The 56,845-nt window shown below is 59.4% G+C and carries 50 protein-coding genes and 1 pseudogene (1 of these 51 running past the window's edge); 26 read left to right on the forward strand and 25 right to left on the reverse strand.

The features are described from left to right. Positions 1 to 49 precede the first annotated feature (49 nt). The 4 genes from lhpI to ACZ9DP_RS35540 all read left to right on the forward strand — a co-directional run bounded on the left by lhpI (position 50) and on the right by ACZ9DP_RS35540 (position 5,439). On the forward strand, positions 50 to 997 hold the full coding sequence (lhpI, locus tag ACZ9DP_RS35525) for a bifunctional Delta(1)-pyrroline-2-carboxylate/Delta(1)-piperideine-2-carboxylate reductase (protein WP_476205184.1): 948 nt from the start codon (positions 50 to 52) through the stop codon (positions 995 to 997). A gap of 5 nt (positions 998 to 1,002) precedes the next feature. Beyond that, the gene (hrpB, locus tag ACZ9DP_RS35530; protein ID WP_476205185.1) at positions 1,003 to 3,459 is read left to right on the forward strand and encodes an ATP-dependent helicase HrpB; all 2,457 of its coding nucleotides are present in this window, start codon (positions 1,003 to 1,005) and stop codon (positions 3,457 to 3,459) included. A 20-nt stretch (positions 3,460 to 3,479) separates the two neighbouring features. Next, positions 3,480 to 4,790, forward strand: coding sequence for an ActS/PrrB/RegB family redox-sensitive histidine kinase (locus ACZ9DP_RS35535; protein WP_476205186.1), 1,311 nt, complete (start codon positions 3,480 to 3,482; stop codon positions 4,788 to 4,790). Positions 4,791 to 4,863: 73 nt separating this feature from the next. Then, positions 4,864 to 5,439 carry an ActR/PrrA/RegA family redox response regulator transcription factor gene (locus ACZ9DP_RS35540; protein ID WP_028740154.1) on the forward strand — a complete coding sequence of 192 codons (576 nt, stop codon included), beginning with the start codon at positions 4,864 to 4,866 and terminating at the stop codon, positions 5,437 to 5,439. Positions 5,440 to 5,445: 6 nt separating this feature from the next. On the opposite strand, the gene ACZ9DP_RS35545 is transcribed toward ACZ9DP_RS35540, so the two are convergent. Further along, positions 5,446 to 5,940: an MmcB family DNA repair protein gene (locus ACZ9DP_RS35545; protein ID WP_074066151.1), complete on the reverse strand. Its 495-nt coding sequence runs from the start codon at positions 5,938 to 5,940 to the stop codon at positions 5,446 to 5,448. Between the two features lie 178 nt (positions 5,941 to 6,118). On the opposite strand from ACZ9DP_RS35545, the gene ACZ9DP_RS35550 reads away from it, so the two are divergent. After that, positions 6,119 to 6,799: a L,D-transpeptidase gene (locus ACZ9DP_RS35550; RefSeq protein WP_022718454.1), complete on the forward strand. Its 681-nt coding sequence runs from the start codon at positions 6,119 to 6,121 to the stop codon at positions 6,797 to 6,799. Positions 6,800 to 6,873: 74 nt separating this feature from the next. Here the strand turns inward: ACZ9DP_RS35550 and ACZ9DP_RS35555 are convergent, their stop codons facing one another. The 6 genes from ACZ9DP_RS35555 to hslV form a co-directional block, all read right to left on the reverse strand. After that, positions 6,874 to 9,045, reverse strand: a complete 2,172-nt coding sequence (locus ACZ9DP_RS35555; protein WP_476205187.1) for a malate synthase G — start codon at positions 9,043 to 9,045, stop codon at positions 6,874 to 6,876. Positions 9,046 to 9,136: 91 nt separating this feature from the next. Further along, complete coding sequence (locus tag ACZ9DP_RS35560; protein WP_476205188.1) at positions 9,137 to 10,549, reverse strand: cytochrome P450; 1,413 nt, start codon at positions 10,547 to 10,549, stop codon at positions 9,137 to 9,139. 47 nt (positions 10,550 to 10,596) lie between these two features. Next, a complete protein-coding gene (locus ACZ9DP_RS35565) occupies positions 10,597 to 11,544 on the reverse strand; it encodes a DUF1402 family protein (protein ID WP_194728540.1) in 948 nt (315 codons plus the stop codon). 187 nt (positions 11,545 to 11,731) lie between these two features. Continuing rightward, positions 11,732 to 13,039: an ATP-dependent protease ATPase subunit HslU gene (gene hslU, locus ACZ9DP_RS35570; protein WP_039843439.1), complete on the reverse strand. Its 1,308-nt coding sequence runs from the start codon at positions 13,037 to 13,039 to the stop codon at positions 11,732 to 11,734. After that, complete coding sequence (locus ACZ9DP_RS35575) at positions 13,036 to 13,560, reverse strand: GNAT family N-acetyltransferase (RefSeq protein WP_194728539.1); 525 nt, start codon at positions 13,558 to 13,560, stop codon at positions 13,036 to 13,038. Before ACZ9DP_RS35575 ends, hslU begins: the two co-directional genes overlap by 4 nt. Next, a complete protein-coding gene (hslV, locus tag ACZ9DP_RS35580) occupies positions 13,547 to 14,074 on the reverse strand; it encodes an ATP-dependent protease subunit HslV (RefSeq protein WP_039843437.1) in 528 nt (175 codons plus the stop codon). Before hslV ends, ACZ9DP_RS35575 begins: the two co-directional genes overlap by 14 nt. 177 nt (positions 14,075 to 14,251) lie before the next feature. Here hslV and hisB point away from each other — a divergent pair, with 177 nt between their 5' ends. The 7 genes from hisB to coaA are packed head-to-tail and all read left to right on the forward strand — an operon-like array spanning position 14,252 to position 18,915. Next, entirely contained in the window at positions 14,252 to 14,860 is a 609-nt protein-coding gene (hisB, locus tag ACZ9DP_RS35585; RefSeq protein WP_074066146.1) for an imidazoleglycerol-phosphate dehydratase HisB, read from the forward strand. Positions 14,861 to 14,884: 24 nt separating this feature from the next. Further along, complete coding sequence (locus tag ACZ9DP_RS35590) at positions 14,885 to 15,370, forward strand: DUF2628 domain-containing protein (RefSeq protein WP_476205189.1); 486 nt, start codon at positions 14,885 to 14,887, stop codon at positions 15,368 to 15,370. After that, positions 15,370 to 16,020 carry an imidazole glycerol phosphate synthase subunit HisH gene (gene hisH, locus ACZ9DP_RS35595; protein ID WP_239596300.1) on the forward strand — a complete coding sequence of 217 codons (651 nt, stop codon included), beginning with the start codon at positions 15,370 to 15,372 and terminating at the stop codon, positions 16,018 to 16,020. The genes ACZ9DP_RS35590 and hisH overlap by 1 nt, the downstream gene beginning before the upstream one ends. A gap of 30 nt (positions 16,021 to 16,050) precedes the next feature. Continuing rightward, positions 16,051 to 16,800 carry a 1-(5-phosphoribosyl)-5-[(5-phosphoribosylamino)methylideneamino]imidazole-4-carboxamide isomerase gene (gene hisA / locus ACZ9DP_RS35600; RefSeq protein ID WP_476205190.1) on the forward strand — a complete coding sequence of 250 codons (750 nt, stop codon included), beginning with the start codon at positions 16,051 to 16,053 and terminating at the stop codon, positions 16,798 to 16,800. After that, complete coding sequence (gene hisF / locus ACZ9DP_RS35605) at positions 16,797 to 17,585, forward strand: imidazole glycerol phosphate synthase subunit HisF (protein WP_074066142.1); 789 nt, start codon at positions 16,797 to 16,799, stop codon at positions 17,583 to 17,585. Before hisA ends, hisF begins: the two co-directional genes overlap by 4 nt. Positions 17,586 to 17,599: 14 nt before the next feature. Beyond that, on the forward strand, positions 17,600 to 17,923 hold the full coding sequence (locus ACZ9DP_RS35610; protein WP_074066141.1) for a phosphoribosyl-ATP diphosphatase: 324 nt from the start codon (positions 17,600 to 17,602) through the stop codon (positions 17,921 to 17,923). Further along, the gene (coaA, locus tag ACZ9DP_RS35615; RefSeq protein WP_039843430.1) at positions 17,920 to 18,915 is read left to right on the forward strand and encodes a type I pantothenate kinase; all 996 of its coding nucleotides are present in this window, start codon (positions 17,920 to 17,922) and stop codon (positions 18,913 to 18,915) included. Before ACZ9DP_RS35610 ends, coaA begins: the two co-directional genes overlap by 4 nt. Positions 18,916 to 18,921: 6 nt before the next feature. Here the strand turns inward: coaA and ACZ9DP_RS35620 are convergent, their stop codons facing one another. From ACZ9DP_RS35620 to ACZ9DP_RS35630, 3 genes are all read right to left on the reverse strand, one after another. Further along, a complete protein-coding gene (locus tag ACZ9DP_RS35620) occupies positions 18,922 to 19,533 on the reverse strand; it encodes an alpha-ketoglutarate-dependent dioxygenase AlkB family protein (RefSeq protein ID WP_476205192.1) in 612 nt (203 codons plus the stop codon). 1 nt (position 19,534) lies between these two features. Then, a complete protein-coding gene (arfB, locus tag ACZ9DP_RS35625) occupies positions 19,535 to 19,969 on the reverse strand; it encodes an alternative ribosome rescue aminoacyl-tRNA hydrolase ArfB (protein ID WP_194728534.1) in 435 nt (144 codons plus the stop codon). A 97-nt stretch (positions 19,970 to 20,066) separates the two neighbouring features. Further along, a complete protein-coding gene (locus ACZ9DP_RS35630; protein ID WP_476205194.1) occupies positions 20,067 to 21,677 on the reverse strand; it encodes a phosphoenolpyruvate carboxykinase in 1,611 nt (536 codons plus the stop codon). 342 nt (positions 21,678 to 22,019) lie between these two features. On the opposite strand from ACZ9DP_RS35630, the gene ACZ9DP_RS35635 reads away from it, so the two are divergent. From ACZ9DP_RS35635 to trxA, 12 genes are all read left to right on the forward strand, one after another. Then, a complete protein-coding gene (locus tag ACZ9DP_RS35635) occupies positions 22,020 to 22,751 on the forward strand; it encodes a response regulator transcription factor (protein ID WP_194730257.1) in 732 nt (243 codons plus the stop codon). A gap of 77 nt (positions 22,752 to 22,828) precedes the next feature. Next, the gene (locus ACZ9DP_RS35640; RefSeq protein WP_074066137.1) at positions 22,829 to 24,622 is read left to right on the forward strand and encodes a sensor histidine kinase; all 1,794 of its coding nucleotides are present in this window, start codon (positions 22,829 to 22,831) and stop codon (positions 24,620 to 24,622) included. Next, the gene (locus ACZ9DP_RS35645; RefSeq protein WP_476205195.1) at positions 24,619 to 25,071 is read left to right on the forward strand and encodes an HPr kinase/phosphorylase; all 453 of its coding nucleotides are present in this window, start codon (positions 24,619 to 24,621) and stop codon (positions 25,069 to 25,071) included. Before ACZ9DP_RS35640 ends, ACZ9DP_RS35645 begins: the two co-directional genes overlap by 4 nt. A gap of 152 nt (positions 25,072 to 25,223) precedes the next feature. Continuing rightward, complete coding sequence (locus ACZ9DP_RS35650; protein WP_074066135.1) at positions 25,224 to 25,625, forward strand: PTS sugar transporter subunit IIA; 402 nt, start codon at positions 25,224 to 25,226, stop codon at positions 25,623 to 25,625. A 17-nt stretch (positions 25,626 to 25,642) separates the two neighbouring features. Next, complete coding sequence (locus tag ACZ9DP_RS35655; protein ID WP_194730256.1) at positions 25,643 to 25,918, forward strand: HPr family phosphocarrier protein; 276 nt, start codon at positions 25,643 to 25,645, stop codon at positions 25,916 to 25,918. A gap of 164 nt (positions 25,919 to 26,082) precedes the next feature. Further along, a complete protein-coding gene (ahcY, locus tag ACZ9DP_RS35660; RefSeq protein ID WP_476205196.1) occupies positions 26,083 to 27,483 on the forward strand; it encodes an adenosylhomocysteinase in 1,401 nt (466 codons plus the stop codon). Between the two features lie 202 nt (positions 27,484 to 27,685). Next, positions 27,686 to 30,265, forward strand: coding sequence for a PAS domain-containing sensor histidine kinase (locus tag ACZ9DP_RS35665; RefSeq protein WP_476205197.1), 2,580 nt, complete (start codon positions 27,686 to 27,688; stop codon positions 30,263 to 30,265). After that, complete coding sequence (gene tsaE, locus ACZ9DP_RS35670; RefSeq protein ID WP_476205198.1) at positions 30,262 to 31,764, forward strand: tRNA (adenosine(37)-N6)-threonylcarbamoyltransferase complex ATPase subunit type 1 TsaE; 1,503 nt, start codon at positions 30,262 to 30,264, stop codon at positions 31,762 to 31,764. The genes ACZ9DP_RS35665 and tsaE overlap by 4 nt, the downstream gene beginning before the upstream one ends. A gap of 24 nt (positions 31,765 to 31,788) precedes the next feature. Beyond that, positions 31,789 to 32,523: a nucleotidyltransferase family protein gene (locus ACZ9DP_RS35675; RefSeq protein ID WP_476205199.1), complete on the forward strand. Its 735-nt coding sequence runs from the start codon at positions 31,789 to 31,791 to the stop codon at positions 32,521 to 32,523. 3 nt (positions 32,524 to 32,526) lie between these two features. Then, complete coding sequence (gene addB, locus ACZ9DP_RS35680; protein ID WP_476205200.1) at positions 32,527 to 35,721, forward strand: double-strand break repair protein AddB; 3,195 nt, start codon at positions 32,527 to 32,529, stop codon at positions 35,719 to 35,721. Next, positions 35,714 to 39,265 carry a double-strand break repair helicase AddA gene (gene addA, locus ACZ9DP_RS35685; protein WP_476205201.1) on the forward strand — a complete coding sequence of 1,184 codons (3,552 nt, stop codon included), beginning with the start codon at positions 35,714 to 35,716 and terminating at the stop codon, positions 39,263 to 39,265. The genes addB and addA overlap by 8 nt, the downstream gene beginning before the upstream one ends. Before the next feature lie 75 nt (positions 39,266 to 39,340). Continuing rightward, complete coding sequence (gene trxA / locus ACZ9DP_RS35690) at positions 39,341 to 39,661, forward strand: thioredoxin (RefSeq protein ID WP_022718427.1); 321 nt, start codon at positions 39,341 to 39,343, stop codon at positions 39,659 to 39,661. 47 nt (positions 39,662 to 39,708) lie between these two features. On the opposite strand, the pseudogene ACZ9DP_RS35695 reads toward trxA, so the two are convergent. Together ACZ9DP_RS35695 and ACZ9DP_RS35700 are read right to left on the reverse strand one after the other, a co-directional pair. Next, positions 39,709 to 40,113, reverse strand: a pseudogene (locus ACZ9DP_RS35695) (hypothetical protein); the annotation flags it as partial. A gap of 59 nt (positions 40,114 to 40,172) precedes the next feature. Next, the gene (locus ACZ9DP_RS35700; protein WP_074066128.1) at positions 40,173 to 40,790 is read right to left on the reverse strand and encodes a TetR/AcrR family transcriptional regulator; all 618 of its coding nucleotides are present in this window, start codon (positions 40,788 to 40,790) and stop codon (positions 40,173 to 40,175) included. Between the two features lie 130 nt (positions 40,791 to 40,920). Here ACZ9DP_RS35700 and ACZ9DP_RS35705 point away from each other — a divergent pair, with 130 nt between their 5' ends. Beyond that, on the forward strand, positions 40,921 to 42,387 hold the full coding sequence (locus ACZ9DP_RS35705) for an MFS transporter (RefSeq protein ID WP_476205202.1): 1,467 nt from the start codon (positions 40,921 to 40,923) through the stop codon (positions 42,385 to 42,387). Between the two features lie 143 nt (positions 42,388 to 42,530). Here ACZ9DP_RS35705 and ACZ9DP_RS35710 read toward each other — a convergent pair whose 3' ends face one another. The 9 genes from ACZ9DP_RS35710 to ACZ9DP_RS35750 all read right to left on the reverse strand — a co-directional run bounded on the left by ACZ9DP_RS35710 (position 42,531) and on the right by ACZ9DP_RS35750 (position 51,420). After that, positions 42,531 to 43,883, reverse strand: coding sequence for a bifunctional folylpolyglutamate synthase/dihydrofolate synthase (locus tag ACZ9DP_RS35710; RefSeq protein WP_476205203.1), 1,353 nt, complete (start codon positions 43,881 to 43,883; stop codon positions 42,531 to 42,533). A 31-nt stretch (positions 43,884 to 43,914) separates the two neighbouring features. Continuing rightward, the gene (gene accD / locus ACZ9DP_RS35715) at positions 43,915 to 44,817 is read right to left on the reverse strand and encodes an acetyl-CoA carboxylase, carboxyltransferase subunit beta (RefSeq protein ID WP_476205204.1); all 903 of its coding nucleotides are present in this window, start codon (positions 44,815 to 44,817) and stop codon (positions 43,915 to 43,917) included. 39 nt (positions 44,818 to 44,856) lie between these two features. Further along, a complete protein-coding gene (gene trpA / locus ACZ9DP_RS35720; protein WP_476205205.1) occupies positions 44,857 to 45,696 on the reverse strand; it encodes a tryptophan synthase subunit alpha in 840 nt (279 codons plus the stop codon). Between the two features lie 3 nt (positions 45,697 to 45,699). Next, positions 45,700 to 46,920, reverse strand: coding sequence for a tryptophan synthase subunit beta (gene trpB / locus ACZ9DP_RS35725; RefSeq protein WP_194728522.1), 1,221 nt, complete (start codon positions 46,918 to 46,920; stop codon positions 45,700 to 45,702). A gap of 2 nt (positions 46,921 to 46,922) precedes the next feature. Then, positions 46,923 to 47,591, reverse strand: coding sequence for a phosphoribosylanthranilate isomerase (locus tag ACZ9DP_RS35730; RefSeq protein ID WP_476205207.1), 669 nt, complete (start codon positions 47,589 to 47,591; stop codon positions 46,923 to 46,925). Positions 47,592 to 47,667: 76 nt separating this feature from the next. Then, positions 47,668 to 48,432, reverse strand: coding sequence for a M48 family metallopeptidase (locus ACZ9DP_RS35735; protein ID WP_476205209.1), 765 nt, complete (start codon positions 48,430 to 48,432; stop codon positions 47,668 to 47,670). A gap of 88 nt (positions 48,433 to 48,520) precedes the next feature. Beyond that, positions 48,521 to 48,955 (reverse strand): DUF2852 domain-containing protein, encoded by a 435-nt coding sequence (locus ACZ9DP_RS35740; RefSeq protein WP_074066121.1) that lies wholly within the window; start codon positions 48,953 to 48,955, stop codon positions 48,521 to 48,523. Between the two features lie 144 nt (positions 48,956 to 49,099). After that, a complete protein-coding gene (locus ACZ9DP_RS35745) occupies positions 49,100 to 50,371 on the reverse strand; it encodes a polyhydroxyalkanoate depolymerase (protein WP_476205210.1) in 1,272 nt (423 codons plus the stop codon). A 206-nt stretch (positions 50,372 to 50,577) separates the two neighbouring features. Further along, positions 50,578 to 51,420: a fumarylacetoacetate hydrolase family protein gene (locus tag ACZ9DP_RS35750; protein ID WP_476205211.1), complete on the reverse strand. Its 843-nt coding sequence runs from the start codon at positions 51,418 to 51,420 to the stop codon at positions 50,578 to 50,580. A 234-nt stretch (positions 51,421 to 51,654) separates the two neighbouring features. Here ACZ9DP_RS35750 and ACZ9DP_RS35755 point away from each other — a divergent pair, with 234 nt between their 5' ends. Further along, the gene (locus tag ACZ9DP_RS35755; RefSeq protein WP_074066118.1) at positions 51,655 to 52,248 is read left to right on the forward strand and encodes a nitroreductase family protein; all 594 of its coding nucleotides are present in this window, start codon (positions 51,655 to 51,657) and stop codon (positions 52,246 to 52,248) included. Positions 52,249 to 52,301: 53 nt separating this feature from the next. Here ACZ9DP_RS35755 and gyrB read toward each other — a convergent pair whose 3' ends face one another. The 4 genes from gyrB to mltA all read right to left on the reverse strand — a co-directional run. After that, the gene (gyrB, locus tag ACZ9DP_RS35760; RefSeq protein WP_476205212.1) at positions 52,302 to 54,737 is read right to left on the reverse strand and encodes a DNA topoisomerase (ATP-hydrolyzing) subunit B; all 2,436 of its coding nucleotides are present in this window, start codon (positions 54,735 to 54,737) and stop codon (positions 52,302 to 52,304) included. Positions 54,738 to 54,870: 133 nt separating this feature from the next. Continuing rightward, the gene (locus tag ACZ9DP_RS35765; protein WP_022718415.1) at positions 54,871 to 55,248 is read right to left on the reverse strand and encodes a helix-turn-helix domain-containing protein; all 378 of its coding nucleotides are present in this window, start codon (positions 55,246 to 55,248) and stop codon (positions 54,871 to 54,873) included. Beyond that, a complete protein-coding gene (locus ACZ9DP_RS35770) occupies positions 55,245 to 55,808 on the reverse strand; it encodes a Smr/MutS family protein (RefSeq protein WP_476205213.1) in 564 nt (187 codons plus the stop codon). Before ACZ9DP_RS35770 ends, ACZ9DP_RS35765 begins: the two co-directional genes overlap by 4 nt. After that, positions 55,805 to 56,845, reverse strand: the 3' portion of a protein-coding gene (gene mltA, locus ACZ9DP_RS35775) for a murein transglycosylase A (RefSeq protein ID WP_476205214.1). It continues 78 nt past the right edge of the window; the window shows 1,041 of its 1,119 coding nt (coding positions 79-1,119); its start codon lies beyond the right edge, outside the window; its stop codon occupies positions 55,805 to 55,807. The genes ACZ9DP_RS35770 and mltA overlap by 4 nt, the downstream gene beginning before the upstream one ends.

Genomic DNA, 56,845 nt, shown 5'->3' on the forward strand with positions numbered 1-56,845 from the left:
CGGTCAATCGCTAGTTTGGCGTCTCGGATATTCGGTTATGGAGACTGGAATGCTTGTCCTCGATGAAGCACAAACGCGCGCGGCACTTCCCTGGGCGGACCTTATCGAAGCGATCGCGGCGATGTTTGCCGGCGAATGCGTCATGCCGGTGCGCCATCATCACGACATGCATGTCCCTGGCGAAGAAAATGCGACGCTGCTTCTGATGCCTGCCTGGGTGCCCGGCCGCTATGCCGGCGTGAAGATGGTCTCGGTATTTCCGGGGAACGCCAAGCGCGCGCTGCCGGCAATCTTCGGGACCTACCTGCTCTCGTCAGGTGCAACGGGCGAAATGCTTGCGGCGATCGACGGCGGCGAGCTGACAGCACGGCGCACGGCTGCGACCTCGGCATTGGCGGCACGCTATCTGGCGCGGCCGGATGCGGCCGAGCTGCTTGTCTGCGGAACCGGCCGCCTCTCGCTCAATCTGCTGCAGGCGCATACGGCCATCCGGCCGATCAAGCGCATCCATATCTGGGGGCGCAATCGTGCAGGCGCAGAAAAGGTAGCGGCCGAAGCCCGAGAGCTTGGGCTGGCCGCTGAGGCAGTCTTCGATATCGAAGCGGCGGCGCGAACCGCCGACATCGTCTCCTGCGGCACGCTCTCAAGCGAGCCGCTCATTTGCGGCGCATGGCTGAAACCCGGCGCCCATCTCGATCTCGTCGGCGGCTTCAAGCCTAGCATGCGCGAGACCGACGACGAGGCGATCCGCCGTGCGTCCGTTTTCGTCGATACGCGAGCCGGTGCGATGAAGGAAGCGGGTGATATCGTTCAGCCGCTCGAAAGCGGCGTGCTCAACGAGGGTGCGATCAAGGCAGAACTTGCCGAACTCGTTCGCGGAACACGAGGCGGCCGCAGCGCGGCAGGCGAGATCACGCTTTTCAAATCGGTGGGCGCTGCGCTCGAGGATCTCGCCGGAGCGATTCTCGCCTATGAAACCGTCACCGGCGGGAAATAAGCGCAATGCCCGTTCTGCCGGAACTTCCGGTTTCTCACGTTCTGCCCGAGATCGGAACCGCACTTGCCGAAAGCGGACGAGCCGTTCTTTCCGCGCCACCCGGCGCCGGGAAGACCACGCTTGTGCCGCTTTATCTGCTGGATCAACCATGGCGCAACGACGGCAGGATCATTCTGCTGGAGCCACGGCGGCTGGCAGCGCGGGCCGCGGCGAGCCGCATGGCCTTTCTGCTCGGCGAACAGGTGGGCGAAACAGTCGGCTACCGCATGCGCCTCGACAACCGCATTTCCGGCAAGACGCGGATCGAAGTGGTCACCGAAGGCGTCTTTGCGCGCATGATCCTCGACGATCCGGAACTTTCGGGGGTTTCTTCAGTCATTTTCGACGAATTTCACGAGCGTTCGCTCGATGCGGATTTCGGACTGGCATTGGCGCTCGACGTGCGCACGGCGCTCCGTAATGATCTGCGGCTTCTGGTGATGTCGGCAACGCTCGACGTCGAGCGTGTCGCAGCACTCCTCGACCATCCGCCGGTGATTGAAAGCAGGGGCCGGAGCTTTCCGATCGACGTCCGCTATCGGGATCGCCCGAGCGGCGAGCGTATAGAGGACGCCGCTATACGGGCAATCATCGAGGCCCATGCGGGTGAGACGGGATCGATCCTCGCTTTCCTGCCTGGGCAGGCAGAGATCACCCGAACGGCGGAAAGACTCGAAGGGCGGTTGGGGTCGAACACGCTGATCGCCCCTCTCTACGGCAATCTCGGCCAGAAAGAGCAGGATGCAGCAATCCGTCCGGCGGCGAAGGCCACGCGCAAGATCGTGCTTGCGACCTCGATCGCCGAGACGTCGATCACCATCGACGGCGTGCGCATCGTAATCGACAGCGGGCTGCAGCGGCTGCCGGTGTTCGAGGCTTCGACAGGTATCACACGGCTGGAGACGGTGAGGGTGTCGCGGGCTTCGGCCGACCAGCGCGCCGGGCGCGCAGGCAGAACGGAACCCGGTATCGCGATCCGCCTCTGGCACCCGGGGCAGACGGCCGCGCTGCCTGCTTTCACACCGCCGCAGATCCTGTCGAGCGATCTTTCCGGTCTCGTGCTCGATCTGGCGCATTGGGGCGTTCAGGATCCGGCATCGCTTGCCTTCGTCGACCAGCCCCCAGCGACGACGCTGAAGGAGGCGCGTGCGCTGCTGCAGGAACTCGGAGCCCTAGACAAGGATGGAACTTTGACTGCGCGCGGACGGACGATGCGCGAGCTTGCGCTGCCGCCGCGGCTGGCAGCCATGGTGGTTTCGGCCGGGGAAAGCGGTCACGCAAAAGAAGCTGCAATGCTTGCCGTTCTTCTAACGGAACAGGGCCTCGGCGGCACGAGCATCGACATCGAGGACCGTTTGCGGCGCTTCAAGGTGGAGAAGGGCGAAAGGGCTGATGCTTCGCGACGCCTTGCCGGACGGCTGGCGCGCGGGCTCAACAAGATTTCCTCAAGCGCGCCACCGCTTGCCGGACAGCTCCTGCTGCATGCCTTTCCCGATCGGATTGCCCTGCAGCGCGGCGGGCGGGGACGGTACGTGATGGCAAACGGCCGTGGCGCCGAATTGTCGGAGACGGAACGTCTGGCGGGCAGCCAGATGATGGTGATCGCCGATCTGACCGGACGCGCGACGCAGGCACGCATCCTGGCTGCGGCGGAGATTTCGCGCGGCGATGTCGAAACCCAGCTGCCAGGTGTGATCAAGATCGGCGAGCAGACCTATTTCGACCTGCCGAGCAGGCAGGTCCGCGCCCGGCGCGCGACAAGGCTCGGGGCGATCGTCTTTGACGAAACGCCGTTGCCCCGGCCAGACGGCGAGCCTGTTGCCGCAGCACTAGCGGATGGCATACGGCAATTGGGACTCAACGCCCTGCCCTTTTCCAAGGAAGCTATCCAGCTGCGCGAACGGATCGGCTTTCTGCATCGAACGATCGGCGCGCCATGGCCGGATGTCAGCGACGCTGCGTTATTGGAACGGCTGGACGACTGGTTCACGCCCTACCAGAGCGATGCGCGCGGGCTTTCGGATATTTCCGCCGGATCGCTCACCAGCGGGCTGATGGCGCTTGTGTCGCGCGAACTGCAACGTGACCTCAGCCGGCTTGCACCGACGCATTTCGAAGCGCCAACGGGCCAGCGGCATCCGATCCAGTATGACGGCGAGGAGCCGCTGCTGACGATCCGGGTACAGGAGCTTTTCGGATTGAAGCAGCATCCGGCGATCGGCGGCGGACGGCTGCCGCTTCTTCTCGAACTGACCTCGCCCGCGCACCGGCCGATCCAGACGACGCGCGACCTCCCAGGGTTCTGGGCAGGTTCGTGGAAGGACGTACGTGCCGAAATGCGAGGCCGATATCCGCGGCATTCCTGGCCGGAGCGGCCAGAGGAAGCCTTGCCGACGACACGCGCCAAGCCGCGTGGTACATAAGCCTGGGCGAGGAGCCGAGCATGGCCGATGACGTCAACAACAAACCGCAGAACGACCGGCATAGCAGCCGCAGGCTGCGCCTGCAGACGCTCGTACGTTTGCGCTGGCTCGCGGTCGGCGGACAGGCGGCGACGGTTTTCATCGTTGCCTTCTGGCTGAAATTCCCGTTGCCGCTGCTCGCCAGCAGCTTGCTGATTGCAGCGCTTGCCTGGGTCAATTTCTTTCTGACGATCCGCTATCCGCCGACACATCGCCTGGAACCGCCGGCTGCCTTCGCGCTGCTTGGGCTGGATCTGTTGCAGCTCTGCGCGCTGCTGTTTATCACCGGCGGCCTGGCGAACCCATTTGCGGCGCTCGTCTGCGTGCCGGTCATCATTTCCTTTGCCTCCCAGCCGATCCGCTACAGCGTTGCACTCATCGTCTTTGCAATGGTCTGCATCACGATCCTCGCCTTCTCGCCCTTCCCACTTCCATGGTTCGATGGTGCGGAGATCGATGTGCACAACGTCATGCAGTTCGGTGTCTGGTGCTCGATTGCGTCGACCATGGTCTTTGCAGCTTTTTATGCCTATCGCGTTTCGATGGAAGCGAGCCAGCTGGCGGATGCACTGGCCGCGACCGAACTCGTGCTGCAGAGGGAAAAGCACCTCTCGCAACTCGACGGCCTGGCCGCGGCGGCGGCACATGAGCTCGGAACGCCGCTTGCGACGATCAGCGTCGTCGCAAAGGAGATGGAGCGCGAACTGAAGGACGACGACCGGTTCCGCGAAGACGTGCAACTGCTGCGCAGCCAGAGCGAACGTTGCCGAGATATCTTGAAGCGACTGACGAGCCTTTCGGCAGAGGGCGATGCGCATATGCGGCGGCTGCCGCTGTCTTCGATGATCGAGGAGATCATTGCCCCCTATCGCGAATTTCCGATCGAAGTCGAGCTGATCGAGAAAAGCCCGCGCAAGGGTGAACCGGTGACGGAGCGCAATGCCGGGATCATCTATGGGCTTGGCAATCTCATCGAAAATGCCGTCGATTATGCTCGCGAGAAGGTAACGGTCACGGTCGAACATGACCACAACAAGGTGCTGATCGTCATCGAGGACGACGGCAACGGCTACGCACCGGATATTCTCACCCGTATCGGAGAGCCTTACGTCACCAAAAGGCAGAAGGAGGATACTGCAGGCGGGCTGGGGCTTGGACTTTTCATCGCCAAGACGCTGCTTGAACGTTCCGGTGCGACGCTGGTTTTCGAGAACCGCGATCCGGAAAGTGAAGGAGCGCGTATCCGTGTCGAATGGCCGCGCATGCTCATCGATGCAAATTCGACAAAATGACTTTATCGGCATAATGAAGATATGTGCAGTTGGCAAATATAGGGCGGGTTGCAAACCGCCAGGATCGAAGACCATGACCGAACAAAGCCACGAAACCCTTACCGCCGGCGAACACGACATCGGCCCCGACGCGAGCCTCTTGATCGTCGACGATGACGGTCCCTTCCTGCGACGCCTGGCACGCGCGATGGAGACACGCGGCTTCCAGGTCGAAATGGCCGAATCGGTTGCGGAAGGAGTTGCGAAGTCGAAGAGCCATCCGCCGAAATATGCGGTGGTCGACCTACGGCTCGGCGATGGTAACGGCCTCGACGTCATCGAGGCGATCCGCCAGCGCCGGGACGATACGCGGATCATCGTGCTGACGGGCTACGGCAATATCGCAACGGCGGTGACGGCCGTGAAGCTGGGAGCTGTCGACTATCTCGCGAAGCCTGCCGATGCGGACGACGTGTTCGCAGCCTTGACTCAGCGGCCGGGCGAAAAGGCGGAACTTCCCGAAAACCCGATGTCGGCCGACCGGGTTCGTTGGGAACATATCCAGCGTGTCTACGAAATGTGCGAGCGCAACGTCTCCGAAACAGCGCGGCGGCTCAACATGCACCGCCGCACGCTGCAGCGAATTCTCGCCAAACGCGCTCCGAAATAGCCGCTGTTAAATATCGTCGGTGGCAAGCTGCTTGCCATTCGCCCATTCGGCCAGCATCAGTCTCTGCGCGGCGGCACGGGAGAAATTCAGCATGACCGACTTGCGGGTTGCCGGCGCCAGGCGGTGTTCCGGCGCTTCGCGGATCATATGCGCGCCATAGCCGTCCGACAGGAACAGTCCGCATTCCGCCGGGAAGATATCAAGCGGTACATCCTTGTGCGTCGCAAAGAAGAGCCGGTCGCAATGCAGCCGGTATTCGGGCCATTTGCGATCAACGCGAAAATCCTCGATTGAGGTTTTGATCTCGATAATCCAGATCTCGCCCTTTTCCGACATGGTGATCAGATCGGCGCGCCGGCCGCTCGCCAACGGCAGTTCAGGCAGAACCGCATGACGCATGTCGTGAAGTAATATCTGAGTCCCTCGGCGCACGAGCATAGCTCTGTCCGATTGCCGGCCATCTATTAACGGATTGTTATTGTAAACGCTCAAAATCGTCATGGATAACCGTTTGGGAACACTGCGCTCTGTTGCAAAAAAACCATGCGGTTCTACTTTGCCGCTGCGGGCAACTCTCGTCGCACTGCAACATCTTGCAAAGACGAAGTTAATCGAAAATAAACCATAATCAAAGATGGTTCCAAGACCGTTTCCTCACTGCCAATCCTAAGAGATATTCATGCGCATCCGCAATGCATTCCCTGTGTTCGGCCTGATCGCGACCCTCGCTCTGGCCGGCTGCTCCACCAATTCCGATCGCGCTTCCCTCGAAGACAAGGCCGCCGGCCCGACTGTCCAGACGGCGCAGATCTTCGATGACGCCTACGGCGTGAGGACTGATGCCGGATACGCTCTGCCCGCCATCCCGATCCAGCGCGTCAAGCCGGAGTTCCGCCGACAGATCGTTTCCTACGAGACGACCGAGCGTCCGGGCACGATCATCGTCAACACCCGCGAACGCCACCTTTACTACGTCCTTCCGGGCGGCAAGGCGATGCGCTACGGCATCGGCGTCGGCAAGCAGGGCTTCGCATGGGCCGGCACGGCCTATGTCGCCTGGAAGCAGGAATGGCCGACCTGGCATCCGCCGAAGGAAATGGCCGTCCGCAAGCCCGACATTGCAAAATACGTCGAAGACGGCATGGGCCCAGGTCTCACGAATCCGCTCGGCGCACGCGCCATGTATCTTTTCAACGAAAAGGGTCAGGACACCCTTTTCCGTCTTCACGGCACGCCCGAATGGGCCTCCATCGGCACCGCGGCTTCGTCCGGCTGTATCCGCCTCATGAACCAGGACGTTATCGACCTCTACAGCCGTGTCCGTCCGGGCAAGGCGACCAAGGTCATCGTTATCCAGTAAGCTAAAAAGCGAATTCGTTATAAAAAAGGCCGCCGGAATTTTCTTCCGGTGGCCTTTTTGTTAGATCATGAGCCTTATGCAGCCTGCTTGCCTTTGAGCTCAAGACGGCGGCGATGAAGAACCGGTTCCGTGTAGCCGCTCGGCTGCTCCCTGCCCTTCAAGACAAGATCGACGGCAGCCTGGAAGGCGACCGAGCGCTCGAAATTCTCCGCCATCGGTATATAGGCAGGATCGCCGGCATTCTGCTGATCGACGACTGCGGCCATGCGCTTCATCGTTTCGATGATCTGCGCTTCGCTGACGACCTTGTGGTGCAGCCAGTTGGCCATGTGCTGAGCGGAAATGCGAAGCGTTGCGCGGTCTTCCATCAGCCCGACATTGTTGATGTCGGGCACCTTTGAGCAGCCGACACCTTGATCGACCCAACGGACGACGTAGCCGAGGATACCCTGCGCATTATTGTCGAGTTCTCGCTGGATTTCTTCCGCTGTCCAGTTCGGCCGGGTGGCGACAGGAACGGAAAGGATATCGGAGAGCTTGGCGCGGGCACGATCCTTCAGTCCGCGCTGAACATCGGCCACGTTGATCCGGTGATAATGCGTCGCATGCAGTGTTGCTGCGGTTGGCGAGGGAACCCAGGCGGTGTTGGCGCCGGCCTTCGGGTGAGCGATCTTCTGCTCCAGCATGGCCGCCATCAGGTCAGGCATCGCCCACATGCCCTTACCGATCTGCGCGTGACCGGACAGGCCGCATTCGAGGCCGATATCGACGTTCCAGTTCTCGTAGGCGGAAATCCAGGCCGCCTGCTTCATATCGCCCTTGCGGATCATCGGGCCTGCTTCCATCGAGGTATGGATCTCGTCTCCGGTACGGTCGAGGAAGCCGGTATTGATGAAGACGACGCGCTCGCGGGCAGCACGAATGCATTCCTTGAGATTTACCGTCGTGCGGCGCTCCTCATCCATGATCCCCATCTTCATCGTGTTCTTCGGCATGCCGAGCAGTTCTTCGACGCGGGAGAAAATCTCGACGGCGAAGGCCACTTCCTCAGGCCCATGCATCTTCGGCTTGACGACATACATCGAGCCGGTGCGGGAGTTCTTGTGGAGGCCGTTGGGACCGATATCGTAAAGCGCGATCAGGCCCGTAATGGCGGCATCCATGATGCCTTCAGGAACTTCCCGGCCGTCGCGGTCGAGGATAGCCGGATTACCCATAAGGTGGCCGACATTGCGGACGAGCATCAGCGAGCGGCGGTGCAAGTCAAAGGCGGAGCCGTCCGGCGCCTGATAGGTGATGTCGGGATTGAGCTTGCGGACGAAAGTCGCGCCGCCCTTGCTCACCTCCTCCTGCAGGTCACCCTTCATGAGACCAAGCCAGTTGCGATAGACGACGACCTTGTCCTCGGCATCGACGGCGGCGATCGAATCCTCACAGTCCATGATCGTCGTGATCGCAGATTCGAGCCAGACATCGGAGATCTGCGCCGGATCGCCCTTTCCGATCGGCGTCGAGCCATCGATGATAATCTCGATGTGAATACCGTTGTTTTTCAAGAGAAGATGTGTCGGCGTCTCCGCATCGCCTCGATAGCCGGCGAAATGCCGATTATCCGTGAGCGCCAGTTTTTCGCCGTCCGTCGAGGTGACCGCGAGATTTCCGCCGTCCGCCTTGAAGGCAGCCGCATCCTTCCAGCTCGCGCCTTCGAGCGGCGCGGCGCTGTCCAGAAAATCGCGAACCCAGGCGATGACCTTTTCGCCGCGCTTCGGATTGTATCCCTTGCCTTTTTCCGCTCCGTCGCTTTCGGGAATGGCATCCGTGCCGTAAAGCGCATCATAAAGTGAGCCCCAGCGCGCATTTGCGGCGTTCAGGGCGTAACGCGCATTCATGACAGGAACGACGAGCTGAGGCCCCGCAATCGAAGCGATCTCGGGATCGACATTCTCGGTCGAAACTTGGAAATCCGAGCCTTCCGGCAGCAGGTAGCCGATTTGGCGCAGAAAGGCCTGATAGCTTTCCATGTCCGCCGGCGCACCGTTCTGGCGATACCATTCGTCAATAAGCGCCTGCAGGTGATCGCGTTTCAGAAGCAGTTCGCGGTTCTTCGGCGCGAGGTCATGAACGATTGCGGAAAAGCCGGCGAAAAATGCATCAGCGTCAACCGGAAGGCCGGGAAGCACTTCGTTGACGATGAAGTCATGAAGGACAGTTTCGATGGAAAGACCGTTCTTTTCGATGCAGCTCATGCAATTCTCCTCCCGCGGAAGGCGGCGTTTTCACATGCTGTCAATTTGCGCCGCTGTCATTCATAGTCAATTCTGCAATAGTTCGAAAGATTTATGCCGACAAGGAAACAGTACGCTGCGTGACGCGCATCGGCAGACCGTTTTGAGGTTGGGTCGTCAGCTTTTGCACCGGCCAGGGATTGGTCTTTTCCGTCACATCGAAGCGGAAACGGCTCATCAATACGGCTAGCGCGATGACCGCCTCCTGCATGGCGAAGGTGGCACCGATGCAGACGCGCGGACCGGCACCGAATGGCAGGAACTGGAACCGGCCGATCTTGCCGCGGTTTTCCGGGAAAAACCGCTCGGGCATATAGGCACGCGGCTTCTCCCAATAGAGCTCATGCCGGTGAAGAGTCCAGGGCATGACGAGCACCGTCATGCCGGCATGGATATCGACCTTCTCGCCCTTGGAATCTGTCCAGCTGTCGTCAGCGATCGCCGCGCGGTCGATCGACGGCGCCGGCGGATAGAGCCGTAGGGCCTCTTCAAAGGCGGCGCGGGTGAAGGGCATCTGATCGAGCCATTCGACGGGCTCGGCGCCGCTTGCGAGAACGCGGCCGATCTCTTCCTCCATCGCGTCGCGGATATGCGGACTGTTCGCCACGCAATAGAGCGTCCATGCGAGCGCTCGCGCCGTCGTTTCGTGACCCGCGCCGATGAAGGTCAGAATATTGTCTTCGATCTCTTCATTGGTGAGGGCGCCCGTTGCTGCCCGGTCGAGCAGCAGAGTCAGAAAATCTTCCGGCGCCGAGCCGCGATCGGCAGCCATGCGCCGGAGCCTGGCGTCCATCGTCTCGCGCACGATGTTGCGGAATTTGTCGAGAACCTTCTGGCCACCAATGCGTGTCACCCGCGGCACCCAGGGCGGCGCTCGCAGGAGATCCATGGGATCGACGCGGCCCATACGGTGCAAAAGCGCGTTCACATCCTCAGCAAAGCTGTCTGATGCGGTGACGATCTCACCGGAAAACAGCGTATCGGCGAGGATCGCAAAAGTGAGCTCGGTCATATCGCTGGCGATTTCGAATACTTGGCTCTCGCCTCCGACCGCTTCGTATTTTCGCGCATAGACCTCGGATTGCAGCAGCATTTGCCCTGCGAAACCGTTGGCGTGGCGCGGCGTGAAAACGGGAGCAACCGCCTTGCGCGATCGCTTCCAGACCTCCCCTTCGGCCGTCAGCAATCCGTCGCGCAATATGGGGCGCAATACGAGCTGGCGGATATCCGCCATGCGGTAGTTCGCGACGTTGTCGACCAGCACATGTTTGATGAGACCCGGATCGTTGACGATGATCGTGCTATCGTGGAAGAAGCGCGTCTTGATCCAGGGAAGCGTGTAGGACGGCTCGCCCCAGAGCTCCAGCGGATTGCGAAGGATCGTGCAGATCATCTCCAGCCGCGATGGCGGCACAGAGCGCGGCAGCGGTGCGGGTGGAACAAACGGTTCCGGTCGCATATCCATGGAAACGGCCTTTCGCGGAGGATTATAACCTCCCGCAAAGGCGAAGGTTAGAGCAGGCCCTCAAGCTCGTCCAGCTTGTCGTTGATCAGCCAGCCGTAATAATTCTCCTCTGGCCAGACTAGCGCACCTGAGGCCCGGTTCTTCGCGGCAAGAGCCAAAGCGCGCTGGCGCGAATTGCCGACATTGTAAAGCGTCGCGGTCAGACCAGGATTCTTCGAAATATCCATGCCGGCGATCTGCTTGTAATCTTCGATCGACTCGCGAATCGAGGCCGCAACGAAGGCGAGCGAGATATCCGGCTCCATGATGGCGCTGTAAACGGCGCCGGCGTCCTTTTCGTTCAGTCTCGGATAGCCGGAAACACGGCTGACCAGATCCGAGAGCATTAATGCCGTCAGCGGGTTCACCTGGCCGAGACCAAAGGTCTGACCGGCATAAAACGGTTGGAAGAACACAGCGCTGAAGCGATTGTTCGGGAAGCTCTTGCCGTCCACAGCCTTTCCACGGAAGTCGCGTTCCCAAACATCCTCACGGCAGCTCCAGAGCAGATAGGAATCACGCTTGCCGTTGCACTCTGCAAACTGCGGACGATCGACGAAGGTGTCGACATCCTCGCCCTCGTAGGCAAAGCGGAAGCTCTCGCCGGCATAGGAGGCGGCCTTCACGTAGTAGGACTGAAGGCGGTCATAAGCATCGACGTTATAAGTGTGCTCGCCGACGATGGCGCCGATGATGTGGATGGGATCGATGCTGTAGGCGGCGGCCGTCTTCCTGATCTTGCCCATCAGTTCGCGATCGGTGGAGAGCAGTTCGTAAACTTTCTCGTACTTCCGGTCGAAGGTCGACTTGGTGCCCTTGGTGCGGCGGACGGATGCGCCCGGAACCGCCGGCTGCTCGATGTTGCGATTGCCGGGCGGCACGACCTCAACGGCATAGGCTGGCACGGATGTGAGCGCCGCAATGGCGATCAGGAAGCATGTCAAAAGGCGTCGCACGATCAGCTATTCCGTCTGGTTATATCGTCTTCATGGCGAAGCGCGCTGACTGGACCAGAATCTTGGCCGAATAAAGCCGCGTTCACACAAGCGGGCCTTCACTAAGAAGTAAAAGGCCCGCTGTCGAGAGTTCAGACTGTCGAAATCCGCTGTGGAACCTGCAAAGGTTGCAGCCGGTGCGGCAATATCACAGGATGAAGCGCGAGAGATCCGTGTTTTGCGCCAGATCGCCGACGTGCTCACGCACATAGGCCGAGTCAATCTTTATCGCCGAACCACCGCGATCCGGCGCGTTGAAGGAAATATCGTCCAGGACACGTTCCATCACCGTCTGCAGCCGGCGAGCGCCGATGTTTTCGACCGAAGAGTTCAGATGGACTGCGACATCAGCTAGGGCATCGATCGCATCGTCGGTGAATTCTAGATTCAGGTTCTCCGTTTCCATGAGAGCGCGATACTGCCGGATCAGGCTCGCTTCGGTTTCGGTCAGGATGCGGCGGAAGTCTTCCTTGGTCAGCGGCCGAAGTTCGACACGGATCGGCAGGCGGCCCTGCAATTCCGGCAGGAGATCGGAAGGCTTCGACACATGGAAGGCGCCCGAGGCGATGAAGAGAACATGGTCCGTCTTCACCGGTCCATACTTCGTGGAGACGGTCGTTCCCTCGACGAGTGGCAGAAGATCGCGCTGCACGCCTTCGCGCGACACGCCGGCCCCCATGCCGCCGTCACGCGCCGCAATCTTGTCGATCTCGTCGAGGAAGACGATGCCATCATTTTCGACCGCGCGCACGGCTTCGCGCTGGATGATATCATTGTCGATCAGCTTGTCGGACTCGTCCCGGATGAGATCGGTATAGGAGGCTTTCACCGTCGTGCGGACCTTCTTGGTGCGTCCGCCGAGCGCCTTGCCGAACATTTCCGAGATGTTGAGAACACCGATATTGGCACCGGGCATGCCGGGGATTTCAAAGCCGCCCATGCCCGCGCCGGTGTCGGCAACCTCGATATCAATTTCCTTGTCGTCGAGTTCACCGTTGCGCAGCTTCTTGCGGAAGCTGTCACGGGTGGCAGGAGAGGCGGTCGCACCGACAAGGGCATCAAGGACGCGTTCCTCGGCGCTCATATGAGCCTTAGATTCGACCTCGGCGCGCTTCTTGTCGCGCGCGAGCCCGATGCCGATTTCGACGAGGTCGCGGATGATTTGTTCGACATCGCGGCCGACATAACCGACCTCAGTGAACTTGGTTGCCTCGACCTTGATGAAAGGCGCACCGGCAAGCTTGGCAAGACGGCGGGAAATCTCCGTTTTGCCGACGCCGGTCGGGCCGATCATCAGGATATTCTTGGGCATCACTTCGTCACGCAGGCTCGGATCGAGCTGCTGACGGCGCCAGCGGTTGCGGAGCGCAATCGCCACGGCGCGCTTGGCCTCATGCTGACCGATAATGTAGCGGTCGAGTTCGGAAACGATCTCGCGGGGGGAAAAGGTGGTCATGGTAAATCCGTTTCTCCGGGTGCGTCCAGCGCCATGAAATGGGCCGGACCGTAAATGGAAGTTCTTGTATCGACGTAGCGAAAGCCCGCCTTCTCGTAAGCCCTGATCGCCCGAAGGTTTTCAGGATCCGGATCGATCACGATGCGCTTGGCGCCGTCTGCAAAAAGCGCGGACGTAAACTGGCGGATGATCGCAGCACCGTGGCCCTTGTCCGTCAGTTCCGGGATACCGATCGAGATGTCGATGCCGAGCGTACCCTTCGGCTGATCCTGATAAGGATGGCCCTCCTCAAGATGAGGATCGTAACTTTGCAGGTAACCTATAGGCTTTCCGTCCAGTTCCACGATCATTGGCCGGGTTTCTTCGCTCGTCATTGCCTCTTCGATCGAACCAAGCTCCGTTGAAGGTTCGCCCCACCATCTCGCGACATGCGGCTCCGCAAGCCATTGCGCCAGAAGAGGGAAATCCTCACGGCAGACGTCGCGGAAACGGTATCGGGAGGCAGGCTTAGTTTTCAGCATCCAGTGTTTCCACCACCATGTTGTGGTTCGTATAGACGCAGATATCGGCTGCGATATCCAGCGCGCGGCGGGCGACCTCCTCGGCAGACTTGTCCGTATCCATCAGGGCACGCGCCGCCGCCAATGCGTAGTTGCCGCCAGATCCGATCGCCGTGACGCCATGCTCGGGCTCCAGAACATCGCCGTTGCCGGTGACTGCCAGTGTTATCGATTTGTCGGCGACCAGCATCATGGCCTCTAGATTGCGAAGATATTTGTCCGTGCGCCAGTCCTTGGCGAGCTCTACGGCTGCGCGCATTAACTGGCCCGGATACTGCTCGAGCTTCTTTTCAAGACGCTCGAGCAGCGTAAATGCGTCCGCGGTCGCACCAGCAAAGCCGGCAATGACCTCGCCCTTACCAATGCGGCGCACCTTGCGCGCATTGCCCTTCATGACGGTCTGACCGAGGCTGACCTGGCCGTCACCGGCAATCACCACCTTGCCGCCCTTTCGAATTGTAATAATCGTTGTCATCAAAACATCCTTGCCCGGATCAGCGGGCGTTACGCCGAGCCGCTCTCCGGCCCTGTGAGCCCTATGTAAGTTGGCCGATGCCGATTGCAAATGGGCCGGTTTTTCTGCCGGTGCGCTTCTGGATATTTGAGGGAACGCCTGATAAGGAACGGCCGTCATTCCTGATGGAGCAGCCATATGGCCGAGACTGCAGCAAGCCGCATGGGCAATGTTTCCCGCAAGACGAACGAGACTTCGGTTTCCGTTTCCGTCAATCTTGATGGTAGCGGCAAAGCCAAGATCTCGACGGGTGTCGGCTTCTTCGACCACATGCTCGATCAGCTTTCGCGACATTCCCTGATCGATATGGAGATCGAGACGAAGGGCGACCTGCATGTCGACGATCACCACACGGTCGAAGATACCGGGATTGCGATAGGCCAGGCGATTGCAAAAGCGCTCAGCGACCGCCGTGGCATCACCCGCTATGCTTCGATCGACCTTGCCATGGACGAGACGATGACGAAAGCCGCCGTCGATCTTTCCGGCCGGCCGTTCCTTGTCTGGAACGTCGCCTTCAACGCGCCGAAGATCGGCACCTTCGACACGGAACTTGTCCGCGAATTCTTCCAGGCACTTGCGCAGAACGCCGGCATCACCTTGCACATCTTGAACCATTATGGTGCCAACAACCACCATATTGCAGAGACCTGCTTTAAGGCCGTTGCCCGCGCGTTGCGCATGGCGACAGAGATCGATCCAAGACAGGCGGGCCGTGTTCCCTCGACGAAGGGCACGCTCGTCTGAGCCCCTTCAGGGAGCTTGAACGATATGACTTCCAGCTATCTGGTTTTGACGGCTCCGGGCGGAACGGATGTCACCCATGAGAAGACGCGCGTCATCCGCGACGGCTTCACGCTGCTCGGCTTTCTCTTTCCCTGGCTATGGCTTCTTGCACACCGGCTTTGGCTCTATGCGCTTGCAGCATTCCTGCTTCAGGGGCTCGGCGGCATTTTAATGGATCGGCCCGGACTCTGGCCGGCAGGCTTTGCGATCACGCTCGGCACTTGCATCCTGGCCGGCTTCGAGGGCCAAAACCTGCGAATCCGAAATCTCGCTTCCAGAGGCTGGAACGAGGAAGCCGTGATTGCGGCAGATTCGCTTGCGACAGCGGAAGAGATCTTTTTTTCGAATATCGAGACCAATGCCGATGGCGACCGCATGCCGGCGCCGGAGTGGGGGCGACATCCGCATTCCCCCGGCCGCCATGGCAATACGACTTCGCTTGGTCTCTTTGGCTTTAACGGAGGACGCTGATGCGCGTCGCAATTATCGACTACGGCTCGGGCAATCTGCGCTCGGCAACGAAGGCCTTCGAACGCGCCGCACGCGAGGCAGGCATCGACGCCCATATCGATCTGACGGACAAGGCCGAGAATGTCGCGTCGGCCGACCGCGTCGTTCTGCCAGGTGTCGGTGCCTATGCCGATTGCCGCCACGGGCTCGATGCCGTTCCCGGCATGACCGAAGCGCTGATCGAAGCGGTTGAGAGGAAGGCAAGGCCGTTCCTCGGTATCTGCGTCGGTATGCAGCTGATGTCGTCGCGCGGCCTTGAAAAAACCGTGACGGAAGGTTTCGGCTGGATTCCTGGCGACGTCGTTGAAATGACACCGGACGATCCCGACCTCAAGATTCCGCAGATCGGCTGGAACACGCTCGACCTTCGGCATCCGCATCCACTCTTCGAAGGCATTCCGACAGGGCCTGATGGCCTGCATGCCTATTTCGTGCATTCCTACTATCTGGCCGCCGAAAACGCCGGCGATGTCATCGCCACGACGGAGTACGGCGGAGCGATGACGGCCTTCGTCGGACGCGACAACATGGCAGGTTCGCAATTCCATCCGGAGAAGAGCCAGAAGCTCGGTCTCGCCCTGATCACCAATTTCCTGCGCTGGAAGCCTTAGGCTCGCGCAGACCGCAAGGACTGAACCAACATGATCCTATTTCCCGCCATCGACCTCAAGGACGGCCAATGCGTTCGCCTGAAGCTCGGCGATATGGAGCAGGCAACGGTCTACAACCCCGACCCTGCCGCACAGGCGAAAAATTTCGAAGACCAGGGCTTCGAATGGCTGCACGTTGTTGACCTCAACGGCGCCTTTGCCGGCGAAAGCGTCAATGGCGCGGCCGTCGACACGATCCTCAAGGCAACGAAGAACCCGGTGCAGCTCGGCGGTGGCATCCGAACGCTGGCGCATATCGAAAACTGGCTCTCCCGCGGCCTGACACGTGTGATCCTCGGTACGGTTGCCGTTCGCGATCCGGCGCTGGTCATCGAGGCCTGCAAGCAGTTTCCGGGCAGCGTCGCCGTCGGCATCGATGCGAAGGGCGGCAAGGTGGCCGTGGAGGGCTGGGCGGAAGCCTCCGAGCTTGGCGTCGTCGAACTTGCCAGGAAATTCGAAGGTGCCGGCGTCGCGGCAATCATCTACACCGACATCGATCGCGATGGGATCCTGACCGGCATCAACTGGCCCTCGACACTGGAGCTTGCCGATGCCGTTTCGATCCCGGTGATTGCCTCGGGCGGGCTCGCTTCGATCGAGGATGTGAAGCGCATGCTGCAGCCCGACGCCCGCAAGCTGGAAGGTGCCATCTCAGGCCGTGCGCTGTATGATGGACGTATTGATCCTCGGGAAGCCTTGGCGCTGATCAAGGCGGCGCGGGAGAAGGAAGACACACAATGACCCTGAAAGCCCGCGTCATCCCTTGCCTCGACGTCAAAGACGGCCGTGTCGTCAAGGGCGTCAACTTCGTCAACCTGATCGATGCCGGTGATCCGGTCGAGGCTGCGAAAGCCTATGATGCTGCCGGCGCAGACGAGCTCTGCTTCCTCGACATCACGGCCTCATCTGACAATCGCGAAACGATCTTCGATGTCGTTTCCCGCACCGCCGAACAGTGCTTCATGCCGCTGACTGTCGGCGGCGGCGTGCGCAGCATCGGCGATATCCGCAAGCTGCTGCTCTGCGGTGCCGACAAGGTCTCGATCAATTCGGCGGCCGTGAACAATCCGGACTTCGTCGCTGAAGCTGCCGACAAGTTCGGCGACCAATGCATCGTCGTTTCGATCGACGCCAAGCGGCGGCGCACGCAGGCTGTTGGCCAGGACAACTTGAGCGCCTGGGAAATCTATACCCACGGCGGCCGCAACGCGACCGGCATCGATGCCGTGGAATTTGCACAGAAGATGGTTGCCCGCGGCGCCGGCGAGCTGCTTGTCACCTCGATGGATCGCGACGGCACGAAAGTCGGCTACGATCTTGAGCTCACCCGGGCGATCGCCGATTGCGTTCGCGTGCCCGTCATTGCATCGGGCGGCGTCGGCGATCTCGACGATCTGGTCGCAGGCGTGAAGGATGGGCATGCCAATGCCGTGCTTGCTGCCTCCATCTTCCATTTCGGCACCTATTCCGTCGGCGAAGCGAAGCACTATATGTCTTCGCATGGCATTGCGATGCGCCTCGACTGATTGAAAGCGACAGTATGACCGGATTTTCCCTTTCCGATCTGGAAAAGATCGTCGACGAGCGGTCGAAGGCCTCACCGGATGAATCCTGGACGGCGAAGCTCGTTGCCGCCGGACAGCAGAAGGCAGCAAAGAAACTCGGCGAAGAAGCCATTGAAACCGTCATGGCTGCCGTGGCGGCGGATCGCGCCAATCTTACCTACGAGGCGGCCGACCTCCTCTATCACCTTTTGGTCGTATTGAAGATAGCAGGCATTCCGTTGCAGGATGTGATGGCGGAGCTTGAGCGGCGTACGGCTCAATCCGGCGTCAAGGAAAAGGCCAGCCGGCAGAGTTCATGAGTATCGCGACGCAAATTCTTGGGGCGCCAGAAACGCTCGATCACTTCCAGGCGAATTCCTATTCGCCGTATAATTTCTTTTCTTCCGAGGAATGGGCAAAGTTCCGCGCCGACACGCCGCTCACGCTAACGGCCGAGGAGGTCGCGAGGCTGCGCTCGATGGGCGATCCGGTCGATCTCGACGAAGTCCGGCGCATCTACCTCTCGCTGTCGCGTCTGCTCTCCTCACATGTCGAATCATCGCAATTGCTCTTTGAACAGCGCAACCGGTTCCTGAGCTTGTCCGACGTGACGAAAACGCCATTCGTCATCGGCATCGCCGGCTCCGTCGCCGTCGGGAAATCAACGACCGCGCGTATCTTGAAGGAACTCCTGCGGCGCTGGCCATCGAGTCCAAAGGTCGACCTGATCACGACCGACGGCTTTCTGCATCAAAACGCAGTGCTCGAGCGGGAAAACCTGATGCAGCGCAAGGGCTTTCCCGAAAGCTACGACACAGGCGCCATCCTGAAATTCCTCTCCGCGATCAAGGCCGGACAGCCGAATGTGAAGGCGCCCGTCTATTCTCATCTGGTCTATGACGTCGTTCCGAACGAATACACGATCATCGACCGGCCCGACATCCTGGTTTTCGAAGGCATCAACGTTCTGCAGTCGCGCGACCTTCCGGCCGACGGCAAGATCGTGCCGATGGTTTCCGACTTCTTCGATTTCTCGATCTACATCGATGCCGAAGAAGAACTGATCCACAACTGGTATGTCACACGCTTCATGCGTCTGCGCGAAACCGCCTTCCGCGATCCGAATTCCTATTTCCATCGCTATGCCTCGATCAGCGAAAAAGAAGCGCTTTCGATCGCCGAAGGGCTTTGGGCCAACATCAACCTGAAGAATCTCCGGCAGAACATCCTGCCGACCCGCCCACGGGCTGATCTGATCCTGCGCAAGGGCGAAAACCACCTCATCGAGCAGGTCGCGCTAAGGAAGCTTTAGCCGGATTCACGGATCCACACGCCTTAACGTCAGATTGATCCGCCCGCCATTCTTGAGCAGCGTCGAAGTTGCCGGATAGATGCGATCGACGCCGTGAAAGCATAGACGCCCTTCGCCCCCAAGCACCACGATATCGCCGCTGGCGAGTCTGACCGACTGCGTGCGGTCTGTGCGGGAAAGCCCGCCGATGCGGAAAAGACAACTGTTGCCGAGAGAGATCGAAACGACAGGCGCCTTCAAATCCTGCTCGTCCCTGTCTTGATGCAGACCCATTCTTGCATCGTCTGAATAGAAATTGATCAGGCAAGCCTGCGGCGGTTTTTCGCATTCGGAAACATCGTTCCAGACGTCGAGCAAGACGTCCGGCATCGCCGGCCACGGCCTGCCGGTGACAGGATGCGTCGATTGATAGCGGTAGCCGCGCTCCTTATCGGTGACCCAGCCCAGTGGACCGCAATTGCTCATCCGGACCGACATCGGTTTGCCCGTGCTCGGCATCACGGGCACGAAAAGCGGAGCCTCGGCGACAATGCCGCGGATCATTTCGACGAACGCTTCCTGCCGGGCGCGGTCCAGATATTCTGGGAAGTGACGGACGCCGGTCGAAAGCTCCGTCATATCATTCTCCACCGGGACGGCTGCGCATCTTCTTCACTTCGGCGCGGCCGGATTTTTCCTTCAGGCGGCGTTCGATCGAGCCTTTGGTCGGTTTCGTTTTCTTGCGCGGCCGCGGTGGGGGCTTGGCGGCCTCAAGGATCAGTTCCTTGAGGCGTTCTCGCGCATCCTCGCGATTGCGATCCTGGCTGCGAAAGCGGCTTGCCTCGATCATCAGCACGCCCTCTTTCGACATGCGCTTGCCGGCAAGCTTTATGGCATTGGTCTTGACGCGATCGGGAAGCGAAGGTGAATTCGGGATATTGAAGAACAGCTGGACGGCCGTCGAAACCTTGTTGACATTTTGGCCGCCGGGACCGCCAGCCAGAACGAATTGTTCCGTCAGCTCCCATCCAGCGATGGTGATCCCGTCGTTGATATAGAGCGCGTCGCTGGCCATGCGGCTTCTATCTCATATCCGCGGGAATTTTAAAACACGCAAAGAAAAACCCGGCGGAATGGGCCGGGTTTCACGTGAATCATCAATATTTTAGAACCTATTCGGCCGCAGCCTTGATGCCGGGTGCCGCATCGCGCACGCCGCCGTCGACATGTGCCTCAAACTTCGCGAAGTTCGAAATGAACATGGAGACGAGCTTCTCTGCCTGAATATCATAGGCTGCACCGTTGGCCCACGTAGAGCGCGGATCGAGAATACCGCTTTCGACGCCAGCGACAGTAACGGGCACCGCGAAACCGAAATTCGGATCAATGCGGAAATCTGCCTTGGCCAGTTCGCCGGAGAGCGCTGCCGACAGCAAAGCACGCGTGGCCTTGATCGGCATGCGCTTGCCAGTACCATAAGCACCACCCGTCCAACCGGTATTGACAAGCCAGCATTCAACACCGTGGCGATGGATGAGTTCTTTCAGCAGATTGCCATATTCGGTTGGATGACGCGGCATGAACGGCGCACCGAAGCAGGTCGAGAATGTCGCTTCTGGTTCCGTCACTCCCTTTTCCGTGCCGGCGACCTTTGCGGTGTAGCCGGAAAGGAAGTGATACATGGCCTGATCCGGCGTCAGTCGCGCAATCGGCGGCATGACGCCGAAAGCATCCGCCGTCAGCATGATGATCGTCTTCGGATGAGCGGCAAGGCCCGTCTTCGAGGCATTGGGAATGAAATTCAACGGATAGGCGCAGCGCGTGTTTTCCGTCAACGAGCCATCGTCGAAATCGGGCTCGCGCAGTTCGTTGAGCACGACGTTTTCCAGTACAGTGCCGAAACGCTGCGTTGTCGCGTAGATTTCCGGCTCGGCCTCCGCCGAAAGACGGATTGTCTTGGCATAGCAGCCGCCTTCGAAGTTGAAGATGCCGTTTTCGCCCCAGCCATGCTCGTCGTCTCCGATCAGGGTGCGCGACGGATCAGCCGACAGCGTCGTCTTGCCGGTGCCGGAGAGGCCGAAGAAAACCGCAGAATCGCCATCCGGGCCGACATTCGCCGAGCAATGCATCGGCATGACACCCTTTGCCGGCAGCAGGTAGTTGAGTACGGTGAAGACGGATTTCTTCATCTCTCCAGCATAGGATGTGCCGCCGATCAGCACGAGACCGTTCGTGAGGTCGCATGCAATTACCGTCTCGCTGCGGCAGCCGTGACGCTTCGGATCGGCCTTGAAGCTCGGCAGATCGATGATCGTCAGTTTCGGCACGAAGGATGCAAGGGCAGAAAGCTCCGGACGGATCAGAAGATTGCGGATGAAAAGCGAGTGCCAGGCAAATTCCGTCACGACACGCGTCGGCAGCGAGTAGTTCTTGTCGGCGCCGCCGATCAGGTCCTCGGCGAAAAGCTCCTTGCCGGCGGCATGCGCCAGCATATCCTGATGCAGCAAGTCAAAATGCTCCGGCGACATCGGCTTGTTGTTGTCCCACCAGATTTCGCCGTCCGTATTGGCATCGCGAACGACGAATTTGTCGCGTGGCGAGCGGCCGGTATGTTGTCCCGTCAATGCACGAAGGGCGCCTTGGGCCGTCAGTTCGGCTTCACCGCGGCGAATCGCTTCTTCATAAAGGGAGGCGGCGGTGAGGTTATAGTGGACGCTCTTTGCGCGGCCCAAACCAATCGTCGCCAGCGTTATCGCCGGGTTGTGAATTCCGAACGTCTCCATGGCTTTTCCTTTCGTCCAAGGCTCCCGCCGTTAAAACTAAGAGGAAAACTAAGGTGGCCAATTTTAAAAAGCAATAGTGCAAAATGGCGAAAATATAATGATATCAAATAATTAATCGATTTAAATTTCCTTCGCGTATTTTAAATCGTTTGAATTAAGCGTTTTGGATTGGTTTTTGCCGCGCCACGTGCGTCCACCATTTGCACATTGCAGCAATGCCTGCCCTTTATCTTTGCCACAATTTGTTCCACCTTTATCCTCCATAAGCGCATCCGGTCGTTGGGCCGGCCTGGGGACATCAGAAATTCCGGGAGATGCGCATAGATGACGGAGACGAACACCATGGCGACAATCGCGCTCGTTGACGACGACCGCAACATCCTGACTTCCGTGTCGATCGCACTGGAAGCCGAAGGATACAAGGTCGAAACCTATACGGATGGCGCCTCGGCCCTCGATGGCCTTATCGCGCGCCCTCCGCAACTCGCTATCTTCGATATCAAGATGCCGCGCATGGATGGAATGGAGCTCTTGCGCCGGTTGCGGCAGAAATCCGATATGCCGGTGATTTTCCTCACTTCCAAGGACGAGGAGATCGACGAACTGTTCGGCCTGAAGATGGGCGCCGATGACTTCATCACCAAGCCCTTCTCCCAGCGACTGCTCGTGGAACGGGTCCGCGCCGTGCTTCGCCGCGCTTCCAGCCGGGAAACAACGACGGTTGCTGGCGCTGGCGCCGCGCCAAAAACAGGCGCTGCCCAGCTCGCGCGCTCACTCGAACGCGGCCAGCTGGTGATGGACCAGGAACGCCATACCTGCACATGGAAGAGCGAACCGGTGACGCTGACAGTAACCGAGTTCCTGATCCTTCACTCGCTCGCACAGCGGCCGGGCGTGGTGAAAAGCCGCGACGCGCTGATGGACGCGGCCTATGACGAACAGGTCTATGTCGACGACCGTACCATCGACAGCCACATCAAGCGGCTTCGCAAGAAATTCAAGATGGTCGATACCGACTTTGATATGATTGAAACGCTTTACGGAGTGGGATACCGCTTCCGCGAAGCAGCCTGACGCCTGTCGGCGCGGCGCATGAGTATTGTCGAGGGCTGGAGGTGGGAGACCGCCACGCCCTCCGAAAGGGCCTGTCGTTGGCACAGTTGGTGCAGGAAAGGGATTTGGATGACGCGGAAGGCTTGAGCGGCCGCCGTGTCAGGGGAAGGCGCTGGTCGCATCCCTTCACCATCATTCGCCGCATCTTCGGCAATGCGGTCTTTTCGAGCCTGACGCGCCGCATCCTCTTCTTCAATCTCGCAGCACTGCTCGTCCTGGTCGGCGGCATTCTTTACCTCAACCAGTTTCGCGAGGGCCTGATCGACGCCCGCGTCGAGAGCTTGCTCACGCAGGGCGAAATCATCGCCGGTGCGGTTTCGGCATCGGCCTCCGTCGATACGAACTCGATCACCATCGATCCGCAGAAGCTTCTCGAACTGCAGGCCGGGCAGAGCATTACGCCCGTCCCGAATGATGAGGATCTTGAATTCCCGATCGATCCGGAAAAGGTAGCACCGGTTCTCAGACGGCTGATTTCGCCCACGCGGACGCGTGCCCGCATCTTTGATGCCGATGCCAACTTGCTTCTCGATTCGCGCCATCTCTATTCGCGAGGTCAGGTCTTGCGCTTCGACCTGCCGCCGGTGGAGGAAGAGAAGCAGACTTGGGCTGAATGGCTTACAACGCTTTTCAACAAGGCGCTCCAGCCTGGGAATCTGCCGGTCTACAAGGAAGCGCCGGGTGGCGACGGGTCGATCTATCCGGAAGTGATGAATGCGTTGACGGGAGTGCGCGGCGCCGTTGTACGCACCACTGACAAGGGCGCACTCATCGTCTCTGTAGCTGTCCCGATCCAGCGTTTTCGTGCCGTGCTCGGCGTTCTGCTGCTTTCGACGCAGGCCGGTGACATCGACAACATCGTTCATGCCGAACGCTTGGCGATCATGCGCGTCTTCGGTGTGGCGACACTCGTCAACGTTCTGTTGTCGCTGGTCCTTTCGTCGACCATCGCCAATCCCCTTCGCCGTCTCTCGGCTGCGGCGATCCGCGTCCGGCGCGGCGCAAAGGAGCGCGAGGAAATCCCGGATTTCTCGGCCCGGCAGGACGAGATCGGCAACCTTTCGATCGCGCTCCGCGAGATGACCACCGCACTTTATGACCGTATCGATGCGATCGAGAGCTTTGCCGCCGATGTCAGCCACGAGCTCAAGAACCCATTGACCTCGCTTCGCAGCGCCGTGGAAACGCTGCCGCTAGCCAAGTCGGACGATTCCAAGAAGCGGTTGATGGATGTGATCCAGCACGACGTCCGCCGCCTCGATCGCCTCATCAGCGATATCTCCGACGCCTCGCGCCTCGATGCCGAACTTGCCCGTGTCGATGCCCGATCCGTCGATCTCGAGGTATTCCTCAGCGATCTGGTGGAGGTTTCAAGGCAGATTCGCCACAAGAACAAAGAGGTACAGATCGAGCTCGCGATCGAACGCAAGCCCGGCGTCAAGACGCGTTTCGTCGTCAATGGTCATGATCTCCGTATCGGCCAGATCATTACCAACCTCATCGAGAATGCCCGCTCCTTCGTTCCGGATGAAGGCGGCAAGATCACCGTCCGGCTGTTCCGCACACGGTCGCGCTGCATTGTCTATATCGAAGACAACGGTCCGGGCATCCAGGCTGAAAATATCGACCGCATCTTTGAGCGCTTCTATACCGACCGGCCCGAGTCAGAAGGGTTCGGGCAAAATTCCGGTCTTGGCCTGTCGATCAGCCGTCAGATCGCGGAGGCACATGGCGGCTCGTTGCGTGCCGAAAACATCATCGATGCAGAAACGGCAGAAGTGCTTGGCGCCCGCTTCATTCTCGCCCTGCCCGCAGTCTCGGTGTCATCATGACGGGCGCAACTTTCAACATCAACGCCACGGCGATCGTCGTCAACAAGACCGGCCTGCTCTTTGTCGGCCCCTCCGGCTGGGGTAAATCCATGCTGGCATTCACGTGCATCACGGAAGCCAAACGGATGGGGCTGCCCGCCTCACTGGTCGCCGACGATCAGGTATTTCTGTCGAAACGCGATGGACAGATGATCGCTGAACGACCTCCCGCAATCTCTGGTTTGATCGAGCTGCGCGGTTCCGGCATCGCCAAGTGCGAAAGCGTTCCGCTCGCCCCGATGCATTATGCCGTGCTGCCCGGCAGTACGTCTGGCGAAAATCGTCTGCCGCCCGACAACGACGTCGCGCAATTCGCAGAAGGCTTTTCGCTGCCGGCTCTGCGCTTGCTGCCAAACGCTCCAGTACCTCTCGCGATTTTGATGGCCATGGCACCGGACATCGGCCGATAATGCCTGCCGCATAGGCGCATTCGCCGCATATGTCTGCATTTTTATCTTGCACTTCGGCTTTTGATGGCCAAGATGTGCCCCCACCGGTGGACGCGATTGCTGCGTTGCGATATTGGGGCCACCGTTTATATGCCATTGGGAGCAGTTGAATCATGATCGGACTTGTGCTTGTCACTCATGGCAAGCTGGCTGAAGAGTTTCGTCATGCTGTGGAGCATGTCGTCGGTCCTCAGAAATTTATCGAGACGGTCTGCATCGGCCCCGAAGACGATATGGATCAGAGACGGCAGGATATCTTGCAGGCGGTCTCTAGCGCGGACGATGGCCACGGCGTCGTCATCCTGACCGATATGTTCGGGGGTACTCCTTCCAATCTCGCTATTTCGGTCATGAGCAGCGGTCATACCGAAGTGATTGCCGGCATGAACTTGCCGATGCTGATCAAGCTTGCTGGCGTGCGGGGCGAAAACAACATGGAAAAGGCGCTCATCGAAGCGTCGGAGGCCGGGCGGAAATACATCAACGTCGCCAGCCGCGTTCTGAGTGGCAAATGATGAAAACAAGTCCCGCCATGACCTCGTTTTCCCGGGAACTGCTCATCGTCAACAAGCGCGGCCTTCATGCGCGCGCCTCCGCCAAATTCGTCCAAATGGTCGAAACATTCGACGCTGCCGTTACTGTCTCCAAGGACGGAATGACGGTCGGCGGCACCTCAATCATGGGCTTGATGATGCTTGCCGCGAGTCCGGGCACGACCGTTCTCGTTTCCGCGAGCGGCAACCAGGCCGCCGAAGCGCTGAACGCATTGGATCGATTGATCCAGGACAAGTTCGGCGAAGAAATGTAAGCCTTCCGGGCTTCATATAAACATATAAAGACTTCTTTATATCCTTATTGCCATCGCCTGCGAAGCCTGCTACACGGCGAGCATGGCCGTGCGTCAATGCACGCGTTCGAGCTATCGCGCCGTCAACTGCGCGCTTATGAGACGCTATTCAGCTGGAGACCTCGATGAGCACTGAAAGAGATTATGTCGTCGCCGATATCGGTCTGGCGGATTTCGGCCGCAAGGAAATTTCGATCGCCGAAACTGAAATGCCGGGCCTCATGTCTTGTCGCGCCGAATTCGGCCCGTCAAAGCCGCTGAAGGGCGCGCGCATCACCGGCTCGCTGCACATGACGATCCAGACGGCCGTTCTGATCGAAACGCTCGCCGCGCTCGGCGCAGAAGTCCGCTGGGCTTCCTGCAACATCTTTTCGACCCAGGACCATGCCGCTGCCGCAATCGCCGCATCCGGCGTACCGGTTTTTGCCGTCAAGGGCGAGTCGCTCGAAGATTACTGGGTCTACACCGACAAGATCTTCCAGTGGGCCGATGGCGGCCCCTCCAACATGATCCTCGACGATGGTGGCGATGCCACCATGTACATCCTGCTCGGCGCGCGTGCCGAAGCCGGCGAAGATGTACTCTCGCACCCGCATTCCGAAGAAGAAGAGATCCTCTTCGCACAGATCAAGAAGCGGCTTGCCGCTTCACCGGGCTGGTTCACGAAGCAGCGTGATGCGATCAAGGGCGTCACGGAAGAAACCACCACCGGCGTCAACCGCCTCTACCAGCTCAGCCAGAAGGGTCTGCTGCCTTTCCCGGCGATCAACGTCAACGACTCGGTCACCAAGTCGAAATTCGACAACAAGTATGGCTGCAAGGAATCGCTGGTTGACGGCATCCGCCGCGCCACCGACGTCATGATGGCCGGTAAGGTTGCCGTCGTCTGCGGCTATGGCGACGTCGGCAAGGGTTCAGCGGCATCGCTTTCCGGCGCCGGCGCCCGCGTCAAGGTCACGGAAGCCGATCCGATCTGCGCGCTGCAGGCAGCGATGGACGGTTACGAAGTCGTGCTGCTCGAGGACGTCGTCCCGTCGGCTGATATCTTCGTCACCACGACCGGAAACAAGGATGTCATCCGCATCGACCATATGCGTCAGATGAAGGACATGGCGATCGTCGGCAATATCGGCCACTTCGACAATGAAATCGAAGTCGCGGCGCTCCGTAACCTCAAGTGGACGAATGTAAAGCCGCAGGTCGATCTGATCGAGTTCCCGAAGGGCAATCGCATTATCCTTCTCTCGGAAGGCCGCCTGCTCAATCTCGGCAACGCGACAGGCCATCCGTCCTTCGTGATGTCGGCCTCCTTCACCAACCAGACGCTGGCGCAGATCGAGCTCTTCACCAAGCCCGGTCAGTATGAAAACAAGGTCTATATTCTGCCGAAGCATCTCGACGAGAAGGTTGCCCGCCTGCACCTCGACAAGCTTGGCGTGAAACTGACGCAGCTTTCTGAAGAACAGGCCGCCTATATCGGCGTCTCGCCGAAGGGTCCTTTCAAGTCCGACCACTACAGATATTAATCTCGGCAACAATATCCACAACATCTTGGGGATGCCGCATTGACAAATGCGGCATCCCTATTTTTTGGATCCCACCTTCCCGCCGATTCCCTTCCGAAGTATTGTTCTAGAACTCGATTCGTGGCGCGGAGGTATCCGGTTTGCCCGAAAATGGGATGTCTTGTCGTGATGCGGCACATTGAAGGACGGAGACATACCGCTGATGTCGGAAATGAATCACAGCCTGCCGGGACAGGCGGACGAGGGCGCTTGGCCTGACATCCGTTCACACGAGGCAGGCCGAGAACATACGGCCAGAAAAGCCGTGAAGCAAAGCTCGGGGTCACTGACGCGGCTCGCGAGGATTTGCGCAGGCGGAACGGCAATCGCAGCATTGGCGCGGCCGGTGCTGGCCCAAGTCGAATCCGAAGCAGCAGCATCCGCACATCTTTTCACGTCTTCGCAGGTCGTCGGCTTTTCCGTCGTGATCGGCGTCATTTCCGCAGCCCTGCTTTCGACTCTCTGGCTCGTGCGCCAGCGCGGTAATCTTGAAAACGAAAGCCGTGAAATCCGCTCCGCCCTTTCCGATGCGCATCAGCGCATTTCGCAATACCAGGCGCTGATCGCCGACAAGAATCGCCGCATCGTCGTCTGGGACGGCAATGAGCGGCCGGAACTGCTTGGCCAGCTTCCAGCCGAAACCGGTGCGCCGCAGGACAGCGAATTCCTGGCGTTCGGCCTCTGGCTGAAACCCCGTTCCGCTACAGAGCTCGAAAGAGCGATTGATCGTCTACGTGGTGTTGCACAGAGCTTCGATATGGTTGTCGAAACCAGTCGCGAAGAAATCCTCGAGGCGCAAGGCCGGGTTTCCGGTGGCCGCGCCTTCGTGCGTTTCGTGGCGCTCAACAATCTCCGCGCCGAGCTTGCCGAATTGAAGATCGAGCGCGACCGGCTGATGTCCTCGATCTCGGCCTTCCAGAACCTGCTCGATGCGATCGACCTGCCCGCCTGGCAGCGCGATACCGAGGGGCGCCTCACCTGGGTCAATCAGGCCTATGGCGATGCGGTCGAGGCGACGTCGCCCCAGCACGCGATCAATGAGGGGCGGGAATTCCTGACGACGGTCGCCCGCGAACACATCCACGTTACGGCGACGCCCGAATCACCCTTCCACGACAAGATTTCGACGGTCGTCCGCGGCAATCGCACCTTTTTCGACGTCGTTGACGTGAAGTTGCCAAGCGGTTCCGCGGGAATAGCGATCGACGTTTCTGAAGCCGCATCCGTCCGCGCCGAGCTTGAGCGGACGCTGAAGAGCCATGCCGAGACACTTGACCATCTTGCGACGCCCGTAGCGATCTTCGATGGCGAGCGCCGTTTGCAGTTTTATAATCAGGCCTTCGTCGCGCTCTGGGAACTCGATATCGCTTTCCTCGAAAGTAAGCCCGACAACGCCGAGTTGCTGGAGCGATTGCGCGCCGCAAAGAAGCTTCCAGATCAGCTCAACTGGAAAAGCTGGAAAGAAACCGCACTTTCCGTCTATCGGGCACTCGATACGCAAACGGACCTCTGGCATCTGCCGAACGGTCAGACGCTGCGGGTCTTTGCGACGGCACATCCACAAGGCGGCGCAACCTGGGTTTTCGAGAATTTAACCGAACAGGTCGCTCTCGAAACGAGATACAACACACTGGTGAAGGTCCAAGGCGAAACGATCGACCATCTATCCGAAGGCGTCGCCGTTTTCGGAGCCGACGGCCGTATTCGCCTTTCGAACCCGGCCTTCCGTATGCTCTGGGGCATTACCGAAGCCGAGGCCAAGCCGGGAACGCATATTCGTGCGATCGGCGAAACGTGCTTACAGTCCTATGACCGGCCGGACGGCTGGAAAACCTTTGCGGAGCTGATTACCAGCTTCGATGACGAACGCCGTTCCAGTCAGGGAACACTGGAATTGCTCTCTGGCCTTGTGCTGGATTACGCCGTCATTCCGCTGCCGAATGCCCAGACGATGCTGACTTTCGTCAACATGACCGACAGCGTCCGCGCTGAGCGTGCGCTGACTGAGAAGAACGAGGCGCTGCGCAAGGCCGACGAGCTGAAGAACGATTTCGTCCAGCATGTCTCCTATGAGCTGCGCTCACCACTGACCAATATCATCGGTTTTGCCGACCTGCTGCGCACCCCGAGTGTCGGACCGCTGAACGAGCGTCAGGCCGAATATATCGACCACATTTCGACGTCCTCGTCCGTGCTGCTGACGCTGGTCAACGATATTCTCGATCTTGCCACCGTCGATGCCGGCATTATGAGGCTCAACTATTCGGAAATCGACCTCAACGATCTTCTTGATGATGTCTCCATGCAGATTGCCGACCGGCTGCAGGAAAGCGGCGTGGCGCTGGAGATCACAGCGCCTGCCTATCTTGGCTCGATCGTCGCCGATCCCCAGCGCTTGAAACAAATCCTATTGAAGCTGCTTTCCAATGCTGCGAATTTTTCACCGGAAGGTGCGGCAATCTCTCTCGAATGCCATCGCGAGGGCACGGATTTCGTCTTCTCCGTCAGCGACCGCGGCCCCGGTATTCCGCAGGACATGATCGCGACAGTCTTCGATCGTTTTGCCACGGGCGCAAAAAGCGGCAAGCGCGGCGGTGCAGGCCTTGGCCTTTCGATTGTTGACAGTTTCGTCAGCCTACATAACGGCAGGGTTTCGATCGATAGCCAGCCGGGCAAAGGCACGAAGGTTATTTGCCGGATTCCCTCGGTCAACCTGCCGCATTCCGTCGCAGCAGCAGAATGATCACGAAGGGCGGCACAATCTCCCTTTTCTTGGAAGACGAGGCGGCAACAATCCGCCTTGGGGAAGATTTGGCGCTCGCGCTGAAGACTGGCGATTGCCTGGCCCTTTCGGGCGATCTCGGCGCTGGAAAATCATCCCTTGCCCGTGCGTTTCTGCGCGCCATGGCGGATGACGAACGGCTTGAGGTCCCGAGCCCGACATTTACGCTGGTTCAATCCTACGATTTGCGGTTTCCGGTTTCGCATTTCGATCTCTACCGCCTCGCTGACGGTGCGGAGTTGGAGGAACTCGGCTTCGACGAAGCGCTTCAGAACGGTATCTGCCTTGTCGAATGGCCGGAAATGGCAGAAGACGAATTGCCCGCCGATCGTATCGTGATGAAACTTGAGCATGAAGGCAGGGGCCGGCGCGCAACGATTTGCGCGCCGCCCGCACAGATGCAGAGAATCCGCCGCGTTCTTGCAATCCGCGCTTTTCTCGCAAAAGCCGGGCACCCGATCGCAAAACGCCGCTTCCTGACGGGTGATGCGTCGGTGCGCGCCTACGAAGCGGTCTATCCGGATCGCCAGGACCGCAAGATACTGATGGATTGGCCGCCGCTTCCCGAGGGACCGGCGGTACTCGACGGAAAGCCTTATCCGAAGGTTGCCCATATTGCCGAGAATGCCTATCCCTTCGTTGCAATTGCCAATGTGCTGCGCGAAAGAGGCTTTGCAACGCCAGAGATCTATGAGGTCGACTATGCTGAGGGCATTCTGCTGATCGAAGATCTCGGCAGCGATGGCGTGCTTGATGAGGGCGGCAAGCCCATCGCATCGCGTTACCGACAAAGTGTCGCCTGTCTTGCGCATTTGCACGGGATGAAGATTCCGCAGGATATCCGCGTCACCGATAGCCACATCCACCACATTCCCGATTTTGACCGCACCGCCATGAAGATGGAAGTGCGCCTTGTTCTCGACTGGTATCTCCCCTGGAAGCGCGGTACAGCTGCCAGCGATGCCGAGCGTGATGAATATCTGGCGATCTGGGATAGGCTCATCGATGAACTCGCATCGGCAGAAAAAAATCTGTTGCTCCGGGACTTCCATTCACCAAACATCATCTGGCGCGAAGGACAAAAAGGCATTCAGAAGATCGGCCTCATCGATTTTCAGGACGCCATGATTGGCCCGACCGCCTATGATCTTGCATCCATCGTGCAGGATGCGCGCGTCACCATCGAACCTGCCCTGTTCAGGCAGCTCATGGACGACTATTTGGCCTTTCGCCGCGCACAGGGCAATTTTGACGAAGCCGGCTTCCTGAAATGCTGGGCGATCATGTCGGCTCAGCGTAACTGCAAGCTTGCCGGTCTCTGGGTGCGGCTGTTGCAGCGCGACGGAAAGCCCGGCTATACGAAACACATGCCCCGCACGCTCTCCTATCTTAAGGTGGCGCTTGACCATGAAGCGCTTGCCCCCTTGCGCGATTGGTGCGCAAGGGCTGGAATAGGTTAAAGCGAATCATAAGTTCCGGATCAGATGACCATCAAACAAGCCATGGTGCTGGCTGCCGGCCTTGGCACCCGCATGCGCCCAATCACCGATACAATCCCGAAGCCGCTGGTGAAAATCGACGGCAAGCCGATGATCGACTATGCACTGGATTCGCTTGCGGAGGCAGGCGTTGAGAAGGCGGTCGTCAACGTCCATCATTTCGCCGATCAGATGCTCGCACATCTGAATTCTTACAAAGCGCTCGACATCATCATTTCCGACGAGCGCGTCCGATTGATGAACAATGGCGGCGGCCTGGCAAAGGGCCTCAAGCTCCTTGGTCGCGGCACGGTTTTCGTCACCAATGCCGATCTTTTCTGGATCGGTGAACGGCCCGACCGGCCGAGCAACCTTCGTCGTTTAGCCGGATTCTTCGATGCAAACCGCATGGATATGGCCATGCTCTGCGTCAAACTCGCGGATACGACCGGCCACAATGGCAAGAATGATTTCAACCTCGCCCCGGATGGCAGGCTTACCCGCTATCGTGAAAGGGGTCCGAACCCCGTCGTCTATGCCGGTGCAATCGTCATGGACACATCGTTTTTGGACGATGCTCCCGCCGATGACCCGTTCAATCTCAATATCTATTTCGACAAGGCGATCGAGCGCGGGCGGCTTTTTGGCATGATGCTCGAAGGCCATTGGCTGACGGTCGGCACGCCGGAGGCGATCGGCGAAGCGGAGGAAACGATCCGGCGCTTCCGGACGTTTGTGTAACGGATGGCCGAACGGCACCAGCCTCGCGTTCTAACGATCCCGGCAGGTCTGCCTTTCCTGAAGACGCTTGCCGCAACGCTCTGCGAGGGGGGATTGACGCCGCTCTTCCGGCACGATCCGGATGATCCGCTTTCGCTCTCCAAAGTAACGATCTACCTGCCGACGCGACGCGCCGCCCGCGTGCTGCGTTCGGAGTTCGTCGATCTTCTCGGCGGCCGTTCGGCGATCCTGCCGGTTATCCGGCCGCTCGGGGAGACGGATGACGACAGCGGCTATTTCGAGGAGGCGCTGCCTGCAACCCTCGATCTCGCGCAGCCGCTTTCGAATACGGCGCGCCTTTTGGAGCTTGCCCGCCTCATCCTCGCCTGGCGCAACAGGCTGCCAGAGATCGTGCGGCGTATCCACGCCGATTCGCCCTTGGCCGCGCCGGCGAGCCCGGCAGACGCGATCTGGCTCGCACGCAATCTTGCCGAACTGATCGATTCCATCGAGACCGAGGATCGCGAGTGGTCGGAACTCACGAAACTCGATGCCGAAGATCACGCTCTGTGGTGGCAGTTGACGGCCGAATTTCTGCAGATTGCCATCGCTTTCTGGCCGGAACGGCTTGCCGAACTCGGAAAATCGTCACCGGCACGCCATCGCAATGCAATCCTGCGTGCGGAAGCCCACCGGCTCGCAACGGCAAAACCTGCCGGACCGATTATTATTGCCGGGTCCACTGGCTCGATGCCGGCAACGGCCGACCTCATCGCTGCCGTCGCCAATCTGCCTGAGGGCGTGATCGTCCTTCCGGGCCTCGATCTATCTATGCCGGATGCGCATTGGCAGATGGTTGCGCCAGAGATTACCGCTGGGGAGCGGACCAACCCCGCGAGCCGAAGCCACCCGCAATATGGCCTTTCGTCCCTCCTCAAACGGCTGAACCTCACGCGCGGCGACGTCGTCGCGATCGAGGAGGCGGAACAAGATCTGCATCGCCGCGCAGAAATTCTTTCCAGTGCGCTCGCTCCAGCGGAAGCGACGAGCAATTGGGGCGAGTGGAAGAAGGAACTCCCGGACGATGCATTGGCGGCTGCCTTTGCCGATGTCTCGCTGATCGAAGCCACAAACGAACGTGAAGAAGCGACGGCGATCGCCATAGCCTTGCGGCTGGCACTGGAGCAGCCGGGACGAAACGGCGACAGCCAGACAGCGCTTATCACACCGGACCGCAATCTGGCCCGGCGCGTGATGGCAGAGCTCTCCCGTTTCGGCATCCTGGCCGACGACTCGGCCGGTACGCCACTTGCGGCTATGCTGCAGGGAACACTCCTTCAACTGCTCCTCGAGGCAACACTCCGGCCCGGCGATCCGGTCACAATCGTAGCATTGCTCAAGCATCCGCTGGCCCGCTTCGGCCTCGAACGCGGCGCGCTCACGCAAGCCGTCGAAGCACTCGAACTGCTCGCCCTGCGTGGCGGTGTTGCCGCGGTTGATATCAGCGCGTTGGAGCCTTTGCTGGAGCATCAACTTTCAGAGCAGGCAAGGGACAGACACGCGCCGAATTGGCGCAGGTCGCTGCCACCGGAAGCGGTGGAGCAAGCGCGCAATCTTGCCCGGCGGATGTCGAATGCGACCGAACCGCTGGCATCCGCGCTCGTCCCGCACCGGCCGGATGGCCGTGGACTGACGGCCAGCTTCACTCTTTCCGATTGGGCGGAGCGGACCGGACGTGCACTCGAAGCTGTGGCAGTCGATGAACGCGGCAACCTCGCCAATCTCTGGGCTGGTGAAGCGGGGGATTCACTTGCAAGCCTGCTCGGAGAGGTGATCGAGACGGAGGGCCAGATCGAAGCCGATGGACCGCAATGGATCGATATCATGGCGGCGCTTTCGGCCGGCCAGGCGGTCAAACCGCGCGCGCTCAGCCATCCAAGAGTCTTCATTTTCGGCACGTTGGAGGCGCGTCTGCAAAGTGTCGACACGCTGATCTTGGGTGGACTGAATGAAGGCTCCTGGCCCGGCCAAACGGCCAACAATCCCTTCATCTCGCGCACGATGAAGACGGAAATCGGCCTCGAGCCGCCGGAGCGGCGCATCGGCCAACTGGCCCATGACTTCGCAATGGCGAGCGGAACACGGCATCTGATCTATTCGCGCTCGCTGCGGCAAGGCTCGACGCCGACGGTCGCTTCGCGCTGGCTTCAGCGGCTGCTGGCGCTGGGCGGCGAGGCTTTCGAAAGGGAACTGAAAGCACGCGGCGACCGCTTCGTGCATTGGGTAAGCCTGCTGGACGAGAGCAAGAGCCAAGCACCCGCGCAACGCCCCTCGCCTACACCGCCCCTTGAATTGCAGCCGAAATCCTATTCCTTCAGCGAAGTTGGCCGTCTGCGGCGCGATCCTTATGCCATCTATGCCCGGCGCATCTTGCGGCTTGACCCCGTGGATCCCTTCAATCGCGATCCAGGTGCTGCGGAACGCGGGACGCTCTATCACACGATCATCGACCGCTTTGTCCGTGAAGGACATGCTGCAGGTACGCCGGAAGCCGCGCAAGCAATGGAAACCATTCTGATGGAGCTCTTCGACATGGAGCGCCTGCCGTCGCACATTGATGCAGTGTGGCGTCCGCGTTTCAGGGAGGTGGCGCGCGCATTCCTCGAATGGGAAGCCGAACGCCGACCGGCGATCCGCAAGACTTATACGGAAGTGCGCGGCGGCGTGGAACTCGAACCGATCAATATCCGGTTGACAGGCGTTGCGGATCGCATCGATGTGACGGGGCCGAACGCTGCCGACATCATCGACTACAAGACCGGATACAATCCATCGCCCGCACAGGCGCGCGCGCTGCTCGACCCGCAGTTGGCGCTTGAGGCCGCCGCGCTCAGCGCCGGCGCCTTTCGCGACGTCGGAAGTCTGACACCGCAGGATCTCATCTATGTGCGCCTTCGCCCCGGCAGCCGTTTCGACACCGATGTAGTCAACAATGAAACTTCCACTCGAAGCGACAAGGCAAAATCGGCCCTCGATCTGGCAGAGGAATCGATCGATCAATTGGTCAAATTCGTGTCTCTTCTGCAATCCGGCGAACGTGGCTTCACTTCACGGCTGATTCCGGCGCAGCAGTTCGATTTCGGTGGTGATTACGATCACCTTGCGCGCGTTTCCGAATGGTCGACGGCCGAAAACGAAGAAGGAGGCGGCGATGAGTGATCCGACCGCACTTCCGGAAGGCGACGATCCAGGCATGTGGATAAGCTGGACGACGATTCAGCAGTCGATTGCCTCCGACCCGTCGCGGTCAGCCTGGGTTTCGGCCAATGCCGGTTCCGGCAAGACGCACGTGCTGACGCAGCGCGTCATCCGCCTTCTGCTTTCCGGTGCGCGGCCCTCGGCCATCCTCTGCCTCACTTATACCAAGGCCGCCGCATCCGAAATGTCGAATCGTGTCTTCGCACGTTTGGCCGAGTGGGCGGTGCTGCCGGACGAGGAACTCAAGAACCGGATAACGCAGATCGAAGGCGAAACGCCGGATCGACTCAAGCTTGCCGAAGCGAGACGGCTTTTTGCCAAGGCGCTGGAAACGCCGGGCGGGTTGAAAATCCAGACCATCCATGCCTTTTGCGAGGCCTTGCTGCATCAGTTTCCACTGGAGGCCAATGTCGCCGGACACTTCTCGGTTCTCGACGATCGCGCCGCAGCGACATTGCTCGCCGATGCCCGCCGCTCGCTGTTGACCGCGACGACACCCGAGCAGGATCCAGAGCTTGCCGATGCCTTCTCCTATATTCTCAATCTCGGTGACGAGACCGGGTTGGAGACACTACTTGGCGAGATCGTCGCCAGCCGTAACGCCATTCGCCGCTTCATTTCCGCGGCTGAGCAACGAGGCGGGATTGCGACCACGCTGCGCAGGCAACTGCAACTATCCGCCGACGAAACAGAGGCCCAGATCACCTCGCGATACTGGCCGCTGCCGGGTCTCTTCGGCCTGACGTTCGATCTTTACCTGACATTGACAGCCCAAAAGGGTGGCGCGAAAGCGCAGGAAGTCGCCTATGGCTTGCGGCAGGCTTCCAATGAGCGGAATGCGAAAAAGCGCGCCGAATTGCTGGAAAAGATATTCCTGACGGCGAAGGGCGAACCTAAGTCGGATTCGCAATTCACCGTCAAAGCCATGCTCTCCGATGCACCTGAGCTTGCAGATGCGATCGCTGAAGCGCGCGCGCATATCGTCGCCTGCCGCGACCGTCTCAAGATCATGCGGATGTTCAATGCCACGCATGCAGCGATTATCCTCGCTGACCGGCTGAACCGGGACTATGACGAGCTGAAAAAGCAGCGCAGTCAGCTGGATTTCGAAGATCTCATCACGCGCACCGCGGATCTGCTGACGAAAAGCGGCGTCGGGCCTTGGATTCACTATAAGCTCGACCAGGGTATCGATCACATTCTGGTCGATGAAGCGCAGGATACGAGCCCAATCCAATGGAGCGTGATCCAGTCGCTGGCGGAAGATTTCTTTTCCGGCGAAAGTGCGCGGCCGCTCGTGCGGACGCTGTTTGCCGTCGGCGACGAGAAGCAATCGATCTATTCCTTCCAGGGCGCGCGCCCGGAACGTTTCTCCGAGGAGAGCGAACGTACAAGGAGGCGGGTCTCGGCGAGCGGTCAAATGTTTTCGTCGGTGCGTCTGCCCCTTTCCTTTCGCTCGACATCCGACGTTCTCGCTGCGGTCGACCATATCTTTACATCATCCGAAAACGCGCGAGGCCTCAGCGCCGTCGAAGAACCGGTCGTTCACCGCTCTAGCCGCATCGGTCACCCAGGTGCCGTCGATCTCTGGGAGATGATCGCCCCCGAAGCCACCGTTAAGGACGAAGACTGGACAGCGCCCTTTGACGCGACGCCCGAAAGCGCGCCAGCTGCTATTCTTGCCCGGCGTATGGCCCATACGATCGAGCGGCTTGTCGGCCACGAGACGATCGTCGAGAAGGGCAAGGAGCGTCTTATTCGGGCGGGTGATATCCTTGTGCTGGTCCGCAAGCGCGATGCCTTCGTCAATGCCCTGACCCGCGCACTGAAACGGCGCAACAATATTCCGGTCGCGGGCGCAGACCGCCTCAGGCTGACCAGCCATATCGCCGTTCAGGACTTGCTGGCGCTTGGCCGCTTCCTCTTGTTGCCGCAGGATGATCTTTCACTGGCGGCGGTGCTCAAGAGCCCGCTGTTCGACCTATCGGAAGACGATATCTTCGCACTCGCTGCGCTGCGTAGCGACCATGCAAGCGTGTGGGCTCACCTGCAACAATTCGCACTCGACGGTCACGAGCGATATGCGACCGTGACAGAAAAGCTCACGCAACTTCTTCATCAATCGCGAAACCTCTCCGTCCACGACTTTTACTCGCGTCTGCTTGGCGTTCACGGCGGCCGGCGGCAATTTCTCGCGCGTCTCGGCACCGAGGTCAGCGATATTCTGGACGAGTTCCTCACATTCACGTTTGATCACGAAAGCTCGGGGTTGCCCGGCCTGCAATCCTTCATCTCCACGCTGGAACTCGAAGCGCCCGAAGTGAAGCGTGAGCAGGACAAGGGCCGCAACGAGGTTCGGATCATGACCGTGCATGCTTCTAAGGGGCTGGAAGCACCGATCGTTTTTCTTGTCGACGGCGGCTCCAAAGCTTTCACGCATAGCCACATGCCGAAAGTGCGCCTGCTCGAAACAAATGCAGAAACCCCTCCAATACCTGTCTGGGTACCGGTCAGCGACCTTGCCAATTCGATGACGCAAGCCGATGCGGCACGACTTCAGAAATTGGCGGAAGAGGAATACCGGCGGCTGCTCTATGTAGCGATGACACGCGCCGCCGACCGGTTGGTTGTTTGCGGTTATCGCGGTGTCAGGGCAAACAGCGATACGTGGCACATGATGATTTCATCAGCGATGGCAGACAGTCACCCGCATGTTACACCGGCAACCTTCGAAGGACCGGACGGTGAATGGCAGGGCGTGAAATGGCGCGTGCCGCAAGTGGGCCGCACGTTCGAGCGCTCCGAGAAGCTGGAAGATCGGAACGAGCGCGAGGCCTTGCCCTCCAGCATACTCGGGCCGGTCCCGCCGCAAAGGCAGTTACCGAGACCTCTCAGCCCATCCGGCGCCGGAACCATCATCGATGAGGAGGCGGATGACCTCTTGATCAATTCGCCGCTCTTTGCGGAAAAAACACGCTCCGACCGGTCGTTGGAAAAGGGGCGCCTGATCCATCGCATGCTGCAGACTTTACCGGACATCACTCCAGCCGAAAGAGCGGACGCGGCGGCCCGTTACGCAAGCCGTGCTGCACGTTTCTGGCCGGAAACCGAACGGCAGCGACTGATCGATTCGGTGCTGAAACTATTGGCGGAGGACAGCCTTCAGGCGATTTTTGCGGTGCACACGCAACCGGAAGTCTCGATCATGGGGACGCTCACCTTGAAGGGGGGCCACTATGCCGTTTCCGGCCGTGTCGATCGCTTGGCCGTATTCGACGATCGCGTCGTCGTTCTCGACTATAAAACCAATCGCGTGCCGCCCGCGACCCAAAAGGACATTCCCTTTGCGCATCAGGCGCAGCTTGCGATCTACCGCGAAATCCTGGCGCCGCTCTATCCCGGCAAGCACATCGATTGCGTGCTGGTCTATACCGAGAACGCCACTGTTTATACCTTGACCGAGCGCGAGCTCGAAATGGCGCTTGCAGGACTCAAAACAAAGTGAAATACCGGACATTGAAAGTTTGGCACCGCACCATCACATGTGGATCAACAGTAAATTCCGCTAAAGGAGCAGCCTATGGCTACCGTGAAAGTCGATATCAACAACTTCCAGTCGGAAGTTCTGGAATCTGCAGAACCCGTCGTCGTTGATTTTTGGGCTGAGTGGTGCGGTCCGTGCAAGATGATCGCTCCGAGCCTTGAGGAAATTGCAACCGAACTCGCAGGCAAGGTTAAGGTCGCGAAGCTTAATATCGATGAAAACCCGGAACTGGCAGCCCAGTTCGGCGTCCGCTCGATTCCCACGCTTGCCATTTTCAAGGCTGGTGAAGTTGCCGATATCAAGGTTGGCGCTGCTCCGAAGACTGCTCTTTCGAGCTGGATTTCGAACGCCGCTTAACTTCATTGCACAATGATAGGAAAAGCCCGGCTCTGACCGGGCTTTTTTCATTTCGGGGGGTATTTCGTTTCCAGCAAGAAATCGCCGACGAGATAGAGCGACCCGCCGATCAGGATTCTGGGCGCCAGAGCCTGCGGATCAAGGATCTCCTCGATCGTGTCCAACGCTTCACCGACTGGCCCCCATCGACCCAGATTTCGGCACCGGCCGGGGCGTGTGCGATAAGGCGGCCGGGCCATTCGACGGAATTCATAGCCTTTTCCATCATCGCTTCGGTGACGACGAAACCTGCTGCCTTGACGGCGCGGATCGCTGCGGCGGCGTTGGCATATCGATGGCGGCCGGGAAGGCGCGGCAACGGCAGATCGGCGAGACCGAATTCGCCCTGATGGACGACGCGGCCATATTTCTCATGCCATGTAATCCTGGCCGAAGACAGCGGTCGGGCAATTGCATGAGCCGAATAGCTTCGTCGCGAAACTGCCGGAGTCCTGCGATTGCCTGCCGCCCGTTAAGTGTGAAAGCTCCTGCTCACCATTGCAACGATGATCTCATAGAGTTCGCCTTGAGCCTGTTCGATGGTGATCTCTCCCGTCGCAGCGGCATGAGATAACGAATCGGCCGCCCCGAGCACCGCCCAGAAGCTGGACTGCATAATGCCCTTTGGGCCCGTGAACGAAGCCAACGCCTTTCGGCATTTCTCGATGAACGCCAGTTGATAGTCGCGTTTGACGGCCTCCAGTTCGGGGGAGCCGGCAAGCCCGGCCAACACGCCTGGAATCTCGCGGCCCTGGGCCAGCACGCATTCGACGTAGGACGAAGCGATCACCCTTGCGGTTCTTTCCAAGATGGGGGCGCAGGCTTCAAGCGCGGCGTCGATCACCTCCGTCTGGCGCGCGTCGAAGTCCTGATAGAGAGCCGTCAACAGGCCGTTGCGGGTACCGAAATGGTTGTAGATTACCGGCTTTGTAACACCGGCCTCGTCCGCCATGCGCGGCAGCGTCAGCGCATCGGTGCCTTCTTCGCGCGCGAGCCGCCACGCCACGTCGAGAAGCTGGCGTAGCCGCTGTTCACGGCTCAAACGGACTCGCTTCGGGGCAATCTGCGTGTCATCGGGTGTGCTTGACATCTCTATATACCAAATGTAACTTACTTAAAGTATATAGATACAACCCTTCCAACGCAACCATCCGCTGGTCTTCCGTCAGCGGCCGAAGCGGCACGCCTGCGCGCGCCGTTCGCAAAAGGACTTTTGCCCGATGACCGATATGACACTTCCAAGCTCGGTGAACCGAAAGGCATGGCTCGGCCTCATGGCCGTGCTGCCGCTGGTCCTGCTCGTCGCAATGGACGGCTCGATTCTCTACCTCACCATGCCGCACGTCACGTCCGCCCTGACGCCGACAGCCGACCAGGCGCTCTGGATTCTCGACATCTACGGCTTCGTGGTCGGTTCGTTGCTCATCGTCTTCGGCAATATCGGTGACCGCTATGGGCGGCTCAAGCTGATTATGGTGGGCGCGGTGGTATTCGGTGCGGGATCGCTCGGCGCGGCCTATTCGCAATCTCCATTGATGCTGATAGCCGCACGGGCGCTCATGGGGCTGGGCGGTGCGACATTGCTGCCGTCCGGGCTGGCAATCGTCAGCGCCCTGTTTCCCGATCCGCGGCTGCGCGCGCGGGCCATCGGCATCTTCGCCGCGACATTCGCAGCCGGCTTCGCCATTGGCCCCCTGATCGGCGGCATGTTGCTGAGGCAGTTCGAGTGGGGCGTCGTGTTCCTCATCAATGTCCCCGTCGTGCTCGCCTTCCTGATCGTAGCGCCGATCCTGCTTCGCGAGGTCCGCTCGACGACCTATGGTCGGATCGACCTGCCGAGTCTCCTGCTGTCGTTCGTCGGCATCCTGCTGTTCACCTGGTCTCTCAAGATCGCCGCAGCGGAGGGCTTTACGGCGGCGCAGTCCGGCGGCGGGATCATCGGCATTCTTGCCCTCGCGCTGTTCCTGCGCCGACAGACCCGCATCGACTATCCGCTGCTCGATCTCAGCCTATTTCGAGATCGCATTTTCTCCATCGCAATCCTGACCGGGCTTTTATCCCTCGTCGTCTGGTCTGTCGCCGGCTACCTGTCCGGGATCTATCTGCAATCGGTGCTTGGCTTCGATGTTTTTACCACGGCGCTGCTGACCCTGCCGGGGGCCATCGTGCTGACCGCGACGTGCATGGGCACCGCGCGCATCGTGGAGTGGATCGGCCGCAAGACTGCTCTTGTGGCGACGCATCTATTGATAGGTGCGGGCGTCTTTTTGCTGCTGCTTACGAGCACCGACGTTGGTGGCGCGGCCTTCATCGCATCAACCCTCATCGCCGGCATCGGCTACGGACTGTCGTTCAGCCTCGTGGCCGAGGTCGCTGTCTCGGCGGTTTCGCCCGAACGAGCCGGCGCGGCCGGATCCATCGCGGAAACCAGCAACGAGCTGGGAAATGCGCTCGGCATCACTCTGCTCGGATCGCTGGCCGCCCTGAGCTTCCGCCTGCTTGGTCCCGGCGTAGCGGGCACGCTCAACGAGACCCTGGATCGGCCGGGCCTTCCCCCTGAGACCGTCGCACAGGCCAAAGAAGCCTTCCTTGTCGGGTTGCATGTCGCAGTCGGAGTCGGAGGGTTGCTCATGCTTGTCGTCGGAATCATTGCGTGGCTCTGGCTGCCAAGAACGCTGCCAGAATAGCGATCCGAAAGCGGTGCCGCGAAAATCCCCGATCGAAGCGACAGTTTTGCGACTTACGCCACAAAAATAGGCATTCTGCGACAATTGAGTCTGCAGAATGCTTCCACGTTTCGGTTAGAGGCTGGGCTTCGACCGGGCTTCTTTCATTTCGGGGGTGTTTCGTTGTCAGCAAGAACATCGCCGACGAGATAGAGTGAGCCGCCGATCAGGATCCTGGGCGCCGGAGCTTGCGGATCAAGGATCTCCTGGATCGCCTCCAACGCTTCACCGACTGTGGCCCTCGGCTCTGCGACTAGGCCTGCATCATAGGCAGAATTTGACAGGATCACCGGATCGATCATCGCCTCGCTGCCACGGATCGGTACGCAGAAGACCTTTTCCGCAAGCCCGACAAAGGCCCTGAAATAGCCGACCGGGTCCTTGGTATTGATCATGCCGGTTATGAGGTAGAGTGGCCGCGGATGCTTTTCCTCGAAATTCGCCATGGCCTCGGCGATAACTTCGCCAGCACCGGGATTATGGCCCCCATCGACCCAGATTTCGGCACCGGCCGGGGCGTGTGCGATAAGGCGGCCCTCGGTCAGCCGCTGAAGGCGACCGGGCCATTCGACGGAATTCATAGCCTTTTCCATCATCGCTTCGGTGACAACGAAACCTGCTGCCTTGACGGCGCGGATCGCTGCCGCAGCGTTGGCATATTGATGGCGGCCGGGAAGGCGCGGCAACGGCAGATCGGCGAGACCGAATTCGTCCTGATAGACGAGGCGGCCATACTCCTCATGCGCCATGTAATCCTGGCCGAAGACAGCGGTCGGGCAATGCAAGCGCTCGGCAGTCGACATCAGGACATCCAGGACTGCGTCATATTCCTGATGGCCGATCACCACGGCATGGCCGGGCTTCATGATGCCGGCTTTTTCAGCCGCGATCAGTTCGACGCGGTCGCCGAGATAGGGCTGATGATCGAGCGAGATCGGCATGATGACCGAAACGGCCGGATCGGAGATGACGTTTGTCGCATCAAACCGTCCGCCGAGACCGACCTCAATGATTGCCGCATCGGCCGGGTGCTCGGAAAAGAGAAGGAAAGTCACCGCCGTCAGGATTTCAAAGACCGTGATTTTCTGGCCGGCATTCGCTTCAGCAACGCGTCGAAGCGCTTCTGCAAAAACCGCATCGTCGACAAACTGACCCCGGCCGCCCTTAAGACCGATCCGATAGCGCTCATGCCAGTTGACCAGATGTGGCGAGGTATGGACATGGACGCCGTAGCCACCGGCTTCCAGCAATGCGCGGCAAAAGGCTGTAACCGAACCCTTGCCATTTGTTCCGGCAACATGAATGACCCGCGGCAGCCGGCTCTGCGGATTGCCGAGAACTTCGAGAAGGCGGGTGATACGATCGAGCGAAAGATCGAAACCCTTGGGATGCAATCCCATGAGTTTGTCGATCTCCTGCGCTGCTTCACTCACTGCGGTCTGGCCTCTGGGAATCATTCAGCACCCCGCCCAAGCAGGTTTATGTCAATCAGGCGCTCGCTGCGATTGCGATCGTGCCGCCATTCACCGTAACCGAGTTGGCGGGCTTCCGGGTCAGGATGCTCAGGACACGCGCAAGCGTTTCCGGAATATCGTGCCGTTTGATGACCATGTCGACCATGCCGTGCTCGAGCAGGTATTCCGAGGTCTGGAAACCTTCCGGCAGCTTCTCGCGGATCGTCTGTTCGATGACGCGCTTGCCGGCGAAGCAGATTTCAGCGCCCGGCTCTGCCAGATGAAGATCGCCCAGCATAGCGTAGGAGGCCGTTACGCCGCCCGTGGTCGGGTTAGTGAGAACGACGATATAGGGCTGGCCAGCTTCCTTCAGCATATCAACGGCAACGGTGGTGCGCGGCAGTTGCATCAGCGAAAGGATGCCTTCCTGCATGCGCGCCCCGCCGGAAGCCGGGAACATGACGAGCGGGCACTTTTCGGAAATCGCACGCTCGAAGGCTCTGACGATCGCCTCACCGGCAGCAATGCCGAGCGAGCCTCCCATGAAGTTGAACTCGTGCACGACGGCGACGAGCTTCAGGCCGCGAACCTTGCCAACGCCAGCGAGGATCGTGTCTTCCTGTTCTGTCTTGAGGCGGCTGTCCTTCAGGCGATCCGTGTATTTCTTGGAATCACGGAATTTCAGCGGATCCTGCGCGACCTTTGGCTGCGGCAGCGACTCGTATTCACCGTTGTCGAAAAGGTCGGCAAGGCGTGCCTTTGCCGGCATCTTCATGTGATAGCCCGAAGCCGGAATAACCCACTTGTTGTCTTCCAAATCCTTGTGGAAGACCATCTCGCCCGTTTCCGGGCACTTGATCCAGAGGTTCTCCGGCACTTCGCGACGGCCCAGCATGGAATTGATGCGCGGGCGAACGTAGTTGGTGATCCAGTTCAAGTCGAAAACTCCTGATTGACTACAGCCAATGTGGGGACGCTATTCGGCAGCAACAAGGCGCGCCGAACGCGTTCCGGATGAAAGACCGCGAACGAGGGTGGCCACGGCCTGGACTGTATCTGCTGTGGCCTTTCCTTCGCTGCTCAGGCTTGTCGCCACCTGATTGACGATGGCCGTACCAACCACGACGCCATCGGCGGAGCTGCCGATGACCTTGGCGTGATCGGCAGTCTTGACGCCGAAACCGACGCAAACGGGCAGATTGGTATGCTGCTTGATGCGCTTCACGGCCCCGGCGACCAGCGATGGATCAGGCAGAGCCGAACCGGTGAGGCCGTTCATCGAAACGTAGTAGACAAAGCCAGACGTGTTCTTCAGTACCGTCGGAAGGCGCTTGTCATCGGTCGTCGGCGTTGCCAGACGGATGAAATTGATGCCCTTCCTGATCGCTGGAATGCAAAGCTCGTCATCCATTTCCGGCGGAAGATCGACGACGATCAAGCCATCGATGCCTGATGCGAGCGCATCGTCCAGGAACGTCTCGACGCCGTAGATGTAGATGGGATTGTAATAGCCCATCATCACGATCGGCGTCGCGTTGTCACTCTTACGGAAATCGGCTGCCAGCTGCAGCGTCTTCTTAAGCGTCTGTCCGCCCTTTAGCGCGCGCTGGCCAGCCATCTGGATTGCCGGGCCATCGGCCATCGGATCGGAGAACGGCATGCCGAGTTCGATGACGTCAGAACCGGCTTCCGGTAACGCCTTCATGATGCCGAGCGAGGTCTCGTAGTCCGGGTCGCCGCCCATGAAATAGGTCACGAGCGCCGGGCGGCCTTCAGCCTTCAGATCGGCAAAGCGTTTATCCATACGTGCGGTCATGACTTACACACCCATTCCCAGAATCTTGCCGACGGTGAAGATGTCCTTGTCGCCGCGGCCGGAGAGGTTCATCAGGATGATCTCGTCCTTGCCCATTTTCGGCGCGCGCTTGATGACTTCGGCCAGCGCATGCGACGGCTCAAGCGCCGGAATAATGCCTTCGAGGCGGGTCAGCGTCTGGAAGGCATCGAGCGCCTCGTGATCCATGATCGGCACGTATTCGACGCGGCCAATATCGTTCAGATAGGAATGCTCGGGGCCGATGCCGGGATAATCGAGGCCGGCCGAAATCGAGTGGCCCTCCTTGATCTGACCATCGCCGTCCTGGAGCAGATACGTGCGATTGCCGTGAAGCACGCCCGGCGAGCCGGCCGTGATCGAAGCGCAATGCTCATCGCCTTGCAGACCCTTGCCGCCGGCTTCGACGCCGACGATCTTTACGCCTTCGTCATCCAAGAACGGATGGAAGATGCCGATTGCATTCGAACCGCCGCCAACCGCAGCGATGACAAGATCCGGCAGTCGTCCTTCGGCTTCCAGCATCTGCGCCTTGGCTTCCGTGCCGATGACCGCCTGGAAATCGCGAACCATTTCCGGATAGGGATGCGGGCCGGCTGCGGTGCCGATCAGATAATAGGTGTCATCGACATTGGTGACCCAGTCGCGCAGGGCTTCGTTCATCGCATCCTTCAGCGTGCCGTGACCTGCCGTCACCGGCTTCACCTCGGCGCCAAGCAGCTTCATGCGGAAAACGTTCGGCGCCTGGCGCTCGACATCCGTCGCGCCCATATAGACGACGCAGGGAAGGCCAAAGCGGGCGGCGACCGTTGCAGAGGCAACCCCATGCTGGCCCGCACCGGTTTCAGCGATGATGCGCGTTTTGCCCATGCGCTTGGCAAGCAGGATCTGGCCGATGCAGTTGTTGATCTTGTGCGAACCCGTGTGGTTCAGCTCTTCGCGCTTGAAATAGATCTTCGCGCCGCCCAGCTCGGCAGTCAGGCGCTCAGCGAAATAAAGCGGACTCGGGCGGCCGATGTAGTGGCTGCCAAGATGTTTCAATTGCGCCTGGAATTCGAGATCGTCCTTCGCCTTGTTCCATTCCTCCTGCAGATCGAGGATCAGCGGCATCAGCGTTTCGGCGACGAAACGGCCGCCATAGATGCCGAAACGGCCATCCTCATCGGGACCGGAACGGAAGGAATTCGGTTTTAGCGTCTGGTTCACTCTCAACTCCCTGAGACCGTTTCAGGCTCGCAAGCCTTCTCGACCGCATCGAAAAAATCATCGATCATGGCGACGCTCTTCACGCCGGGTGCACTTTCGACGCCGGAGGATACGTCGATGCCCGGCGCCTTGGTGATCGTCAGCGCTTCGGCGATGTTGTCCTTGTTCAGCCCACCGGAAAGCATGTAATCCACGCTATCGTCAAGCTGGCCGAGCAGGCTCCAATCGAAGGAAACCCCGTTGCCGCCCGGCAATTCCGACCCCTTCGGCGGCTTGGCGTCGAAGAGAAACCGGTCGGCTATCCCAATATAAGCCTCAACCCGCTTCAGATCATCGGCGCTGCGAATAGAGAAGACCTTCATGATCGCGAGACCGTAGACAGCCTTTATCGTCAAGACGCGTTCCGGGCTCTCGTTGCCGTGAAGCTGGACCATGTCCGGCTTCAAAAGCGCAACGATTTCATCGAGTTCGTCATTAGTGGGATCGACCGTGACGGCGACGATCTTGGCTTTGCCGCGGACAGCATCCGCAAGCTTTCCGGCAACGTCCGGCTCGATATAACGAGGACTTTTCTCGAAGAAGATAAAACCGATATGGTTCGCGCCGCGATTGACCGCGCGCTCGATCGCTTCAGCGCTCTTCAGGCCGCAGATTTTGATATCGGGTTTCATGGCAGCGAAGTGACACGAAAAGGCAAAAGAGTCGAGCCAATTTGCGACTAAGGCTTAATTTACCGCGGCTAAACGCTCAATCAAAGTCGATTGCGTGAAGCTGGCTTCCGTAGCGTTTCAGCCAGGATTTCGCATCTTCCATATGCGGGCAGAGCTTTTGGCAAAGCGCCCAGAAATGCGGGCCGTGATTCATTTCTCTGAGATGCGCCACTTCGTGGGCCGCTAGATAATCGATCACCGAGGCCGGCGCCATGACGACGCGCCAGGAAAAGCTCAAATTTCCCTCCGACGAGCATGAGCCCCAACGGCTGCGCGTGTCTTTCATGGAAATCGACTTGATCGGTGCCTTGATCGAACGCGCGTGGAAGTGCGCGAGCCGCACGAGGTCAGAGCGCGCCTCCTTCTTCAGAAAGGTTGCGATCCGGCGGCCGAGATGTTCCGGTAGGCCACTGACCTTCAGCACATGCCGGTCGCCGACAATGACTGCCTCGGTGAGGCCGCGCAGACTGCCGGTATGTTCGATCCGGTGCTTGATGCCGCGCACCAGGATCTCGCCGCCATCGTGAAGGGTATTGTCGACGGAGAACTTTGCCAGTTTCGTCAACAGCCATCCCTGATGACGGTCGAGGAAGGCGTTGACCTCGCGCTGCGCAAGGCCCTTCGGAACCGTCATTTTAAGCGCCCTGCCGCCGGGCTCGATACGAAGCGTAATACGCGTTGCGCGATCATGCTGCTTGATCGTCAGCGGCATCAGCCTGCCTGCGACGTCCAGCGTCCGCGTTTCGGGCGGAGCAGGTTTTCGTGCAGCAGTTCGTCGCGGCTTGGAAAGGAGCGGAAACATAAGCGCTTTTTCTATACGATTCGCAACAAATCCGGGCAAAGAAAAACCGGCATCGCTGATGCCGGTCTGCTGATCATCTAGTGACACGTTAAGGCGTCTGAAATTCGGCAACCGGGCCATTGTCATCGCGCTTTGCATTCTTTCGGTCGCGCATGAAACGGTCGAATTCTTCCTGATCCTTGGCGCGACGAAGCTCGCGCATATAGGTATCGAATTCCTCGCGCATTTCATCGAGCTTACGGCGCTCTTCCTCGAGGCGGTCAAGCTCGGCCTTCCGCCAATCGTCAAAGGCGACGTTGCCGGTCGAAAAATGCGGGCGGTAGCGGCCATGCGAACGGCGGCAGCCGGCAAAAAAGCCGTCAGTCGCGTTATTCGCGTCGCGCTTGAAACCGCGAAGGCGCTCGCCGAAGATGATATAGGCAAGCATGGCCAGGCCCAGAGGCCAGAAGACCACGAAGCCGAGCACCATCAACGCAACGGTAGCCGGAGTCCAATCCGGGCGAAGCAATGCTGACTGGTTCATCGTGCGGTATCCTCGCTTTCTGCGCCCGGCAGAATACCGAACGCTGAAAATCGATGTGGTTACCGCCAGCCAACCCTTCAAGACGATTGCCCGCGAAATCGGACAAGGCCTTGAACAGGCAGGAATAAATCAGCATCCTCTAACTCAGGCGGATTTGCCCCCCCTGATGACACGCTTTACGCTGAGTTTTCCAGAACGAGAGTGCTCGCGGACGAAGTTGACGATACGCGGCGCGATCTCGCGGCGGAAGCGTGATCCGTTGAAGACGCCGTAGTGGCCAACGTCGGGCTGGAGGTAGTGCGTGCGCATGTCGTCGGGGATGTTGACGCAGATCGTCTGCGCCGCCTTCGTCTGGCCCACACCGGAGATGTCGTCGTTCTCGCCCTCCACCGTCAGGAGCGCGACATTGCGGATTGCGGCCGGATCGACGCGCTTGCCACGATGAATCAGCTCGCCCTTCGGCAGAGAGTGCTTCATGAACACCTGATCGACCGTTTGCAGGTAGAATTCCGCGGTCAGGTCCATCACGGCAAGATACTCGTCGTAGAAATCGCGGTGCTTTTCAGGCTCACCGTCGTTCTTCACGAGATGCATGAAGAACTCCTTGTGGGCGACCACGTGCCGGTCGAGGTTCATCGACATGAAACCCGAGAGCTGTAGGAAACCCGGATAGACCGGGCGCATGAAGCCTGGTTGTGGCCATGGCACATTCATGATGACGTTTTCGGCAAACCACGTCAGCGGTCTCTCTTCTGCGAGTTTATTGACCGCTGTCGGATTGATGCGCGTATCGATCGGTCCGCCCATCAGTGTCATCGACGATGGTGACAACGGGTCGTTTGCCTCTTCCATGACGGCGGCGGCGGCCAGCACAGGCACGGAGGGCTGACATACGGCAATGACGTGCGTATCGGGGCCGAGAAAATGCAGCATCTCGATGACATAATCGACATAGTCATCGAAATCGAAGGTCCCCTCCGTCATCGGCACCATGCGGGCATCGACCCAGTCGGTGATGTAGATATCGGCGCTCGGAAGCAGCGCTTCGACCGTACCGCGAAGCAGCGTTGCATAGTGACCGGACATCGGTGCAACGATTAAGATACGGGGATCGCGGTGGCCGGAGGGCGTGTTGCGTGCAAAATGCAGGAGATTGCAGAAAGCACGCGACCAGACGATCTCTTCACGCACTGCGACCTTGCTGTCGCCGACGACCGTTTCCTTCAGTCCGAACTCCGGCTTGCCGTAGCGGCGCGTCGTCCGCTCGAACATCTCGAGACTTGCGGCGATCGTGCGGCCAAACGGCGTCTGCGAAAAAGGATTAAACGGATTGGCATAAACAAGCCGCATCGCATCAGCGGCAGCGCGGAACGGCGCCATCGCTGCATGGTTCAATTCATAGAGCTGATAAAACATGAGTTGCGCCACCTTTCTTTTGCCGGAAAGGACAGCGCCGTCAGGCAGGCCATCTACTTCTTTCCATCGTTTGCGGGCACTTCAATTGAGAGTAACAGGCTTATTTGTTGCATAGCAACACAGGCATCCGCATCGCAAAAAAGAAATGCCGGGAAAAGTGATTCCCGGCAACTGATACGCTCACAATTATTAAAGATCGGACAGCTTCAGCGATCCGCGACAAAGGTCTGCTTCTGCGTGCCGAGGCCTTCGATTCCAAGTTCGACGACATCACCAGCCTTGAGGTAACGCGGCGGCTTCAAACCCATGCCCACGCCCGGCGGCGTACCGGTGGAAATGACATCGCCAGGCTGCAGCGACATGAACTGGCTGAGATAGGAGACCAGATAAGCGACCCCGAAGACCATCGTCCTCGACGAGCCGTTCTGCATCATCTGGCCGTTGACCTTCAGCCACATGCCGAGATTCTGCGGATCGGCGATCTCGTCCTTGGTAACGAGCCAGGGCCCAATTGGCCCAAAGGTGTCGCAGGATTTGCCCTTCGTCCACTGGCCGGAGCGTTCCGTCTGGAATGCGCGCTCCGAGACATCATTGGAGACACAATAGCCGGCAACGTAGTCCAGCGCTTCGGCCTCGGTGACATATTTTGCGGTCTTTCCGATCACAACGCCGAGTTCGACCTCCCAATCAGTCTTTTCGGAACCACGCGGGATGACGACGTTATCGTTGGGACCGACGATCGCGGAGGTGGCCTTCATGAAAATGATCGGTTCCGGCGGAACTGTTGCGCCCGTTTCGGCAGCGTGATCAGAGAAATTCAGGCCAATACAGATGAATTTGCCCGTGCCTGCAACACAGGCACCAATGCGGCCCGGAGCCAATTCCGGGAGGCTTTTCGCGTCGAGGGCTGCGATTTTTGCCAGGCCGGCGGGCGAAATCGCCTCACCAGCGACGTCGGAAACATGCGCCGAAAGGTCGCGGATCTTGCCATCGGAATCGAGTAGCGCCGGTTTTTCACGACCCGGTTCGCCAACGCGCATCAGCTTCATAAAATCTCCTCCTCATCGAAAACGGACTACCATCACCTATGGACCAGTCGACTAAGCGTGTCATTACGGCTTTTTGCTGAAGCGGTACGCATTGTTAAAAATTTCGCCGGAACTGAATTGGCGCGCCGGATTGAATGATGGGAGAAGCATCTGCGGCAACGGGTTTGCTTGCAAAGTTCTATTGGCAGGCAATATCATTCGCTCCAGCCCCCTCAACCACTACCCGGAAATAAGATGACCGAAGCCAATAGCCGCACATCCGAATATCCGATCGATGCGATGTTTCTCGATCGCTGGTCGCCACGTGCTTTCACCGGCGAAATCATAGCCGAAGAGCAATTGCTGACGATCCTTGACGCAGCTCATTGGGCGCCGTCTTCCGGCAACCAGCAGCCTTGGCGCTTCATCTACGCCCTTAAGGGCACGGAACATTTCGAGAAGCATCTTAGCCTGCTCGTCGAATCGAACCAGGAATGGGCAAAGAATGCTTGCGCGCTGATCTTTGTTGTCTCACGCAGTTTCAGTGGCGCTTTCTCGGAGAACAAACCGCGCTATACGCATTCGTTCGACGCTGGTGCCTCGTGGGGGCATCTCGCCCTGCAGGCACGCTTTTCAGGCTTCTACGCCCATGGCATGGGCGGAATCAAACATGATGAAATCAGGCTAGCCTTCGCCATTCCGGAAGGCTATCGCGTCGAGGCCGGGATAGCCATCGGCCGACTTGGCGACAAGAGCGTTCTGTCCGAGCGCAACCAGGCACGCGAAGTGCCAAGCCAACGCATGCCGCTTGCGGAGGTGGCTTTCAACGGAAAATTCATTGCTAATTGATTCTGTCGAAAGAAAAAGGCGCCATGAACGCGCCTTTTTGTACAAGACATCAATCAGATATCGAGATTTGCAACGCTGAGCGCGTTATCTTGAATGAATTCGCGGCGCGGCTCGACTTCGTCGCCCATCAGCCGGGCGAAAAGGCCATCGGCATCCGTCGCGTCGTTTACCTTGACCTGTAGCAGCGAACGGGCGTTCGGGTCGAGCGTCGTCTCCCAGAGCTGCTCGGCATTCATTTCGCCAAGGCCCTTGTAGCGCTGCATCGTCAGTCCCTTGCGGCCGCTGGCAAAAATTGCATCGAGGAGCGCGCGCGGACCGGAAATCTCGGTATCTCCGTCGCGGCGCGAAAGCGCCGGTGGGCTCTGGTAGATTTCTTTGAGGCGTGACGAGAGCTGATCAATTTGACGCGCGTCCTGCGATCCAATCAGCGCCATGTCGAGCACGACGACTTCCTTGACGCCGCGCACCATTCGCTCAAGCCGCAACCCGCCTTCGCTGGTCAGGCCGCCTTCCCAGCCGCGCTCGGTTTCCTCGGCGATGATGTCTAGTCGCTTGGCGACATCAGTCGCGAGCTGTTCGGCCCTGGCACGATCGCTGGCCGCTTCGGCGTTCAGTGCCCCGGCGATTGCCGCCTGCTCAACGACAGCGCGATTGTAACGGGAATGCAGGTTTTCGAGCAACGCACGCAGGCGCAATGCATCGAGGATAACTTCGCGCAGATCCTGACCGGCGCGGACTTCGCCGCTTGCGAGCCTCAGCGCCGCATCCTCAAGGCCCTGGCCGATCAGATAATCTTCTAGCGCCTTTTCGTCTTTCACATACTGAACGGACTTGCCGCGCGAAACCTTGTAGAGCGGCGGCTGGGCGATGTAGAGATGGCCGCGCTCGATCAGCTCCGGCATCTGGCGGAAGAAGAATGTCAGCAGAAGCGTGCGGATGTGGGCACCGTCGACGTCGGCATCCGTCATGATGATGATCTTGTGGTAGCGAAGCTTGTCGGCGCTGAACTCGTCCTTGCCGATGCCCGTGCCGAGCGCGGTAATCAACGTGCCGATTTCCTGGCTGGAGAGCATCTTGTCGAAGCGGGCACGCTCGACATTGAGAATCTTGCCTCGCAGAGGCAGGATCGCCTGGTTTTCACGGGACCGTCCCTGTTTTGCAGAGCCGCCCGCGGAGTCACCCTCGACGAGGAACACTTCAGACTTCGCAGGGTCGCGCTCGGAGCAATCGGCGAGCTTGCCGGGCAGCGAGGCGATATCGAGCGCACCTTTGCGGCGCGTCAGTTCGCGGGCCTTACGGGCCGCTTCGCGGGCCGCGGCGGCCTCTACGACCTTGCCGACGAGCACCTTGGCCTCGCTCGGATGCTCTTCAAACCATGTGCTGAGCGCTTCATTGACGAGGCTTTCGACGACCGGACGAACTTCCGAGGAAACCAGCTTGTCCTTCGTCTGCGACGAGAACTTCGGATCCGGCACCTTCACCGAAAGGACAGCCGTCAGGCCCTCGCGGCAGTCTTCGCCCTGGAGTGTGACTTTCTCCTTCTTGGTAATACCGGAGCTATCGGCATAGGACACAACTTGGCGCGTCAGCGCGGCGCGGAAGCCGGCCATATGCGTGCCGCCGTCGCGTTGTGGAATATTGTTGGTAAAGCAGAGCACATTTTCATGATAGCTGTCGTTCCACCACATTGCGACTTCGACGGTAATTCCATCCTTTTCGCCGCGGATAGAGACAGGCTTGTCGACCAGAGGTTTCTTGGCACGATCGAGATAGGAAACGAAGGCCTCAAGGCCGCCGTCATAACGCATTTCTTCCTGCTTGATGTCCGAATGACGCTTGTCTGTCAGCAAAATGCGGACACCGGAATTCAAGAAGGCAAGCTCGCGAAGGCGGTGCTCCAGCGTGCCGTAATCGAAGTCCGTCATCGTGAAGGTTCCGGTGCTCGGCATGAAGCTGACTTCCGTGCCTGTGTCGCTGCCCGCGTCACCCGTCACCTTGAGTGGCGCATCGGCAACGCCATGCGTGAAGCTCATTTCATGAATCTTACCCTGCCGGCGGATCTTCAGTTTCAGCCAGACCGAAAGCGCGTTGACGACCGAGACGCCGACGCCATGCAAGCCGCCGGAAACTTTGTAGGAATTCTGGTCGAACTTACCGCCGGCATGAAGCTGCGTCATGATGACTTCGGCTGCGGAAACACCTTCGCCGGTGTGTATATCCGTTGGAATGCCGCGGCCGTTGTCGGTCACGGTGACCGAGCCGTCGGGGTTGAGCGCCACGGTGACGATGTCGGCATGGCCGGCCAGCGCCTCGTCAATTGCGTTGTCGACGACTTCATAAACCATGTGATGCAGGCCGGAACCGTCGTCGGTGTCACCGATATACATGCCGGGGCGCTTACGCACGGCATCAAGTCCCTTGAGGACCTTGATGGAATCCGCGCCATATTCGGTGTTAACGCCGTTTTCCGTCGCTGATATATCGGTCATGCTGTCTTTGAATTTCCCTGTTGTAGGAGCCCGGAGAGCCTTGCGAATCACCGGCCTTTTTCATTTCGGAATATAGGGTTTTTGGACGCCATTCCCAATGGCAGCGCCTGGGAATCCGGCATAAAGCAGGGGATTATGACGCTTTTCCGTCAGCTTTGCCGAGATTTTCAAGCGTAGCCGCTAGCTCGGCCAAAGCTGCACTGTCAAGGTTGCGAATCCGGCCCGCCAAACGATTGGCAAAAGCCGTGTATTCGGGGGGTAGACCTGCGGTATCAATCACCACGCGCGGGTCCGATGCGCGGGCGAGCAGGAAGAGTTCCTCAGCTTCATCCCAGATGATGTTGAAATAGCCGGCGATCCGCTGAAGCAGGTCGAAGGTCGGCAAGCCGCGTTTTCCATGTTCGAGTGCGGAGAGATAGGCAGGCGAGACGTTGAGCGCCGCTGCCATCTGCTTCTGCGACACGCCTTTGCGCGCCCGAAGTTTTCGAACAGCTTCGCCGAACGGTGTCATGACCTGTCCCCCTGCCGCCGGGAGAGCCGGATATAAAGCGCGCCCTCGCCGCCGTGGTGGTGCGCAGCCGCTTCGTAAGACGAGATCAGATAGCGGAATTCCGGCTTCGAAAACCAGAGCGGTACAGCCCGTTTCAACGCACCTTCGCTCCCCATCGAACTGCCCTTGCCGGTGATCACCAGCACGTGCCGCATGCCGCGCTCATGCGCGCGGATGAGGAAATCGAGAAGCATGACATGGGCTTGGCTTTGCACGAGGCCGTGGAGATCGATACGCGCCTCTAGTGCCAGCCTGCCTTTGGCGATCTTGCGTTTGACGGGCCGCTCCAGTGGATGGTGGGTGCCGGAAGGCTGCTTCGCTGCCGTGGGCAGCGCTGCAGCTTGTATTTCCGTTTCAGCAGACGATTTCTGGACGGCATTCCCGACCTCGGCTTCGGTTTCCACAAGAAAGGCATCGAGTTCAGTAAACTCACCCTTCTTGCCGGCGAGCGGCCGCGTACTGCGCGCAACCTTGCCCCATAGGATTCTCTCGTCTGTGCTGAGCTTGCGGTCTCTCGTCATCGGCCGAACCGTCCAGCCGCAGTGTTCGGAATGAGGATGGCAAAGTCTGCGTCGTTGCGCACCGTACCCGCCAATTCGCCCGCTTCATCGCCGGAACCCGTAAAAATATCGCCACGCGCAGGACCGACGATCGCAGAGCCAGTGTCCAAGGCAAGCATCAAACGCTGGAATGGCCTACCCTTATCAAGATGGGTCAGGCTTTCAGAACGGATGAAGAAGGGAAAACCGAAGGTATGTATCAGGCGGTCGACGGCAAGCGACCGTCCGGCGACTAACGGCACTTTCGCTGCAGCAACTGGTCCAGCTTTGGAAGCGGCAACCGGCGCCTCGCGGAAGAAAATATAGGATCGATTGTGCCAGAGAACATCATCGACCTGCTCTGGATGCGCTGCGAGCCAGGCGCGAATCGACTGCATGGAAATGTTCGCACGGTCGATTTCGCCGCGGTCGACCAACAGCTTGCCGATAGCGGAGAAAGGATGCCCGGCCTTTGCCGTATATGTGATACGCGCCGTCCGTCCATCCGGGTAGCGCAGTCGCGCCGCGCCCTGCACATGCACGAAGAAGACATCGATCTTGGATTTCGCCCAGGCGATTTCAAGGCCTCGACCGTCGAGGAAGCCTTGGTCGATCGCCTGCCGGTCGGGATAGGCGCTTATCTCTCCATCCCGGAGGCGACCAAAGGCATAGGATGAATCGAGGCCTACGGGGCGGTTGCTATTGTCGAGGTCGATCAGATCATCGGGTCGCCGGTAAAACGGGAAGCGATAAGTAGAATCGAGCTTGTCGGAAACGGCGATTTCCGGTTCGTAAAAAGCGGTAACGAAACCCCGGCTGCCGTCCAGTTTTCTGATAAAAAACGGCCGACAGTTCTGCTCGAAGAAGGATCGGGCATCAGAAGCAGATGCGGGTTTCGCATTTCGGGCTGCGTCGAGCAGAGGCAAAAGATCGTCGGTGCTCAGGCCGAGCGATCCGGTGCGGTAGGGTTTGCCGGTAATTTGGCTGCGGCACGCTTCCATGACTTCAAAAAGGCTGGA

It is taken from the genome of Rhizobium sp. USDA 4016 (assembly GCF_056279705.1).

What these genes read in the sequence shown, in the direction of transcription:
- lhpI (WP_476205184.1), top strand. Translation starts at nt 50, where the DNA reads ATGCTTGTCCTCGATGAAGCACAAACGCGCGCGGCACTTCCCTGGGCG.
- hrpB (WP_476205185.1), top strand. Translation starts at nt 1,003, where the DNA reads ATGCCCGTTCTGCCGGAACTTCCGGTTTCTCACGTTCTGCCCGAGATC.
- ACZ9DP_RS35535 (WP_476205186.1), top strand. Translation starts at nt 3,480, where the DNA reads ATGGCCGATGACGTCAACAACAAACCGCAGAACGACCGGCATAGCAGC.
- ACZ9DP_RS35540 (WP_028740154.1), top strand. Translation starts at nt 4,864, where the DNA reads ATGACCGAACAAAGCCACGAAACCCTTACCGCCGGCGAACACGACATC.
- ACZ9DP_RS35545 (WP_074066151.1), bottom strand. Translation starts at nt 5,940, where the DNA reads ATGACGATTTTGAGCGTTTACAATAACAATCCGTTAATAGATGGCCGG.
- ACZ9DP_RS35550 (WP_022718454.1), top strand. Translation starts at nt 6,119, where the DNA reads ATGCGCATCCGCAATGCATTCCCTGTGTTCGGCCTGATCGCGACCCTC.
- ACZ9DP_RS35555 (WP_476205187.1), bottom strand. Translation starts at nt 9,045, where the DNA reads ATGAGCTGCATCGAAAAGAACGGTCTTTCCATCGAAACTGTCCTTCAT.
- ACZ9DP_RS35560 (WP_476205188.1), bottom strand. Translation starts at nt 10,549, where the DNA reads ATGGATATGCGACCGGAACCGTTTGTTCCACCCGCACCGCTGCCGCGC.
- hslU (WP_039843439.1), bottom strand. Translation starts at nt 13,039, where the DNA reads ATGACCACCTTTTCCCCCCGCGAGATCGTTTCCGAACTCGACCGCTAC.
- ACZ9DP_RS35575 (WP_194728539.1), bottom strand. Translation starts at nt 13,560, where the DNA reads ATGCTGAAAACTAAGCCTGCCTCCCGATACCGTTTCCGCGACGTCTGC.
- hslV (WP_039843437.1), bottom strand. Translation starts at nt 14,074, where the DNA reads ATGACAACGATTATTACAATTCGAAAGGGCGGCAAGGTGGTGATTGCC.
- hisB (WP_074066146.1), top strand. Translation starts at nt 14,252, where the DNA reads ATGGCCGAGACTGCAGCAAGCCGCATGGGCAATGTTTCCCGCAAGACG.
- ACZ9DP_RS35590 (WP_476205189.1), top strand. Translation starts at nt 14,885, where the DNA reads ATGACTTCCAGCTATCTGGTTTTGACGGCTCCGGGCGGAACGGATGTC.
- hisH (WP_239596300.1), top strand. Translation starts at nt 15,370, where the DNA reads ATGCGCGTCGCAATTATCGACTACGGCTCGGGCAATCTGCGCTCGGCA.
- hisA (WP_476205190.1), top strand. Translation starts at nt 16,051, where the DNA reads ATGATCCTATTTCCCGCCATCGACCTCAAGGACGGCCAATGCGTTCGC.
- hisF (WP_074066142.1), top strand. Translation starts at nt 16,797, where the DNA reads ATGACCCTGAAAGCCCGCGTCATCCCTTGCCTCGACGTCAAAGACGGC.
- ACZ9DP_RS35610 (WP_074066141.1), top strand. Translation starts at nt 17,600, where the DNA reads ATGACCGGATTTTCCCTTTCCGATCTGGAAAAGATCGTCGACGAGCGG.
- coaA (WP_039843430.1), top strand. Translation starts at nt 17,920, where the DNA reads ATGAGTATCGCGACGCAAATTCTTGGGGCGCCAGAAACGCTCGATCAC.
- ACZ9DP_RS35620 (WP_476205192.1), bottom strand. Translation starts at nt 19,533, where the DNA reads ATGACGGAGCTTTCGACCGGCGTCCGTCACTTCCCAGAATATCTGGAC.
- arfB (WP_194728534.1), bottom strand. Translation starts at nt 19,969, where the DNA reads ATGGCCAGCGACGCGCTCTATATCAACGACGGGATCACCATCGCTGGA.
- ACZ9DP_RS35630 (WP_476205194.1), bottom strand. Translation starts at nt 21,677, where the DNA reads ATGGAGACGTTCGGAATTCACAACCCGGCGATAACGCTGGCGACGATT.
- ACZ9DP_RS35635 (WP_194730257.1), top strand. Translation starts at nt 22,020, where the DNA reads ATGGCGACAATCGCGCTCGTTGACGACGACCGCAACATCCTGACTTCC.
- ACZ9DP_RS35645 (WP_476205195.1), top strand. Translation starts at nt 24,619, where the DNA reads ATGACGGGCGCAACTTTCAACATCAACGCCACGGCGATCGTCGTCAAC.
- ACZ9DP_RS35650 (WP_074066135.1), top strand. Translation starts at nt 25,224, where the DNA reads ATGATCGGACTTGTGCTTGTCACTCATGGCAAGCTGGCTGAAGAGTTT.
- ACZ9DP_RS35655 (WP_194730256.1), top strand. Translation starts at nt 25,643, where the DNA reads ATGACCTCGTTTTCCCGGGAACTGCTCATCGTCAACAAGCGCGGCCTT.
- ahcY (WP_476205196.1), top strand. Translation starts at nt 26,083, where the DNA reads ATGAGCACTGAAAGAGATTATGTCGTCGCCGATATCGGTCTGGCGGAT.
- ACZ9DP_RS35665 (WP_476205197.1), top strand. Translation starts at nt 27,686, where the DNA reads ATGTCGGAAATGAATCACAGCCTGCCGGGACAGGCGGACGAGGGCGCT.
- tsaE (WP_476205198.1), top strand. Translation starts at nt 30,262, where the DNA reads ATGATCACGAAGGGCGGCACAATCTCCCTTTTCTTGGAAGACGAGGCG.
- ACZ9DP_RS35675 (WP_476205199.1), top strand. Translation starts at nt 31,789, where the DNA reads ATGACCATCAAACAAGCCATGGTGCTGGCTGCCGGCCTTGGCACCCGC.
- addB (WP_476205200.1), top strand. Translation starts at nt 32,527, where the DNA reads ATGGCCGAACGGCACCAGCCTCGCGTTCTAACGATCCCGGCAGGTCTG.
- addA (WP_476205201.1), top strand. Translation starts at nt 35,714, where the DNA reads ATGAGTGATCCGACCGCACTTCCGGAAGGCGACGATCCAGGCATGTGG.
- trxA (WP_022718427.1), top strand. Translation starts at nt 39,341, where the DNA reads ATGGCTACCGTGAAAGTCGATATCAACAACTTCCAGTCGGAAGTTCTG.
- ACZ9DP_RS35700 (WP_074066128.1), bottom strand. Translation starts at nt 40,790, where the DNA reads ATGTCAAGCACACCCGATGACACGCAGATTGCCCCGAAGCGAGTCCGT.
- ACZ9DP_RS35705 (WP_476205202.1), top strand. Translation starts at nt 40,921, where the DNA reads ATGACCGATATGACACTTCCAAGCTCGGTGAACCGAAAGGCATGGCTC.
- ACZ9DP_RS35710 (WP_476205203.1), bottom strand. Translation starts at nt 43,883, where the DNA reads ATGATTCCCAGAGGCCAGACCGCAGTGAGTGAAGCAGCGCAGGAGATC.
- trpA (WP_476205205.1), bottom strand. Translation starts at nt 45,696, where the DNA reads ATGACCGCACGTATGGATAAACGCTTTGCCGATCTGAAGGCTGAAGGC.
- ACZ9DP_RS35730 (WP_476205207.1), bottom strand. Translation starts at nt 47,591, where the DNA reads ATGAAACCCGATATCAAAATCTGCGGCCTGAAGAGCGCTGAAGCGATC.
- ACZ9DP_RS35735 (WP_476205209.1), bottom strand. Translation starts at nt 48,432, where the DNA reads ATGTTTCCGCTCCTTTCCAAGCCGCGACGAACTGCTGCACGAAAACCT.
- ACZ9DP_RS35740 (WP_074066121.1), bottom strand. Translation starts at nt 48,955, where the DNA reads ATGAACCAGTCAGCATTGCTTCGCCCGGATTGGACTCCGGCTACCGTT.
- ACZ9DP_RS35745 (WP_476205210.1), bottom strand. Translation starts at nt 50,371, where the DNA reads ATGTTTTATCAGCTCTATGAATTGAACCATGCAGCGATGGCGCCGTTC.
- ACZ9DP_RS35750 (WP_476205211.1), bottom strand. Translation starts at nt 51,420, where the DNA reads ATGAAGCTGATGCGCGTTGGCGAACCGGGTCGTGAAAAACCGGCGCTA.
- ACZ9DP_RS35755 (WP_074066118.1), top strand. Translation starts at nt 51,655, where the DNA reads ATGACCGAAGCCAATAGCCGCACATCCGAATATCCGATCGATGCGATG.
- gyrB (WP_476205212.1), bottom strand. Translation starts at nt 54,737, where the DNA reads ATGACCGATATATCAGCGACGGAAAACGGCGTTAACACCGAATATGGC.
- ACZ9DP_RS35765 (WP_022718415.1), bottom strand. Translation starts at nt 55,248, where the DNA reads ATGACACCGTTCGGCGAAGCTGTTCGAAAACTTCGGGCGCGCAAAGGC.
- ACZ9DP_RS35770 (WP_476205213.1), bottom strand. Translation starts at nt 55,808, where the DNA reads ATGACGAGAGACCGCAAGCTCAGCACAGACGAGAGAATCCTATGGGGC.